Consider the following 46,338-nt stretch of genomic DNA (forward strand, 5'->3'; position numbering starts at 1 on the left):
ATAGCTCAGTTGGTAGAGCACGACCTTGCCAAGGTCGGGGTCGCGAGTTCGAGTCTCGTTTCCCGCTCCAATTTCACAAAAACGCCGATCAGTGATGATCGGCGTTTTTGTTTGTGCAGCATTCAGCGCGCAACAAAAAAGGACCTTCGGGTCCTTTTTTGTTTTCACGTCAGGCCCGCTGAATCACGGGCCCATGCCTTATCAGAGCTTCGGTAGCTGGCCGACACGGCCCATCATCTCAGTAACGATCTGCAGATCCAGCAGGAACTGGTCAACCGTCTTGAACTCGCCATCGGTATGCCCGGTGTATTTCACTTCAGGCCGGGCCAGGCCGAATTGCACGCCGTTCGGCAGTTCATGCACTGAGGTCGCGCCGGCAGACGTGCCGAACTCGTGCTTCATGCCGAGGTTTTCAGTGGCCACCGCCAGCAGTGCCTTGACCCATTCGCCTTCCGGATTGCGGTACATCGGTTCGGCGATCGAGTAAGTGAAGTCCACGGCAACGTGGGATTTCTTGCTCCAGGCCGCCAGTTTGTCAGCGATTTGCTTCTTCAGCACTTCTGGCGATTTACCCTTCGGCACGCGCAGGTTGACTGCCAGTTTGAAGGCTTTGTCGTCCACGCCGACGTAGGTCAGCGAGGTGGTCAGCGGACCCATGAACGAATCGGAGAAGTCCACGCCGAGTTTTTTCCCGAGGTAATCCAGGCCCCAGTTGTTGGACGCATAGCGCGCCGCGTCGGTGATCTGGTTGTGCTTGAGCGCCACCTTGCCGTCGAGGCTGTTGATGAAGTCGAGCATCCGCGCGACCGGGTTGACGCCGGACTCGGGTTCGGAGGAGTGCGCGGACACACCGGTGACACTCAGCTTGACGTCTTTGCCGTCAACCTTGGCCGCGACTTGGAAGTCACCACCGTGTTTTTTCGCGTATTCGCTGCCGGCTTTCTGCAGAGTCGCAGCCAGTTGCTCAGGCTTGTCGGTGACGAGTGTCGCCACCGAGACCGATGGAATCTGGTTGGTTGCCAGGCCGCCGGTCATCGAGATGATTTCTGCGCCGCTGCCTTCAGCCTTGCGCAGCGGGAAGTTGGCCATGACCGTGCCGTAGCCTTTCTCGGCGATAACCACCGGGTAGCCACCGTCCAGCGCCATGTTGTAGTTCGGTGTCGGGTTGTGTTCGAAGTAATACGGGATCGCGTCGCCGGTGGTTTCTTCAGTGGTGTCCACCAGCAGTTTGAAGTTGCGTGCCAGCGGCAGCTTTTCTTCCTTGATCACTTTCATCGCGTACATCGCGACGACGATGCCGTTCTTGTCGTCCTCGGTGCCGCGACCGTACATGCGGTCGCCGATCAGCGTGACTTTGAACGGGTCGAGTTTGGTGCCGTCCTTCAGCACCCAGTTTTCCGGGGTGACCGGCACCACGTCGGCGTGCGCGTGAATGCCCACGACTTCGTCGCCGCTGCCGTCGAGGGAAATTTCATAGACGCGGTTGTCGACGTTGCGGAACTTCAGGTTGAACGATTCGGCGAGGTTCTTGATCTTTTCGGCGATCTTGATGAACTCCGGATTGTCGTGCTGGGCCACGCCTTCTTTCTGGAAGGTCGGGATTTCCACCAGTTCGCGCAGGGTTTCCAGGGCGGCTTTGCCGTACTTGGCGCGGGTGTAGATGCCCAGCAGGCGATTGATCTCGTTCTGTTGCTCGGCGGTCAGGGTCTTGTTGTCGAGAAAACCATTGATCGCCGGGGCGAGGTTGTCGGTCTTGCTCAGATCGCTTTTCGCTACGGCACCGAGAAACTGACGAAAATCGCTGGCCGTCGTATCGCTGAAGGTCTTAAGGATCGCAGCACTTTGCTCAGGGGTGATGTTGGCCTGGGCAGGCAGGGTGAACGACGAAAGACTGACCAGAGCCAGGCTGGCAGCAGCCAGTCGCTTGAGAGAAAAATTCATTGCGGTGGGCATTCCTTTGCAGGCAGTTGAGTGGAAGTGTTTGAAAGTTGAAACAAATCTTTTCCAAACTAACACCGCGAAGGTGTTGAAGGGGAGCCCCTGAAGTGGGATCCGTCGCACAGAAATGCAAAAGCGGCGCACAAACGAAAAAGGCCCGAGCAGTGTGCAACTGACCGGGCCTTGTCTTTGAGTGTCGTTTTTACATCGACAGCACCAGCCTGCCGGCGAACAGAATCAGGATCACGCCCATGCTGCGCTCGAACCAATGGCCCATGCGCATGAACAGGGTGCGTACCCGGCTGCTGGAGAAAAACAGCGCGACGATCACGAACCACAGCGCATTGACGAAGCACATCCACACCCCGTACAGCGCCTGAATATTCAGCGGGGTGCTGGCGCTGATGATCGTGGTGAAGATCGCCAGGAAGAACAGCGTGGCCTTGGGGTTGGTGGCATTGGTCAGAAAACCGGTGCTGAACGCCTTGAACAGCGACTGCTCGACCAGCGGTTCGTCAGCGCTTTTTTCGCCTTCGAGCGTGGTCTTCGGTTTACTGCGGATCAGGCTGATGCCGAGGTAAAAGATGTATGCGCCACCGATCACCTTGGCCACCGTCAGCAACCACGGCGTGGTGTGCATCAGGGCGCCAACGCCGAGCAAGGTGTAGAGAACGTGCACGGAAATGCCGGCGCCGATGCCCAGTGCGGTGCAGATGCCCACCAGTCGGCCGAAGCGCACGCTTTGGCGAATGGTCACGGCAAAGTCCGGGCCGGGAGCGACCACGGCCAGAAAGTGAATGGTGGCCAGCGCCAGAAACTCGCCCAGGTAGTTCGATAACATCTCAGCTCCAGAAGGTCAGGGGTGAAGCATTGCCGCGATAGCCGACAAAGAACGAAAGGCTCAAGCGCGGATCCGCCACGCCCGGGGTCACCGAGTGCATGCAGCGCGAATTGAACATGATGAAATCGCCCGGCTCCGGCCGCACTTCCAGGGTCGGTGGGCCGAGCAGCGCCGGGTCGATGCCGTAACTGTCGCCACGCATCTGGTCGAACTGATCCGGGGTGATGTCGTCGTCCCACATCTGCAGTGCGCCGCCCTCGGTCGGCATGTTCAGGTACACGTTGCAGGCGAACTGCGCCTCCAGGCTGCGGGCCTGAAAGCTGTCCGGGGCGTCCTTGGCGAAAATGTCGTGGTGGGCGAGGAAGCACACGCCGGGTTTGACCACCCGCGACAGGCCGACATACATCTTGCGGCCATAGAGGTTTTCCAGATGCGCGCCGGCCGGCCACGACTCGTCGAGCATGCAGCGCAGGGTGTCGACCGGCGAGGAATAGGGCGCACAGCGCTCGCGCAGTTCGGCGATGTTGCGGGTGGCGCGCTCGAAGTAGTCCTCGATCAGCAGCGGCTGGTTTTCCGCCTCGTAAAACGCCATGCCGATGCGGCCGATGCTCGGCGCGTTGATGTAACCCTCGAAGCCCGGAGCAAGAATCTTGTCGCCAATCTCGATCGCCAGCGGCTCGGGCAAGAAGCCTTTGACGCGGATGGCGAGGACATCTTCGTTGGCCAGTTTTTTTATGCACGTCTCATCGAGACGCTCGACGTCTAGCATCATTTTTTTTAGGTCCATCTATCGATAGTCAACGGAACCGGCGAGTGCGGTTCCCCCGGCGTCGGACGCTGCGCGGAGCAGCGCCCGAGAAGCTTAATCCACGCTGTAGTGGACGGATAACGTGCCTTTCTTCTGCGAAAGCGAGGCGATCGTGACTGTGCCCAAATCCTTCAGGCTGCGTACATGGGTGCCACCGCAGCCATAGGCCGGCAGCTCGCCAAAACCGATTTCCCGCGCTCCTTCACGCAGCGAGGTCAGGCGCGGCAGATCGTGTTCGATCCACTGACGGATACCGTATTGAACGGTTGGCGCGTCGACTTCCTGAGCGGCATCGCCCGGCTTGAATTGCACTCGGCCCTCGTCCGGCCAGTGGTGCGCCTTGATCGGCGTCCAGCCCATGGCCTGCACGAAATGCCCGATCAGGTGCCCGGCCGAGTGCATGCGGGTGTTGTAGCGGCGACGTTGTTCATCCACGTGAATACAGGTCATGCCGGGTTTTACCGGACGATCGACGTAATGCACGATCCGGTCAGGTTCCTGCACCACGCGCAGCACCTGGCTTTCGCCGATCATGCCGGTGTCACAAGGCTGACCACCGCCTTGCGGATGAAACAACGTGGCGCGCAGCACCACGGCAAATTCGTTCTCGTGGGGCGTGCAGTCGAGGACTTCCACATTAGCCTTGAGGTCATCACTATGGAAAAAGAGGCGAAGCGTCATATTCCATGCCCTTATTAAAGTGTCTGTTTTTATTATATGAATCGTGCAATAACGTGATAATCCGTTCAAACATCAAAGGACTTGTGCGCTGTGAGCATCAATCTTCCGCTGCCACTGCTCGGTGAAATGGCGATCTTCGTCAAGGTCGTGGAGACCGGCAGTTTTTCCGAGGCGGCCCGCCAGTTGGGCTCGTCGCCGTCGGCGATCAGTCGCAGCATTTCCCGGCTGGAAAAGGCCCTGGCCACGCGTTTGCTGCAGCGCACTACGCGCAAACTGCGCTTGAGTGACGGTGGCGAGGAAGTGTTCAAGCGCTGTCAGGAGATGGTCAGCGCCGCCAAATCGGTGATGGAGATCAGTGGGCAGTTCACCCACGAGGCGGAAGGGCTGGTGCGGGTCAGTGTGCCGAAAGCGGTCGGGCGTTTCGTGATTCATCCGCACATGCCTGAGTTTCTGCGGCGTTATCCGAAAGTCGATGTCGAGTTGCTGCTGGAAGACCGCCAGGTTGATTTGATTGACGATCATGTCGACCTGGCGATTCGTATCACTGATCGACCGCCGGCCGGGCTGGTCGGACGGCAGTTGCTGACCATCGACCATTTGCTCTGCGCCACCCCGCAATACCTGGCCGAACATGGCACGCCGACCCACCCGCATGACTTGCTCAATCACAGCTGCATCTATCTGGGTGAAACCCCGAGCGATGCGCGCTGGAAATTCAAGAAGGGCAGCAAAGCGGTGACCGTCGGCGTACGTGGCCGTTATGCCGCCAACCATACGGGCGTGCGGCTCGGGGCAGTGTTGCAGCACATTGGTATTGGCAGCCTGCCGTACTTCACCGCGCGTTATGCGCTTGAGCAGAAGTTGATCGTGCAGGTGTTGCCGGAGTGGACATTTCTCGCTTCCTACCACGGTGGTCTGTGGTTGCTGCATTCGCCCACGCGCTACCTGCCGCCGAAGCTGCGGGTATTCATCGATTATCTGGTGGAGTGCCTGGAGAAGGAGCCGACGTTGAGCAAGCCGGGCAAGGCGGGGGCGCCGAATAATCTGGCGCTTGCGTATGAATTGCCGGAGAGCGAGGGGCTGCTTTAAAAGCAAAAGACCGCAGCCTGCGGCAGCTCCTACACAATCCCTGTAGGAGCTGCCGCAGGCTGCGATCTTTTGATCTTTGGACGCTTAGTGCTTGCTGTCCTGGGCAGACATCGCCAGCAACTGTTTTTCCTGATTCCAGTCGAACGGTTCGTCGTTCTGTTCGGCCTCGTAGCGACGTTCTTCCAGTGCCTGATACAGGTCGATTTCTTCATCAGACAAGTAGTGCAGGCAGTCACCAGCGAAGAACCACAGCAGATCCCGCGGGATCAGGTGGGCAATTTGCGGATAGCGGGTAATCACTTGGGTCAGGATGTCCTGGCCCAGGTACTGGCTTTCGATCGGATCGATCGGCAGGGACGCCAGCAGTTCGTCAAAGCGCTCCAGGAACAAGGCATGGCTTTCTTCGGGAACCTGTTCGGCCTCACCTACGGCGACCAGGATACTGCGCAGATGGTCGAGCAAAACCAGATGATCGGCAACGACGTTGGACACGAGATAAGTCCTCAAGAGCAAAACGGGCGCGGGAGTATAAAGCTCTCGTGCCCGTTTTTCACAAATAAACAGCTACACGGTCGTCGGCATCAGCGGACTTTGCCCTCAGCCTGTTTCAGTTCTTCCTTGTCGAAATCATCGACGTCGATCACCTTGCGCCGCGCCGCTTCGGCATCGCGCAGGGTCTGTGCTTCCTGCGGTTGCAACACCCCGGCCTCCAGTGCGGCGTCGATGGCGTGTTCGCCAGCCACCGGTTTGATCTGACCGCTCTTGAGCGAGGTGTGCAGTTTTTTGTGCAGCGGTTGGGCGGCATTCAGCAAATCGCTGGCGTGTTGCAGGGCACCGACGGCATCGTCGACGGACTGCGGGCGATAGCAGCCGGCGAGCAGTTCTTCGAGGGTCGGATCGCCTTTGGCACGACCGATCACCGCTGCCACTTCGGCGCCGAGCTTGTCCGACGGGCCTTTGTGGCGACGGCCGAACGGGAACACGATCACCCGCAGCAGGCAGCCAAATACTTTGTTCGGGAAGTTGCTCAGCAGCTCATCCAGCGCCCGTTCCGACTGGCCGAGGCTTTCTTCCATGGCCCAGCGGAACAGCGGCTCCATATGCGCCGGCGAATCCAGATCGTGATAACGCTTGAGCGCAGCGGAGGCCAGATACAGGTTGCTCAACACATCGCCAAGACGTGCGGACAGGCGTTCCCGGCGCTTCAGTTCGCCACCCAGCAGCATCATGCTGAAGTCGGCCAGCATGGCAAATGCCGCTGCCTGCCGATTGAGTGCGCGGAAGTAGCCCTGACTGATCCTGTCCCCGGGTGCATGTTCGAAGTGGCCGAAGCCCAGGTTCAGCACCAGGGTGCTGGCGGCATTGCCGACGGCAAAACCGATGTGCTTGAGCAGCAGGCCATCGAATTCTTTCAGTGCCTGTTCCTTGTCTTCACGGCCGGCGAGGGCCATTTCCTTGAGTACGAACGGATGGCAACGAATGGCGCCCTGACCGAAGATCATCAGGTTGCGCGAGAGGATGTTCGCGCCTTCCACGGTGATGAAGATCGGTGCGCCGTTCCAGCTGCGCCCGAGGTAGTTGTTCGGCCCCATGATGATCGCCTTGCCGCCGTGCACATCCATGGCGTGGGTGATGCACTCGCGGCCGCGTTCGGTCAGGTGATACTTGAGGATCGCCGACAGCACCGACGGTTTCTCGCCCAGATCCACCGCGTTGGCGGTGAGCATGCGTGCGGCGTCCATCATCCAGGCGTTGCCGCCGATGCGCGCCATGGCTTCCTGAATGCCTTCGAAGGCCGACAGCGGGACGTTGAACTGCTCACGTATCTGCGCGTATTGACCGGTCACCAGACTGGTGAATTTGGCCGCGCCAGTGCCGACTGCCGGCAGCGAAATCGAACGCCCGACCGACAGGCAGTTCATCAGCATCATCCAGCCCTTGCCGAGCATGTCCTGGCCGCCGATGAGGTAGTCCAGCGGGATGAACACGGCTTTGCCCGAGTTCGGGCCGTTCATGAACGCGGCACCCAGTGGCAGGTGACGACGGCCGATTTCCACACCCGGTGTATCGGTGGGGATCAGCGCCAGACTGATGCCGAGATCTTCCTTGTCGCCCAGCAGATGCTCCGGGTCATAGGCTTTGAAGGCCAGACCGAGCAGGGTCGCGACCGGGCCGAGAGTGATGTAGCGTTTTTCCCAGTTCAGGCGCAGACCGATGACTTCCTGGCCTTCCCATTCACCTTTGCAGATGATCCCGGTGTCCGGCATGGCGCCGGCATCGGAACCGGCCAGTGGGCCGGTGAGGGCGAAGCACGGAATGTCGTCGCCACGGGCCAGCCGCGGCAGGTAGTGATTGCGTTGTTCGTCGGTGCCGTAATGCAGCAGCAGTTCGGCCGGGCCGAGGGAGTTGGGCACCATCACGGTGGAGGCGAGGTCGCCGCTGCGGGTCGCGAGTTTCATCGCCACTTGCGAGTGGGCATAGGCCGAAAAGCCCTTGCCGCCGAATTCCTTGGGAATGATCAGGGCGAAGAAACCGTGTTCCTTGATGTGGCTCCAGGCTTCGGGCGGCAGGTCCATCGACTGGCCGATCTGCCAGTCAGTGACCATCGCGCAGAGTTCTTCGGTGGGGCCGTCGATAAAGGCCTGTTCCTCTTCGGTCAGTTGCACTTTCGGGTAGGACAACAACTTGTCCCAGTCCGGACGGCCGCTGAACAGCTCACCGTCCCACCACACGGTACCGGCATCGATCGCATCGCGTTCGGTCTGCGACATCGGCGGCAGGGTTTTCTGGAACCAGTTGAACAGCGGCGCGGTGAAGTGTTTGCGGCGCAGGTCAGGCAGCAGCAGCGGCGCGGCAACCGCCGCGAGCACCACCCAAAATACCAGCAGCAGCCAGCCCGGGGCATGGCTGAAAATGCCCATCGCCAGCAGGTATACGGCGACGATACCCAACGCGGGCAGGGGGGCGATGCGGCGGTGGGCGAGATACGCCACACCGACGATCAGAACCAGTATCCACAACAACAGCATATGTAATCCTCCGTGAACCAAGGCAAACCGACCCTTCAGAGCGTAGACGGCATCTGTAAAACGGGGTGGTCAGAACATGGTGATTGAACTCGTGGGAAACCCCGGATGGTTTTCGTAGGTTCGGTGGGCAACACCCGTGGGAAATCGTTCGCCGCTCCCGCGTCTTCGCGTGCATGTTTGGCCGAAACGTCGTTATCTCTGTGCTTGAGCTGTCGCTAGACTCGGGGCTCACCCAGGAGAACATCGTCATGCACGAGTATCTGAGTCCCGGCCGCTTCATCGATAGTGACCACCCGGCGGTGGTGGAGTTCGCCGAACAACACCGCGGTGCCAGCCGCGACCCGCTCGCGCAGGCGATCAGTCTCTATTACGCCGTGCGCGAAGCGGTGCGCTACAACCCGTATACCTTCAGCCTCGACCCGCAGACCCTGTGCGGCAGCTATGCGCTGGCCACCGGGGAAAGCTATTGCGTGCCCAAGGCCACATTGCTGGCCGGGTGCGCACGGCATTGCGGCATTCCCGCACGCATCGGTCTGGCCGACGTCAAGAATCACCTGTCGACCCCGCGTCTGCTGGAACTGCTGCGCAGCGATGTGTTTGCCATGCACGGCTACACCGAGCTGTTCCTCAATGACCGTTGGGTCAAGGCCACGCCGGCCTTCAATCAGCAACTTTGTGAGCTGTTCAACGTCGCATCGTTGGACTTTGACGGCATCAATGACAGCGTTTTCCACCCGTACAACCGTGACGGCGCACTGCTGATGGAGTATCTGGTCGATCATGGCCAGTTCACCGATGTGCCGGAGCATTTCTTTTTCGAACACCTGGAAAAGTGCTACCCGCATCTGTTCGGCGAACATCAGGCGAAGGTCTTGGGCGATATGCAGAGTGATTTGAGTCGGGTCTGATCCGGCGTATGCTGCCTGCCCACGCATTGGAAAAGAGGCGGTCATGCTGAAGATCTGGGGACGGAAAAACTCATCGAATGTCAGGAAGCCACTGTGGGCCGCCGAAGAGCTGGGCCTGGCCTACGAGGCGATTGACGCCGGTGGCGCCTTTGGTGTGGTCGACACGCCTGAATACCGGGCGATGAACCCGAACGGCCGGGTGCCGGTGATCGAGGATGACGGCTTCGTGCTGTGGGAATCGAATGCGATCGTCCGTTACCTGCTGGCCAAACATGCGCCGAACAGCGCCTGGTATCCGGCAGACCTGCAAGCCCGGGCCATCGCGGACAAGTGGATGGACTGGACCACCTCGAGTTTTGCCGGGCCGTTCCGCACCGTGTTCTGGGGCGTGTTGCGTACCCCAGCGGACCAGCAGGACTGGCCGGCGATCAACGCCGCAATCAAGGAATGCACCGCGCTACTGGCCATGGCCGATCAGGCCCTCGCCAGCCAGCCATATCTGTCCGGCAGCGAAATCGGCATGGGCGATATTCCGCTGGGCAGTTTCATTTATGCCTGGTTCGAGATGCCCATCGAACGTGCCGCGCAGCCGCATCTGCAGGCTTGGTATGCACGGTTGAAGCAGCGTCCGGCTTATCAGAAAGCAGTCATGACCGCGTTGACTTGATAATAACTATCGACACTCTTGACTGTACTTGTGTGGCGGCGGCAAGCACCATTGCGCTCATGCGCCGTGGTTGTTTTGTTCGCCGCCCGGCCCAATCTTTCCTTTTCTTCCCTTCTTGGTGCGTAAATCCGATATGAGTTCCGCTCTGTCCATCCGGCAGCTAACCAAAACCTACGGCAACGGGTTCCAGGCCTTGAGTGGTATCGATCTGGACGTCGCCGAAGGTGACTTTTTCGCCTTGCTCGGCCCCAACGGCGCCGGCAAATCCACGACCATCGGCATTCTCTCGACCCTGGTCAACAAGACCAGCGGCACGGTGAATATCTTCGGTCATGACCTGGACAAGAACCCCGCCGCGCTCAAGCGCTCGATCGGTGTGGTGCCTCAGGAATTCAACTTCAACCAGTTCGAAAAGACTTTCGACATCGTCGTGACCCAGGCCGGTTACTACGGCATCCCGGCGAAGATCGCCAAGGAACGCGCCGAGCAGTACCTGACCCAGCTCGGCCTGTGGGACAAGCGCGATGTGCCGTCGCGTTCGCTGTCCGGCGGCATGAAACGCCGACTGATGATTGCTCGCGCCCTGGTGCATGAGCCGCGCCTGCTGATCCTCGATGAGCCGACCGCTGGCGTCGACATCGAACTGCGTCGCTCGATGTGGACGTTCCTCACCGAGCTGAACCAGAAAGGCATCACCATCATCCTCACCACGCACTATCTGGAAGAGGCTGAGCAGCTGTGCCGCAACATCGGCATCATCGACCACGGCACCATTGTCGAGAACACCAGCATGAAACAGCTGCTGGGCCAGTTGCACGTCGAGACCTTCCTGCTGGATCTGAAAAACGACTTGCACGCCGCGCCGCAATTGATCGGCTATCCCGCCCGGTTGCTCGACGGCCATACCCTGGAAGTCCAGGTCGACAAATCCATGGGCATCACCGCGCTGTTCACTCAATTGGCGCAGCAGAATATTGAAGTGCTGAGCCTGCGTAACAAAACCAATCGTCTCGAGGAGCTGTTCGTGTCCCTGGTGGAGAAAAATCTGTCGAAGGTGGCGGTATGAGTTCCGAGTTCCGCCCCAACCTCGTCGCCCTGCAGACCATCGTTTATCGCGAGGTCAAACGCTTCACCCGGATCTGGCCGCAGACCCTGCTGCCGCCGGCGATCACCATGGTTCTGTACTTCGTGATCTTCGGTAACCTGATCGGCAAGCAGATTGGCGGCATGGGTGGCTTCAGTTACATGGAGTACATCGTGCCGGGGCTGATCATGATGTCGGTGATCACCAACTCCTACGGCAACGTGGTCTCGAGTTTCTTCGGCAGCAAGTTCCAGCGTTCCATCGAGGAACTGATGGTCTCGCCGGTGTCGCCGCATACGATTCTGATCGGCTTCACCATTGGCGGCGTGCTGCGTGGCTTGATGGTCGGGGTCATCGTGACCATCCTGTCGTTGTTCTTCACTCATCTGCAGGTGCATCACCTGGGCGTGACCATCCTTGTGGTGGTGCTGACCGCGACGATCTTCTCGCTGCTGGGCTTCATCAACGCTGTGTTTGCGCGCAACTTCGATGACATCTCGATCATCCCGACGTTTGTGCTGACCCCGCTGACCTACCTCGGTGGCGTGTTCTACTCGATCACCTTGCTGCCGCCGTTCTGGCAGACCGTATCGCTGGCCAACCCGGTGCTGCATATGGTCAATGCCTTCCGTTACGGCATTCTTGGCGTATCGGATATCCGCATCGGTATCGCGATCACCTTCATGCTGGTGGCGACGGTGGTGTTGTACCTCGGTTGTGCGCGGTTGCTGGTGAGTGGACGCGGGATGCGGACCTGATCCGAAACCGCGTCGCTGCCATCGCGAGCAGGCTCACTCCTACAGAAGGGCGCGTTCCTATGTAGGAGTGAGCCTGCTCGCGATGGGGCCTATTCAGACGCTACAAAAAAACGGCCTCCACTGCGGAGGCCGTTTTGCATTCAAGACTTGCGGCTTTTCTTGCGCCGCGCCCATTGCCGCGCCACCCACCAGCGCCAATACAGCATGACCGTGAAGTAGGCGAGGATGCCGAGTAGCAGCCCGCATACCACCGATCCCAGCAGAAACGGCTGCCACATGGTCGACAACTCTCCACTGATCCATTCCCAGGTCAACGAATCGGGCAGGGTGCGGGCGGGCACATTCATCAACCAGGCTCCGGCCTGATAAGTACAGAAAAACACCGCCGGCATGGTGATCGGGTTGGTCAGCCAGACCAGACTGACGGCAATCGGCATGTTGCCGCGCACGGTGATCGCCAGTGCCGCCGCCACCAGCATCTGCGCCGGAATCGGCAGGAACGCGGCGAACAGGCCGACGGCCATCGCCCGGGCCACCGAGTGCCGATTGAGGTGCCAGAGGTTCGGGTCATGCAGCAACTTGCCGAGAAAGCGTAAGGATTTGTGTTCCCTGATGCTCGTCGGATCGGGCATGTAACGTTTGAATAAGCGCCGGGGCATAAGGCTTCTCGGTCGGTTAAGGCGGCAAGTATGTCTGGATTCTACGAAGCGCCCATTCAGACTTTGTGACAATTGTTGACGACGACCCGCCTTCGTACCGGCTACGCCTAATGCACGAACTCTCAAGGACGGGCTTATGCGCACAGGGATGATGGCGCTGGCAGTCGGTCTGCTGGTTCCGGTTTTTTTGCCGGTTTTACCGCCGGTCGGGTTGATGATGTTGTTGCCGTTGGTGGGACTGATGTTGCTGCCGTTTCGCAGCTATCCCCTGGCGTTTCTGCTGTTCGGTTTCACCTGGGCGTGCGTCAGTGCGCAATGGGCATTGAATGATCGTCTGCCCGCAGTGCTTGATGGCGAAACCCGTTGGGTTGAGGGGCGGGTGGTAGGTTTGCCGCAAAACAGCGAGGGCGTGGTGCGTTTCGAGTTGGCCGATGCTCGTTCGCGCCACGAGAAATTGCCGTCGTTGATGCGTCTGGCGTGGTACGCCGGACCACCGCTCAACAGCGGCGAGCGCTGGCGCCTGGCGGTGAAGCTCAGGCGCCCCGGTGGTTTGCTCAATCCCGACGCCTTCGATTACGAAGCCTGGCTGTTGGCGCAACGCATCGGCGCGACCGGCACGATCAAGGATGGTCAGCGCCTGGCCGAGGCAAACTGGGCATGGCGCGACAGCATTCGTCAGCGCTTGATGGCAGTCGATGCCCAAGGCCGGGGCGGTGCATTGGCGGCGCTAGTGCTCGGCGACGGCTCCGGGCTCAGTCGCGAGGATTGGCAGATCCTGCAGGACACCGGCACCGTGCATCTGCTGGTGATTTCCGGTCAACACATCGGGATGTTGGCGGCGGTCATCTATCTGTTGGTCGCCGGGCTGGCGCGCTACGGCTGGTGGCCGCTGCGCTGGCCATGGCTGCCATGGGCCTGCGGCCTGGCGTTTGCCGCGGCGCTCGGTTACGGCTTGCTCGCCGGGTTTGACGTGCCGGTGCAACGGGCCTGCGTGATGGTCGGGCTGGTGTTGTTGTGGCGCCTGCGCTTTCGCCATCTCGGCGCGTGGTGGCCGCTGTTGCTGGCATTCGATGCGTTGCTGTTGCTCGACCCGTTAGCCAGTTTGCGTCCGGGTTTGTGGCTGTCGTTCGCCGCGGTGGGGATTTTGATTTTCACCTTCGGCGGGCGACTCGGTGCGTGGAAATGGTGGCAGACCTGGACCCGCGCGCAATGGCTGATTGCGCTGGGTCTGTGCCCGCTGCTGCTGGCGCTGAACCTGCCGATCAGCCTCAGCGGGCCATTGGCAAATCTGCTCGCGGTGCCGTGGGTCAGTCTGCTGGTGCTGCCACCGGCGCTGCTCGGCACGCTGTTGTTGCCGGTGCCTTACGTCGGTGCAGGCTTGTTGTGGCTGGCCGGTGGTTTGATCGACTGGCTGTTTCGTGGCTTGTCGCTGATCGCCGGGGCTTGGCCAGCGTGGATCTCGCCGTCGCTGCCGTGGTGGGCCTTGTTGATTGGCTGTCTCGGCGCCGTGTTGTTGCTGTTGCCGCGTGGGGTGCCGTTGCGACCGTTGGGCTGGCCGTTGTTGTTGATTCTGCTGGCGCCGCCGCGCGAGCGAGTGGCCGAGGGCCAGGCCGATGTCTGGCAGCTCGATGTCGGTCAGGGCCTGGCGATCCTGATCCGCACGCGTCATCACGCGTTGCTCTACGACGCCGGTCCACGCTTCGGCGAATTCGATCTGGGGGAGCGGGTGGTGCTGCCGGCGCTGCACAAACTGGGGGTCAACCGCATCGATCTGATGCTGCTCAGTCATGCCGATGCCGACCATGCCGGTGGTGCGTTGGCAGTATCGCGGGGCCTGAAAGTGACGCGGGTGATCAGCGGCGATTCGCCGGGTCTGCCCGCCATCCTGCGGGCCGAGGCCTGTGAAAGCGGGCGCCAATGGCAGTGGGACGGGGTCCGGTTTCAGCTGTGGCAATGGTCGGCGGCCCATGACAGCAATCAGCGCTCCTGTGTGTTGCAGATCGAGGCCAATGGCGAGCGTCTGCTGCTGACCGGTGATATCGACACGGCTGCCGAACGGGTGTTGCTGGAGAGTCCGTTGGCGCTGCCGACGCAATGGCTGCAAGCACCCCACCACGGCAGCCGCAGTTCCTCATCGATGGCTTTGCTGCGGGCATTACGCCCGCATTCGGTGCTGATCTCCAGGGGGCAGGGCAATTCGTTCGGTCATCCACACCCGCTGGTGCTCGCGCGTTACCGCCAGCAAGGGCTGCGCATCTACGACAGCGCGCAGCACGGCGCCATTCAGCTGCGCCTGGGCAGCTTTCAGGCGCCGTGGCTGATGCGTCAACAACGGCGTTTCTGGCGCTGAAACACCATTGATCGCAGGATCGCCGAATGCGGCATCAGGTCGTCGGGGCAGCGAGTCTTAATCGCCAACCGGTATGGTAAAGTGGCGCACTTTTTCGAGGGGACTGTCACTGTGTGGGAATTGGTCAAATCCGGCGGCTGGATGATGTTGCCGATCATTCTGAGTTCCATCGCGGCCATGGCGATTGTCGCCGAGCGTCTGTGGACCCTGCGCGCCAGCCGCGTCACCCCCGAGCATCTGCTGGGTCAGGTCTGGGTCTGGATTAAGGACAAGCAGCTCAATAAAGAAAAGCTCAAGGAATTGCGCGCCAACTCGCCGCTGGGTGAAATCCTCGCCGCGGGCCTGGCCAACTCCAAGCATGGTCGCGAGATCATGAAGGAATGCATCGAAGAAGCCGCCGCGCGGGTGATTCACGAGCTCGAACGCTACGTCAACGCGCTGGGCACGATTGCCGCCATGTCGCCGTTGCTGGGCCTGTTGGGCACGGTATTGGGCATGATCGACATTTTCAGCGCCTTCACCGGTTCCGGCATGACCACCAACGCCTCGGTCCTGGCCGGCGGTATTTCCAAGGCACTGATCACCACGGCGGCGGGCCTGATGGTCGGTATTCCGTCGGTGTTCTTCCACCGTTTCCTGCAACGCCGCATCGATGAGCTGGTGGTGGGCATGGAGCAGGAAGCGATCAAACTGGTCGAAGTGGTGCAGGGCGACCGTGACGTCGATCTGGCCGGGGACAAAGCGTGAAATTCCGTCGCAAACCCCGGGAAACGATCGACATCAACCTCGCGTCGCTGATCGACGTGGTGTTCATCCTGTTGCTGTTTTTCGTCGTGACCACCACCTTCACCCGCGAAACCCAGTTGCGCGTCGATCTGCCGGAATCGGTCAGCGGTTCACCTGCCGAAGACCAGCAGCTCAAGCAACTGGATGTCGCGATCAGCGCCGAAGGCGTGTTCTCGGTGAACAACAAGATTCTGCCGAAAAACGACCTGGCGACGCTGATGGAAGCCATGCAGAAAGAAGCCAACGGTGACACCAACATGCCGTTGTCGATCAGCGCCGACGGCAAGACCCAACACCAATCGGTGATCACCGCCATGGACGCGGCCGGCAAGCTCGGTTTCAGCCATCTGCGCATGACCACGGTCGAGGCGGCGCCCAAATCCTGATGAGCCTGTCCGATCGTTTGCTCGCCGCGTGGTATCAGGGGCATCCGGCCCTGACGCTGCTGCGGCCGCTGGAAATGCTCTACCGCCGCGTGGTGGTCAACAAGCGTCAGCGCTTTCTCGACGGTGACGGCCAGATCTATCAGCCACCGGTGCCGTTGATCGTGGTCGGCAACATCACCGTCGGCGGCACCGGCAAGACGCCAATGATTTTGTGGCTGATCGAGCATTGCCGACGCGCCGGTCTGCGGGTTGGTGTGGTCAGTCGTGGATATGGCGCCAAACCGCCGCAACTGCCGTGGCGGGTCACCGCCGAGCAGAGCGCCGACGTCGCCGGCGATGAACCGCTGTTGATCGTGCAGCGCACCGGCGTACCGCTGATGATCGACCCTGATCGCAGCGCAGCGGTCAAAGCCTTGCTCGCCAGTGAGCCGCTGGACCTGATCCTCTCCGATGATGGCATGCAGCATTACCGCTTGGCGCGAGATCTGGAGCTGGTGCTGATCGACGCCGCCCGTGGTTTGGGCAACAAGCGCTGCCTGCCGGCCGGTCCGTTGCGCGAGCCGATCGAGCGCCTGCAAAGCGTCGATGGCGTGCTGTTCAACGGTGCCACTGCGGATCGCGAAGATGGCTTCGCGTTTCGCCTGCAACCGACGGCGCTGGTCAATCTGCGCAGTGGCGAGCGCAAGCCGCTCGATCATTTTTCGCCCGGTCAATCGGTGCACGCGGTGGCCGGGATCGGCAATCCGCAACGTTTCTTCAATACCCTCGAAGCGCTAGACTGGCGAGCAGTCCCCCATGCGTTTGCCGACCACGCCGAATACAGCGTGCAGGCCTTGAATTTCACACCGTCATTGCCGTTGGTGATGACCGAAAAGGACGCGGTGAAGTGCCGTGCCTTCGCAGCAGACGACTGGTGGTATCTGGCGGTCGATGCCGTGCCGTCACCGGCCTTCGTGGCCTGGTTCGACACCCAATTGATGCGCCTGTTGCCCGATCGTCTTTTGCCTTAACTCTTTATCCAGGGAATGTTCATGGACACCAAATTGCTCGACATCCTCGCGTGCCCGATCTGCAAAGGCCCGCTCAAGCTCAGCGCCGACAAGACCGAACTGATCAGCAAGGGCGCCGGCCTGGCCTATCCGATCCGCGACGGCATCCCGGTGATGCTCGAAAGCGAAGCGCGCACCCTGACCACTGACGAGCGTCTGGATAAATGACCACTGCTTTCACCGTTGTCATCCCGTCGCGTTACGCCTCGACCCGCCTGCCAGGCAAACCGCTGCTGGATATCGCCGGCAAGCCGATGATCCAGCATGTCTGGGAGCAGGCGAGCAAAAGCAGCGCCAGCCGTGTGGTGGTCGCGACCGACGATGCGCGCATCGTCGAGGCCTGCAAGGCGTTCGGCGCTGAAGTGGTGCTGACCCGTGAAGATCACAATTCCGGGACTGACCGCCTGGCGGAAGTCGCGGCGAAGCTGGGTCTTGCGCCGGACGCGATCGTGGTTAACGTGCAGGGTGATGAGCCGTTGATCCCGCCGAGCGTGATCGATCAGGTCGCGGCCAACCTCGCCGCCCACACCGAAGCGCGCATGGCCACCCTGGCCGAGCCGATCGAAGACGTCGAAACCCTGTTCAATCCGAACGTGGTCAAGGTCGTCAGCGACCTCAATGGTCTGGCGCTGACCTTCAGCCGCGCCACCTTGCCGTGGGCCCGCGATGCCTTCGCCAAGAGCCGCGACGTGTTGCCGGAAGGCGTGCCGTACCGTCGCCACATTGGCATTTACGCCTACCGCGCCGGGTTCCTTCAGGACTTCGTGAGCTGGGGCCCGTGCTGGCTGGAAAACACGGAATCCCTCGAACAACTGCGTGCCCTGTGGCATGGCGTGCGGATTCATGTCGCCGATGCGTTGATCGCGCCGCCGACCGGGGTCGACACCGTTGAAGACCTCGAGCGCGTTCGTCGCCTGCTGGAGGCCTGATGCGCGTTCTGTTCGTGTGCCTGGGCAACATCTGCCGTTCGCCCACCGCTGAAGGCGTGTTGCGTCACAAACTGCGCGCAGCGGGGCTGGCGGATCAGGTCGAAGTGGCCTCCGCCGGCACCGGTGACTGGCACGTCGGCAATCCGCCGGACAAGCGCAGCCAGGCTGCAGCCAAAGTGCGTGGTTATGACCTGTCGGCGCAACGCGCGCAGCAGGTCAGTCGTGCCGATTTCGCCAGTTACGACCTGATTCTGGCCATGGACAACAGCAACCTGCGCAACCTCAAGGCGCTGCAACCGTCCACCGGCAAGGCCGAGCTGGACCTGTTCCTGCGCCGTTATGCCGGTGTGGTCGATGAAGTGCCGGATCCGTACTACGACGGCGATCAGGGTTTCGAGCAGGTACTGGATCTGATTGAAGCAGCCTGTGACCAACTGTTGATCGAAGTGAAGGGCCGGTTATGAGTTTGCAGCTTCAATCACAGGTTTCGCTGAAACCGTTCAACAGTTTCGGCGTCGACGTTCGCGCGCAGTTGTTCGCCGAGGCCCACAGCGATGCCGACGTGCGCGAAGCCTTGGCCTATGCAACTGCCCATGACCTGCCATTGCTGGTGATCGGCGGCGGCAGCAACCTGCTGCTGACTGCTGATATCCCCGCGCTGGTGCTGCGCATGGCCAGCCGTGGCATTCGGCTGATCAGCGATGACGGCAGCCGCGTGGTGATCGAGGCTGAAGCCGGTGAGCCATGGCACCCGTTCGTGCAGCACACGCTGGCGCTGGGTTTTTCCGGTCTGGAAAACCTCAGCCTGATCCCCGGCACCGTGGGCGCGGCACCGATGCAGAACATCGGCGCCTACGGCGTCGAGATCAAGGATGTGTTCGCCGGGCTGACCGCGCTGGATCGCCAGACCGGCGAGCTGCGCGACTTCAGCCTGGAAGAATGCAACTTCGCCTACCGCGACAGCCTGTTCAAGCAGCAGCCGGGGCGTTGGCTGATCCTGCGGGTGCGCTTCAAGCTCGATCGTGTTGCGCATCTGCATCTGGAATACGGCCCGGTGCGTCAGCGCCTGACCGAGCAAGGCATCGAGCAACCGACACCCAGCGACGTCAGCCGCGCGATCTGCAGTATCCGCAGCGAAAAACTGCCGGATCCGGCGGTGCTCGGCAATGCCGGCAGTTTCTTCAAGAATCCGCTGGTGTCGGCCGCGCTGGTCGAGCAGATCAAGGCGCAGCACCCGGATCTGGTGGCCTATGCGCAAGCGGACGGGCAGATGAAACTGGCCGCCGGCTGGTTGATCGAGCGCGCTGGCTGGAAAGGTTTCCGCGAGGCCGATGCCGGCGTGCATAAATTGCAGGCGCTGGTGCTGGTCAACTACGGCACCGCGACCGGTCTGCAATTGCTGGAGCTGGCGCAACGCATCCAGAAAGATATTGCCGAACGTTTCAATGTCGAACTGGAAATGGAGCCGAATCGCTATTGAGGCTACGCTTCAGGTCGGTATCCAAAGCCCTGCACTGAACAAAAAGTGCAGGGCTTTTTTGTTAACGGTGGGTTAACTTAGCCAGCTAACGATAACCGTCATTTGCTCCACCAAAGGCCCGGTGCAGACGTTCGCGTCGGCACAAGAGAGCCTGTGCCAACCACATATAAGTCAGCGATGATCCTGTGGCGAGGGAGCTTGCTCCCGCTGGGGCGCGTAGCGGCCCCGCTTTCAAGAAGGGCCTGCTCCGCAGTCCAGCGGGAGCAAGCACCCTCGCCACAGGCTCAGTGTTCGGCTTCACTGATGTGTATTGGCCCATTAGCCTGAGTCGATCTGCGTGAACCACCGCCAGTTCTGCTCGACCCCATAACCACTAAAAATATGCGGGCGTGCCCATGATTACCCTGAAACTAAACGGTCAAGACCATTCCCTCGATGTCACGGAAGACATGCCGCTGCTGTGGGCTATTCGTGATGTCGCCGGTTACAACGGCACCAAATTCGGCTGCGGCATGGGCCTGTGCGGTGCCTGCACCATTCATATCGACGGCTTGCCGGCGCGCAGTTGCATCACGCCGATCGGCTCGGTGGTCGGGCAAAACGTCACCACCATCGACAATCTGCACGCCGATCCAGTCGGGCAGGTGGTGCAGCAAGCCTGGCTCGATAGCGCCGTGGCGCAGTGTGGTTTTTGTCAGGGCGGGCAGATCATGTCCGCCACCGCGTTGCTCAAGACCAACCCCGATCCGAGCGACGAGCAGATCGAAGAGGCAATGGTCGGCAACATTTGCCGGTGCGGCACCTACAACCGGATCAAGACCGCGATCCGCCAGGCCTCGACTCACTTGAAGGAGGCCAAGGCATGAGCCGCTTGCCGAATGATTTCGCCCTGAGCAATCTCAGCCGTCGCGGTTTTCTCAAAGGCGTTGGCGCTACGGGCGTATTGGTGCTGGCCGCGAGTTGGGGCTGGCAGGATGCACTGGCTGAAGACGCGCCGAAGAAGTTCGGTGCCGACGGCATGCCCAATGGCTGGATCGACGATCCCAAGGTCTACGTCAGCATCGCCGCGGATGGCACGGTCACCGTGGTCTGCAACCGCTCGGAAATGGGCCAGGGCGTGCGCACCAGTTTGAGCATGGTGGTCGCTGATGAACTGGACGCCGATTGGGCCAAAGTCAAAGTGCAACAGGCGCCGGGTGACGAAGTACGTTTCGGCAACCAGGATACTGACGGTTCGCGCAGCATGCGTCACTGGTATGAGCCGATGCGTCGTTGCGGCGCCGCGGCCCGGACCATGCTGGAACAAGCCGCCGCCGCGCAATGGCAGGTGCCGGTGGGCGAGTGCCAGGCGCAGCTGCACAAAGTCCTGCACAAACCGTCCGGTCACGAGCTGGGTTACGGCGAACTTGCCGCTGCCGCCAGTGCGCTGGCGGTGCCGGCCCGTGACAGCTTGCGCCTCAAGCAGGCGTCGGAGTTCCGCTACATCGGCAAGGAAGGCACCAAAGCCATCGACGGTGCCGATATCGTCAACGGGCGCGCGGTGTACGGCGCGGACGTGCATTTCGACGGCATGCTCTACGCCACCATCGCCCGTCCGGCGGTGTACGGCGGCAAGGTCAAGTCGCTGGATGACAGCGCCGCGCTGAAGGTTCCGGGTGTGCTGAAGGTCATGCAGATCGAGAGCCGTCCGCTGCCTTCGGAATTCCAGCCGCTGGGCGGCGTAGCGGTGATTGCCAGCAATACCTGGGCGGCGATCAAGGGGCGTGAGGCGCTGAAGATCGAATGGGACGACGGCCCCAATGCCAGTTATGACTCGATCGCTTATCGCAAGGAACTGGAAGCAGCGTCGCGCAAACCCGGCAAAGTGGTGCGCAACACTGGTGATATCGACAAAGCCCTGAGCGGCGCCGCCAGCAGCCTCGAAGCGTCCTATTATCTGCCGCATCTGGCGCAGGCACCGATGGAGCCGATGGTCGCCATCGCGCGCTACGACAAAGGTGTGTGTGAAGCGTGGGCGCCGAGTCAGGCGCCGCAGGTAACTCGCGAGCGCATCGCCGAGCGCCTCGGGCTGCCGTTCGACAATGTCACCTTCAACGTCACGCTGCTCGGTGGCGGTTTCGGCCGTAAATCGAAGCCGGATTTCGTCGTCGAAGCAGCGATCCTTGCCAAGGAGTTCCCCGGTAAAGCCGTGCGGGTGCAATGGACCCGCGAGGATGACATCCACAACTCGTATTTCCACACGGTGTCCGCCGAGTATTTGAAAGCCGCTGTTGGCAAGGACGGCATGCCCTCCGGCTGGCTGCATCGCACAGTGGCGCCGAGCATTACGGCGCTGTTCGCCCCGGGCATGAACCATGAAGCGGCGTTCGAACTGGGCATGGGTTTCACCAATATGGCTTACGCGATTCCCAGCGTGCGCCTGGAAAACCCCGAAGCCACGGTGCATACCCGCGTCGGCTGGTATCGCTCGGTGTCGAACATTCCTCACGGTTTTGCGATTCAGAGTTTCGTCGACGAACTGGCGCACAAGGCTGGCGTCGATCCGCTCAAGTACCAGATCAAGTTGCTCGGCCCGGATCGGCAGATCGATCCGCGTACCCTGAGTGAGGAGTGGAACTACGGCGAATCCCCCGAGCGCTACCCGATCAACACCGGGCGCATGCGCACGGTATTGGAAACCGCGGCCAAGGCTGCCGGCTGGGGGCGCCAATTGCCCAAGGGCCGAGGCCTCGGTCTGGCGGTGCATTACAGCTTCGTCACCTATGTGGCGGCGGTGATCGAAGTCGAGGTCAAGGACGACGGTACGCTGATCGTGCACAAGGCTGACATCGCCGTCGATTGCGGGCCGCAGATCAACCCTGAACGTATCCGTTCGCAGTTCGAGGGCGCGTGCGTGATGGGCCTGGGCAACGCGGTGCTGGGTGAAATCAGCTTCAAGGATGGCAAGGTCCAGCAGGACAACTTCCATATGTACGAAGTGGCGCGCATGTCGCTGGCGCCGAAGGAAATCGCGGTGCATTTGGTGACGCCGCCGGGCGACGTGCCGTTGGGTGGTGTCGGTGAACCCGGCGTGCCGCCGATTGCGCCGGCACTGTGCAATGCGATCTTCGCCGCCACCGGCCAGCGCATCCGTAACTTGCCGGTGCGTTATCAGTTGCAGGGTTGGCAGAAGGCGCAGGCGTAATGGACAGCGCCGATCTCAACGTCCTGCGCAGCGTGCTCGAATGGCGCCGCGCCGGGCAGCGGGTGGTGCTGTTCAGTGTGGTGCAGACCTGGGGCACTGCGCCCCGGGCACCCGGCGCGATGCTCGCGTTACGTGAGGACGGCGTGGTGATCGGCTCGGTGTCCGGCGGTTGTGTCGAGGATGACTTGATCGCCCGTCTGCACGACGGGCGCATCGCCAGCGACGGGCCACCGGTGCAACTGATTACCTATGGCGTCACCCGCGAGGAGGCGGCGCGTTTCGGCTTGCCCTGTGGCGGCACGCTGCGCCTGACCGAGGAGCGGGTCGCTGATCCGGCGTGGGTCGCCGAGTTGCTCGCGCGATGTGACGCGCACGAGATTGTCGCCCGCGAGCTGAACATTGAAACCGGTGAAGTGCTGCTGTCAGCGGCGAGCAAATCCGATGTGCTGGAATTCGACGGCAAGACCCTGCGCGCTATTTATGGCCCGCGCTGGCGCCTGCTGCTGATCGGCGCCGGACAGCTTTCGCGGTATGTGGCCGATATGGCCCGGCTGTTGGATTTCGAAGTGCTGATCTGCGATCCGCGTACCGAGTTCGTTTATGGCTGGGAAGAGCACCACGGACGGTTCGTCCCGGGTATGCCGGATGACGCGGTGTTGAGCATTCAGACGGACGAGCGCACAGCCATCGTCGCGCTGACTCACGATCCCCGTCTGGATGATATGGCGTTGCTCACCGCGCTCGATTCGCCGGCCTTCTATGTCGGTGCACTCGGTTCGCGGATCAACAGTCAGAAGCGCCGGGACAATCTGGCTCAGCTGGGCTTGTCAGAAGCTGCCATTGCGCGATTGCACGGGCCGATCGGTCTGAACATCGGCAGTCATTCGCCAGCGGAGATTGCTCTGTCGTTGTTGGCGGAGATCGTCGCGATCAAGAACGGCGTCGAGTTGAAACAGAAGAAAGTCGTGGAGGGCACATGAGTCGATCTATCGCAGTGATTGTGCTGGCGGCGGGCGAGGGCAGTCGCTTTCGCCAGGTTGCCGGTGCCGACAAGGACAAGTTGCTGGCCGATTGCACCGGGCGTGATGGCGCGGTGCTCTCGGTGATCGAGCAAGTGTTGCTGAATCTGCCGGCCAACCTCGACAAGCGGGTGCTGGTGACCACTGAAGCGCGGCCGCAGGCGATGCGCATGGCTCAGGCTTATGGCTGTGACGTGGTCTCGATTGAATCGACCGGGATGGGTGACAGTATTGCGGCTGGCGTTGCGGTTTGTCCGGATGCAGATGGCTGGCTGGTCGTGTTGGGGGACATGCCGTTTATCCTGCCGTCGAGTATTGAGCGGGTGGTGGCGACAATGACCGATGACGCGGTTAGTGTGCCGGTGCAGGAGGGCGAATTTGGGCATCCGGTGGGGTTCGGGCGTTCGTTCGGGCCGGGCTTGCAGGCATTGAGTGGTGATCGCGGCGCCAGGCCTTTGTTCAAGCAGGGCAGGGTGATTGAGGTAGCGGTGGATGATCCCGGGGTGTTGTGGGATATCGATGTGCCTGAGTCTCTGGTATTTCCTCAATCCTGAGCCCTGCATAAATCCTCTGTAGGAGTCGGGGCGATGCTTGAACTGGAGGCATGAAAAAGCCCCGCCTGATTGCTCAGGCGGGGCTTTTTATGGCTTGCGGAATCAGACGAGCGGTTTAGGCTCGTGTTCTTTTTCCTCGGCCGCTTGGTGATGCTCGACCGCGTCCTGAACGGAGCGTGGTGCTTCGGCGATCACCGATTCAACCACCGCTTCTTCAGTCACGGCAGCAACCTCGACCACTTCAGCAGCCGGAGCAGCAGCGGCAGCCAGTTCGGCTTCCTTCTGCAGACGCTCGGCTTCACGCTTGCGGCGACGCACTTCACGTGGGTCGTTTGGTGCACGGCCGTTTGGCGTCAGGGCGCTGACCGGAGCGGCTTCAACCACTGGAGCAGGGGCTTCGGCAACCACTGACGCTTCGACCACCGGTGTTTCAACCACTGGCGCTGGAGCAGGTTCAGCGGCTTCGACCACTGGCGCGGCAGCCTTGGCTTCTTCAACCACTGGGGCTTCAACGACTGGCGCTGGAGTTTCAGCGACGGCAGGCTCGGCAACCCAGTTGAACGCGGTCTGTTCTTCGCGAACTTCACGCACGGTTTCGGTCACGGTTTCAGCGACGGTTTCAGCAACCGGCTCTGCGGCCAAGACTGGCGCCTCAACGGCAGGTTGTGCAGCGGCTTCAACCTGAGGCAGAGTTTCCTGAACCGGTGCCACTTCGACTTCCGGAGCAGCCACCACTTCCACTGGGGTGGTGGCCTCAACGACCGGCGCTTCCACTGGGGCGGTTTCCTGAACAGCGGCGGTGGCGCGTTCGGCTTGCTCGTGAGCCTGTGCTTCGGCCGGAGCGCTGATCACGCTGCTGGCAACAGCGGCAGTGACGGCCAGGCCGGCAGCCAGATCGGCGGCGCTTGGTGCTGTTTCAGCGTTTTCGCCGGATTCGGATTCTTCCGAACCTTCGATCACGTTGCCGTTGGCATCACGCTGACGCTCGCGACGGTTGCTGCGACGACGCTGACCACGGGAGCGACGACGTGGACGATCACCTTCGGCGTTGTCCTGACCGTCTTCCGGCAGTTGCTCTTCGTTGCTGTTCACTTCTTCTTCAGCAACGGCAGCAGCCTGCTCGGCACGCGGTTGACGCTCTTCACGCGGTGGGCGTGGAGCGCGCTCTTCGCGTGGCTGACGGGCCGGACGCTCTTCTGCGACCACAGCGGCAGCGGCAGCCGCTACGGGTGCAGCCGGAGCGGCGTCCAGTGGTTCGCGCAGTTCACGTACACGCTCTTCACGCTCGCCACGTGGCTTGCGGTCTTCGCGCGGCGCACGTGGTGCACGTTCTTCACGCGGAGCGCGGGGTGCGCGTTCTTCGCGAGCGGCCGGTGCTTCGCTGCGGGCTTCACGCGGCTCGCGGACTTCACGGGCTTCACGTGGCTGACGCTCTTCACGCGGCTCGCGTGGGGCGCGCTCTTCACGCGGTGCACGTTCTTCGCGCGGCTTGCGCTCTTCATCACGGCGACCGTTACGGTTGCGGCTCTGCTGACGACCGTTGCGACGTTCTTCGTTGCGGGCCGGACGCTCGGTGGCCGGTTTTTCAACGACGACCGGAGCGGCTGGCTCTTCTTTGGTCGCGAACAGGCTGACCAGCGATTTCACCAGGCCTTTGAACAGGCTTGGCTCTGGCGCGGCAACTGGAGCCGGTGCAGCAGCGGCAGGCGCGGCGACTTCGGTCGGCACCGGCGCATTGGCACGGGCCGGCGCAGTCTTGACCGCGGCTTCCTGGCGAACCAGGGTGCGGGTCGCAGCGGCTGGCTGGACTTCTTCGACTTCGGCAGCGGCAGCAGCGATTTCGTAGCTGGACTGGTTGGTCGCAGCTTCCGGGCTGTCGTCACGCAGACGCTGAACTTCGAAGTGCGGGGTTTCCAGGTGATCGTTCGGCAGAATGACGATACGGGCACGGGTGCGCAGTTCGATCTTGGTGATCGAGTTGCGTTTTTCGTTGAGCAGGAACGCGGCGACCGGGATCGGCACCTGAGCGCGCACTTCGGCCGTGCGGTCTTTCAGGGCTTCTTCTTCGATCAGGCGCAGGATCGCCAGCGACAGCGATTCGACGTCACGGATGATGCCGGTGCCGTTGCAGCGCGGGCAGACGATGCCGCTGCTTTCGCCCAGCGATGGACGCAGGCGCTGACGGGACATTTCCAGCAGGCCGAAGCGCGAGATGCGGCCGATCTGCACGCGAGCGCGGTCGGCTTCCAGGCATTCGCGGACTTTCTCTTCCACGGCGCGCTGGTTCTTGGCCGGGGTCATGTCGATGAAGTCGATGACGATCAGGCCGCCGATGTCGCGCAGGCGCAACTGACGGGCGATTTCTTCGGCGGCTTCAAGGTTGGTCTGCAGGGCGGTTTCTTCGATGTCGCTGCCTTTGGTGGCACGCGCCGAGTTGATGTCGATGGACACCAGGGCTTCGGTCGGATCGATGACGATGGAGCCGCCGGAAGGCAGTTCGACGACGCGCTGGAAAGCGGTCTCGATCTGGCTTTCGATCTGGAAACGGTTGAACAGCGGCACGCTGTCTTCGTACAGCTTGATCTTGCTGGCGTACTGCGGCATCACCTGGCGGATGAAGGTCAGGGCTTCGTCCTGGGCTTCAACGCTGTCGATCAGCACTTCGCCGATGTCCTGGCGCAGGTAATCGCGGATGGCGCGGATGATCACGTTGCTTTCCTGATAGATCAGGAATGGCGCGGAGCGATCCAGCGAGGCTTCTTTGATGGCAGTCCACAGTTGCAGCAGGTAGTCGAGGTCCCACTGCATTTCTTCGCTGCTGCGGCCCAGGCCGGCAGTGCGCACGATCAGACCCATGTCGGCTGGAGCAACCAGACCGTTCAGCGCTTCACGCAGTTCGTTGCGCTCTTCGCCTTCGATGCGACGGGAGATACCGCCGGCACGCGGGTTGTTCGGCATCAGCACGAGGTAACGACCGGCCAGGCTGATGAAGGTGGTCAGGGCGGCGCCCTTGTTGCCACGTTCTTCTTTTTCGACCTGAACGATGACTTCCTGGCCTTCGCTCAGGACGTCCTTGATGTTGACGCGGCCTTCAGGGGCTTTCTTGAAGTATTCGCGGGAGATTTCTTTGAGGGGCAGGAAGCCGTGGCGCTCGGAGCCGAAATCGACAAAGGCAGCCTCAAGGCTTGGTTCGATGCGAGTGATACGGCCTTTGTAGATGTTGGCCTTTTTCTGCTCGCGTGCACCGGATTCGATGTCCAGGTCGTAGAGGCGTTGGCCATCTACCAGTGCAACACGCAACTCTTCGGGTTGAGTTGCGTTAATCAGCATTCTTTTCATGTAGTACCGTCGGTTTCCGGGCTGCCGGAAACGGCGTTCGGCACACACGACTTCTCACGGTCGGTGTCAGGTGCGTCGGGAGTGGTTGGCCATTCCCGTGTCCAGCGATGTCAGGCCAATTGGGCCGATATCGCGACGTACGCGTCCTGCTTGCTGTGGCTACTTAAGCACTCAGTCAGGAGGAGGAATCAACCAGCGGCTGTGGACGAGATGAAGCGTCTTGATAAAGCCTATTGCTACACAGTCCGGCGGTTGTGCATCTCCACCCTACACGTATCCCTGATAATTCGGGTGCTGCCGCGCGCAGAATCCGCAGCGGGTTGGCATTTACCGTGAGCTCCGAAAGGGGAGGTCACGCATCATGGCTAATTCAGGCGATGTTTCCGAAGCTTTTGCTCGGGGTCATCTGCAGCTGACTGCACTTTGTGAACTGGCCTTGAATGTGTGCCTGTCAGGCGAGTGAAAACTCTGCTCGACGGTGTAATTCAGGCCTCATGTCACCTGCGCTTGTTACAACTGCAAACTCCACCGTTACGTAGCGAAAGCCCCGTAGGACGGCCTCGCGTCCTGGTGAATTGCGTTGGTCAGGGCCGGTTTTTGACCGTGGTTCCGCTGTCCAGGCCGCTTTTGGCGGCGTTCGCGACTATAGCAGCAATGATTAAGTGCTTCAATTCCATAAAAATTGTTATCATCCGCGGCATGACAACTACTGCCCCTTCGACTCCAGGCGTTCAACTGCTTGAAGTCTCGCCGGAGTATGCCGGCCAACGAATCGACAATTTCCTGCTAGCCCGGCTCAAAGGCGTGCCCAAGACCTTGATTTACCGCATTTTGCGTAAAGGCGAAGTGCGCGTGAACAAGGGGCGGATCAAGCCAGAATACAAGCTGCAGGCCGGCGATATCGTGCGCGTGCCGCCCGTTCGCGTGCCTGAACGCGACGAACCGGTGCCCTTGGCCCAGGGTCTGTTACAGCGCCTGGAAGCCTCGATTGTCTACGAAGACAAAGCCCTGATCGTGATCAACAAGCCCGCCGGCATTGCGGTTCACGGCGGCAGTGGCTTGAATTACGGCGTCATCGAAGCCTTTCGTCAGTTGCGCCCCGATGCCAAAGAGCTGGAGCTGGTTCACCGTCTCGACCGTGACACCTCCGGCCTGCTGATGATCGCCAAGAAGCGCAGCATGTTGCGGCACTTGCACGCCGCCTTGCGCGGTGACGGTGTCGACAAGCGTTACATGGCGCTGGTGCGCGGCAATTGGGCGACCTCGATCAAGCAAGTCCGTGCGGCGCTGGGCAAGAGCAATCTGCGCTCCGGCGAGCGCATGGTCGAGGTCGACGAGGAGGAGGGCAAGGAGTCGGTGACCGTGTTCAAGGTCCTGCGTCGTTTCGGCGACTTTGCCACTCTGATCGAAGCCAAGCCGATCACCGGTCGCACCCATCAGATCCGCGTCCATACGTTGCACGCCGGGCACTGCATTGCCGGCGACACCAAGTACGGCGATGACGGTTTCAGCAAGGAGATCCGTGATCTGGGCGGCAAGCGTCTGTTCCTGCACGCCTACATGCTGACCGTGCCGCTGCCCGATGGCGGCGAGCTCAAGTTGCAGGCGCCGGTGGATGAAATGTGGGCCAAGACCGTGGAGCGATTGAGTGCGCCCATCTGATTACAAACTGCTGATTTTCGATTGGGACGGCACCCTCGCTGATTCCATTGGTCGGATTGTCGAAGCGATGCATTCTGCGTCCGCGCGTTCCGGTTTCGAGTTGCGTGATGATTTTGCCGTCAAGGGCATCATCGGCCTGGGCTTGCCCGAGGCGATCCGCACCTTGTACCCGGACATCAGCGATGCCGAGATGACCCTGTTTCGCGAGTATTACGCCGACCACTACATCGCGGCAGAAGCCGTGCCTTCGCCGCTGTTCGAGGGCGTAGTGGAGTCGATGGCGTCGTTTCGCGAGCAGGGCTATCACCTGGCGGTCGCGACCGGCAAGAACCGTCGCGGACTGGATCGGGTGCTCAAGGCCAATGGCTGGGAAGATTATTTTGATATCACCCGCGCCGCCGACGAGACCGCAAGCAAGCCGCATCCGCTGATGCTCGAGCAGATTCTCGCGCATTGCGGCGTGCGTCCCGAGCAGGCGCTGATGGTCGGCGATTCGTCCTTCGATCTGCTGATGGCGCGTAACGCGGGCATGGCGTCGGTGGCGGTCAGCTACGGCGCGCAGTCGATCGAGTCGCTGCAGCAGTTCGAACCGCGCCTGTCGATTGACCGTTTTAGTGAATTGCACGCCTGGCTGGGGCAGCAGGCTTAATACGTTTTTGCTGGGGTACAGCGCATGACCGACGAATGGAAAGCACCGGCCAAGGCAAGTGCCGACGACGGTGACGAGAAAAGCTGGAAGCTGCTGGAAAAGACTTTGCTGGCCAGTGTGCAGGAGCAACGTCGCTCGCGGCGTTGGGGGATCTTCTTCAAGCTGCTGACGTTTGTTTATCTGTTTGTTGCGCTGATCCTGTTCACGCCGCTGATGGACATGGAAAAGAGCGCCACCCGTGGCCCGAACTACACCGCGCTGATCGACGTCACCGGCATGATTGCCGACAAGGAGCCTGCGAGCGCTGACAACATCGTCGGCAGCCTGCGTGCGGCCTTCGAGGACAAGAAGGTCAAGGGTGTGATCCTGCGGATCAACAGTCCGGGCGGCAGTCCGGTGCAGTCGGGTTATGTGTATGACGAGATCAAGCGTCTGCGCGGTCTGCACCCGGATACCAAGGTGTATGCGGTGATTTCCGATCTCGGTGCGTCCGGTGCCTATTACATCGCCAGTGCTGCGGATCAGATCTATGCCGACAAGGCCAGTCTGGTCGGCTCCATTGGTGTAACGGCGGCCGGTTACGGGTTTGTCGGCACCATGGACAAGCTCGGCGTCGAGCGTCGCACTTATACCTCGGGCGAGCACAAGTCGTTTCTGGATCCGTTCCAGCCGCAGAAGCCTGACGAGACTGCGTTCTGGCAGACCGTGCTGGATACAACGCACAAGCAGTTCATCAATAGCGTCAAGCAGGGTCGTGGCGATCGCTTGAAGGACAAGGAGCATCCGGAGCTGTTCTCCGGGCTGGTCTGGTCCGGCGAGCAGGCGCTGCCGTTGGGCTTGATCGATGGCCTGGGCAATGCCAGTTCGGTGGCGCGCGACGTAATTGGCGAGAAAGAGCTAGTGGATTTCACTGTGCAGGAATCGCCGTTCGACCGCTTCTCGAAGAAACTTGGCGCCAGTGTGGCTGAGCAGTTGGCGATGTGGATGGGGTTCCACGGGCCATCGTTGCGTTAATTTACCGGTAGATCAAAAGATCGCAGCCTGCGGCAGCTCCTACATGTTTCACGTCCGATCGCGTTTTCGCGGTGGCATGAAGCCTGTAGGAGCTGCCGCAGGCTGCGATCTTTTGCTTTAAGGGATCTGCACGCCCTCGGCCAGCAACATGTCGATCAGGCGAATCAGTGGCAGGCCGATCAGGCTGGTGGCGTCAGGCCCTTCCGTGGATTGGAACAGGCTCACGCCCAATCCTTCGGCCTTGAAGCTGCCGGCACAGTCGTAGGGCTGCTCCAGGCGCAGGTAGCGTTCAATTCGCGCCTCGTCGAGCTGACGCATGTGCACGGTAAATGGCACGCAGTCGACCTGACAGTGGCCGGTCTGGCTGTTGAGCAGGGCCAGGCCGGTGAGGAAGGTCACGCTGGCGCCGCTGGCGGCGAGTAGCTGCTCGCGAGCCTTGTCGAAGGTGTGTGGCTTGCCGATGATCTGATCGCCGAGCACTGCGACTTGGTCCGAGCCGATAATCAGATGAGCGGGATGGCTCGCGGCGAGTGCGCGGGCTTTCTGTTCGGCGAGGCGCTTGACCAGTTCGATGGCGGATTCGCCCGGCTGGTGGCTTTCGTCGATATCCGGCGAGCTGCAGACGAACGGCAGGTGCAGGCGGGCGAGTAATTCCCGGCGATAAGTCGAGCTTGAGGCGAGTAATAAAGGCAGCATTGGCGTCTCCTGAGGCAGGCGCGAATTCTAGCGGAGGCACGCAAGTGACGGACAGGGCACAATTTCCTTTGACATGGGTGGGTGCATCCCTATAATGCTGCGCCTATGTTGAATGACCCGATTCCACCTCACGTTGACCCGCGCAAATTGGCTGACCGTGGCACCACCCTTCAAGGTGAACTGCTGCTGGCCGATTTGAAGAGACTCTGCGACCCGCTTTCCGACGATGTCGGTACGGTGCAGGCCAAATTCGTTTTTGAACGAGATGAACGTAAATCTGTGGTGATCCACAGCTTTATCGACACCGAAGTCAAAATGGTTTGCCAGCGTTGTCTTGAGCTGGTCACCCTGCCGATCCACAGCGAATGCAGTTACGCTGTAGTGAAGGAGGGTGCGAATACCCAGTCGTTACCGAAAGGTTATGACGTGCTGGAACTGGGCGAAGATCCATTGGATCTGCAGTCACTGATCGAGGAGGAGCTTCTGCTCGCCTTGCCCATTGTGCCTGCTCATCATCCGGAAGAATGCCAGCAGCCGGCGGGAGCAGATGAACCCGAACCGAGCGAGGACGAGGTAACGCGGTCCAACCCGTTCAGTGTATTGGCGCAGTTAAAGCGTGACCCAAACGTTTAGGAGTTAATCAATTATGGCTGTTCAGCAGAACAAAAAATCCCGCTCTGCCCGTGACATGCGCCGTTCGCACGACGCTCTCGAGGCTAGCACCCTGTCTGTAGAAAAAACCACCGGTGAAGTTCACCTGCGTCACCACGTATCGCCAGAAGGCGTTTACCGTGGCCGTAAAGTGATCGACAAGGGCGCTGACGAGTAATCACTTGTCCGCTCAAGTCATCGCGATTGACGCAATGGGCGGGGACTTCGGTCCCCGCAGCATTGTTCAGGCCAGCCTTGCTTGCCTTTCTGCTACGCCCTCGCTGCACCTGACCCTCGTCGGTCAACCCTCCCTACTTGAAGAACTGATCAACGGCCAATCGGCTGCCGATCGCGCGCGCCTGACGATTGTCCCGGCGTCTGAAGTCATCACCATGGACGAAAAGCCGACCCAGGCCTTGCGTGGCAAGCCGGACTCGTCGATGCGTGTCGCCCTTGAACTGGTGCGTGATGGCAAGGCTCAGGCCTGTGTCAGTGCCGGCAATACCGGGGCGTTGATGGCGCTGTCGCGATTTGTGCTCAAGACCTTGCCGGGGATTGATCGGCCGGCGATGGTGGCGGCGATTCCGACGCAGAAGGGTTATTGCCAGTTGCTCGACCTGGGCGCCAACGTCGATTGCAGCGCCGAGCATCTATTGCAGTTCGCGGTGATGGGCTCGGTGGCGGCGCAGACGCTGGGCATCGCCCGGCCGCGTGTCGCGTTGCTGAATATCGGCACCGAGGACATCAAGGGCAATCAGCAGGTCAAGCTGGCGGCGACCTTGTTGCAGGCGGCGCGCGGCATTAACTACATCGGTTTTGTCGAGGGCGATGGCCTGTATCGCGGCGAGGCGGATGTGGTGGTCTGTGACGGTTTTGTCGGCAATATCCTGCTCAAGTCCAGCGAAGGCCTGGCGACGATGATCGCCGCGCGCATTGAGGCCTTGTTCAGGAAAAACTTTGCTTCCCGCGTGGTAGGTGCTTTGGCCCTGCCATTGATGAAGCGCCTGCAGGCGGATCTCGCACCGGCGCGACATAACGGCGCAAGCTTCCTCGGCTTGCAGGGTATCGTGGTGAAAAGTCACGGTTCGGCCGGGGTTCAGGGTTTTCAGAGTGCAATTCAGCGCGCGCTGATCGAGATTCAGGAGAACCTGCCCGAACGCCTCCACGGCCGTCTGGAGGATCTGTTGTCTTAGGCGTTTTCGTCGGACAATGCTTAAATGTGACCGCCCGGTTCAAAGGGCCATCCAACTGTCAGTTTCTTGCGTCCCCCAGTGGGGCGTCATTTTCGACGACAAGATCATTAGGGGCTTGTTACATGTCTGCTTCCCTCGCATTCGTCTTTCCAGGACAGGGTTCGCAGTCCCTCGGCATGCTGGCCGAGCTGGGCGCGGAATATCCGTTGATCCTCGAAACCTTCAAAGAAGCCTCCGCTGCTCTGGGCTATGACCTGTGGGCACTGACCCAGCAGGGCCCGGAAGAGCTGCTCAATCAAACCGACAAAACCCAACCGGCCATTCTGACCGCTTCGATCGCCCTGTGGCGTCTGTGGCTGGCTGAAGGTGGCGCGCGTCCGGCATTTGTTGCCGGTCACAGCCTGGGTGAATACAGCGCGCTGGTTGCTGCCGGCAGCCTGAGCCTGGCCGACGCGGTGAAGCTCGTTGAGCGCCGTGGCCAGTTGATGCAGGAAGCCGTTCCGGCCGGGCAGGGCGGCATGGCTGCGATCCTCGGTCTGGAAGATGCTGATGTGCTGGCGGCCTGTGCCGAAGCGGCGCAGGGCGAAGTGGTCAGCGCGGTGAACTTCAACTCGCCAGGCCAGGTGGTTATCGCCGGTGCCAAGGCTGCGGTCGAGCGTGCCATCGAAGGCTGCAAGGCCCGTGGTGCCAAGCGTGCCATGCCGTTGCCGGTGAGCGTGCCTTCGCACTGCGAACTGATGCGCCCGGCTGCCGAGCGCTTTGCCGAATCCATCGCCGCCATCGACTGGCAGGCGCCGCAGATCCCGGTGGTACAGAACGTAAGCGCGCAAGTGCCGGCCGACCTGGACACCCTCAAGCGTGATCTGCTCGAACAACTGTACAAGCCGGTTCGCTGGGTTGAATCGGTTCAGACGCTGGCTGCCAGAGGCGCTACCAGTCTGGTCGAGTGCGGCCCGGGCAAAGTGCTGGCCGGTCTGAACAAACGTTGCGCCGAAGGCGTTTCGACTTCCAACCTCAACACCCCAGACGCTTTCGCTGCCGCCCGTGCAGCGCTGGCCTGAATCAGGAGAAACTTGCATGAGTCTGCAAGGTAAAGTTGCACTTGTCACCGGTGCAAGCCGCGGTATTGGCCAGGCTATCGCACTGGAACTGGGTCGTCAGGGCGCCATCGTTGTTGGCACCGCGACCTCCGCCAAGGGTGCCGAGGCAATTGCTGCCACGCTCAAGGAGCACGGCATTCAAGGTACCGGTCTGGAACTGAACGTCACCAGCGACGAATCCGTTGCCGCCGTGATCGCGAGCATTCAGGAGCAGTTCGGCGCGCCGGCGATTCTGGTCAATAATGCCGGCATCACCCGCGATAACCTGATGATGCGCATGAAAGACGATGAATGGTATGACGTGATCGATACCAACCTGAACAGTCTGTATCGCCTGTCCAAGGGCGTTTTGCGTGGCATGACCAAAGCGCGCTGGGGCCGAATTATCAGTATTGGCTCGGTGGTGGGTGCCATGGGCAACGCAGGCCAAGTAAACTATGCAGCCGCCAAGGCCGGTCTGGAAGGTTTCAGCCGTGCGATGGCGCGTGAAGTCGGTTCGCGTTCGATTACGGTCAACTCGGTAACCCCGGGTTTCATCGACACCGATATGACCCGCGAACTGCCTGAAGCACAGCGTGAAGCCTTGCAGACGCAGATTCCGCTGGGCCGTCTGGGGCAAGCTCAAGAGATCGCCTCGGTGGTCGCTTTTCTTGCATCCGACGGTGCGGCATACGTCACCGGGGCTACAATCCCGGTGAACGGTGGGATGTACATGTAAGTAAAATGTGACGGATTGCTTCAAAAAAATGTCATACGAGCTGTCTAAAATCCGTTATAAAGCTGCAATCTATTTATAGGCAGAGGGCCGCAGGGTTTGAGGAGTGAAGCTTTCAGTTGAAAAGCTGAAAAGCCTTTCTATACACTTACCCACTGGCCAGCTGCCTGAATTTGTCCATTAGGAGTGAAAACAAGGTATGAGCACCATCGAAGAGCGCGTCAAGAAAATCGTTGCCGAGCAACTGGGCGTTAAAGAAGAAGAAGTGGTCAACACTGCTTCCTTCGTTGAAGACCTGGGTGCCGACTCCCTTGACACCGTTGAGCTGGTGATGGCTCTGGAAGAGGAATTCGAGACCGAAATCCCTGACGAAGAAGCTGAGAAGATCACTACTGTACAAGCTGCAATCGACTACGTTACTAGCCACCAGGCGTAATAGTTTGTAATCGTTGTCTGCTGTCATGGAAAAACCGCACTGCCATCATGGCGTGCGGTTTTTTCTTTAGGCCTGATGCAAAGTCGTCATTTGAAAAAGGAGAGTGCTGTGTCGCGTAGACGCGTCGTAGTCACCGGTATGGGTATGTTGTCGCCACTGGGCACGGATGTGCCGAGCAGTTGGCAGGGCATTCTGGCTGGCCGCAGTGGCATTGGTCTGATCGAACACACCGACCTTTCTGCCTATTCCACCCGTTTTGGCGGCTCGGTAAAGGGCTTCAATGTCGAGGAATACCTGTCGGTCAAGGAAGCACGCAAGCTCGACCTGTTCATTCAGTACGGTCTGGCCGCGGGTTTTCAGGCTGTTCGCAACGCCGGTCTGGAAGTCACCGACGCCAACCGTGAGCGCATTGGCGTGGCCATGGGCTCGGGCATCGGCGGTCTGACCAACATCGAAGAAACCAGCCGTACCCTGCATGAGATGGGCCCGCGTCGAATTTCGCCATTCTTCGTGCCAGGCTCGATCATCAATATGATTTCCGGTTTTCTGTCCATCCACCTGGGTGCACAGGGGCCGAACTACGCCATTTCCACTGCTTGTACCACCGGTACGCACTGCATTGGCATGGCCGCGCGCAACATCATGTACGACGAAGCCGACGTAATGATCGCCGGTGGTGCCGAGATGGCCGCGTGCGGTCTGGGCATGGGCGGCTTCGGCGCGTCCCGTGCGCTGTCGACCCGCAACGACGAGCCGACTCGCGCCAGTCGTCCATGGGACAAGGGTCGTGATGGCTTCGTGCTGTCTGACGGTGCCGGTGCGCTGGTACTCGAAGAACTCGAGCACGCCAAGGCCCGTGGCGCCACGATCTACGCCGAGCTGATCGGCTTCGGCACCAGTGGCGATGCGTTCCACATGACGTCGCCACCCGCTGATGGCGCCGGTGCAGCCCGCTGCATCACCAATGCGCTGCGCGATGCGAAGATCAACATCGACCAGGTGCAGTACATCAACGCCCACGGTACTTCGACCCCGGCCGGCGACCTTGCCGAAGCCAACGCGATCAAGACCGTGTTCGGTGAGCACGCCTACAACCTGGCGGTCAGCTCCACCAAGTCCATGACCGGTCACCTGTTGGGTGCGGCGGGCGCGGTCGAGGCGATCTTCAGCGTACTGGCGATCAACAGTCAGGTGGCACCGCCGACCATCAACCTCGATGAGCCGGATGAAGGCTGCGATCTCGACTTCGTGCCGCACACTGCGCGCAACATGGACATCGATGTCGTACTGTCCAACTCGTTCGGGTTTGGCGGCACCAACGGTACGTTGGCATTCCGCCGGTTCGCCGGTTGATGGACAGCTGGGTCGACGGTCAACCGGCTGACGCTCTGTCGCTGAAAGATCGCGGCCTGGCTTACGGTGATGGTCTGTTCGAGACCATTGCCGTGCACGGCGGCCAGCCGGTATTGCTGGATCGTCACCTGACGCGTTTGGCCGAGGGCTGCTCGCGTCTGGCCATCGCCGCGGATATCGAGCGGGTTCGCAGCGAGCTACTGGCTTATGCCGCGGCAATGGGCGAGGGCGTGCTCAAGCTCATTCTCACCCGAGGCGACGGCTTGCGCGGCTATGCACCCGATCCTGCGGCGCAGGGCCGACGCATTCTGCAAGGCACCCCGCCTGCTGTTTATCCTGCCGTGCATGGCGAGCAGGGCGTGCGCCTGTTTCCCTGCGTCACGCGGTTATCCAACCAGCCGTTGCTGGCCGGTCTCAAGCATCTGAATCGTCTGGAACAAGTACTCGCCCGCGCCGAATGGCACGATGGCGAACATGCCGAAGGCTTGATGCTTGATCAGGCCGGGCGCGTCATCGAAGGCGTATTCAGCAACCTGTTTCTGGTGCGCGACGGCGTACTGATCACCCCGGATCTGAAGCGCTGTGGCGTGGCCGGTGTGATGCGAGCTGAAATATTGTTTCAGGCCGAGTCATTGGCCATCCCCATCCAAATCACCGACATCAGCCTCGAACAGCTGCAATGGGCTGATGAAGTCTTTATCTGCAACAGCGTGTATGGCGTCTGGCCGGTACGCGCCTACGCTGCACTGAGCTGGCCGGTTGGCCCGCTCACCCGTAAACTGCAAACCATTGCCCGTGCGCTACTGGATGCCTGATTCGTGAGACGTAAACTCTTGCTGCTGCTGGAAACCGGACTGGTTCTGGCAGGGCTGCTGATGGGCGCCAGCGCCTGGAAAATTCATTCGGCGCTGGAACAGCCCCTGAACATCACGCAGGAAGAACTGCTGGATGTGCCGAAAGGCTCGACACCGACCCGTACCTTTCTTCAACTTGAAACCGATGGGGTCATCAAGGACGCCTTCTGGTTGCGCATCTACTGGCGCTTCAATCTGGCTGGCACACCGATCCATACCGGCGAATACCGCATGCAGCCGGGCATGACCGTGAACGGTCTGATCGACTTGTGGCAGCGTGGCGAAGTGGTGCAGTACAGCCTGACACTGGTCGAGGGCTGGAATTTCCACCAGGTCCGTGCCGCGCTGGCAAAAGACGAAAAGATCGAGCAGACCCTCAAGGGCTTGAGCGACAGCGAAGTGATGGAGAAAATCGGCCATCGCGGGCTGTTCCCGGAAGGGCGATTCTTCCCGGATACCTACCGCTTTGTGCGCGGTGTTTCCGACGTCGAATTGCTGAAGAAAGCCTTCGACCGCCTCGACGAGGTGTTGGCCAAGGAGTGGGAGAACCGCTCGGCTGATGCGCCGTACAGCGAGCCATATCAGGCGCTGATCATGGCCTCGCTGGTGGAAAAGGAAACCGGTGTGCCGCAGGAGCGTGGGCAGATTGCCGGCGTGTTCGTGCGTCGCATGGCGCTGGGCATGCAGTTGCAGACCGACCCGACCGTGATCTACGGCCTGGGCGATCGCTACACCGGCAAGTTGACCCGAGCTCATCTCAAGGAGCCGACGCCCTACAACACCTATGTGATCCCCGGATTGCCGCCGACGCCGATTGCCATGGTCGGTCGCGAGGCGATTCATGCCGCGCTCAATCCGGTGGAAGGTAACAGTCTGTATTTTGTTGCCCGTGGCGACGGTAGCCATGTGTTCTCCGATGATCTGGATGCGCACAACAGCGCGGTGCGCGAGTTCCAGCTCAAGCGCCGCGCCGATTACCGCTCCAGCCCGGCCCCGGCAAATACGCCGGCCGCTCCGGCTACTGCGACCGAGGAGGCGACTCCTGCGGCATCTCCTGATACCACGCCTGAAGCGCTGCCACAGGTTCCCGCTCAGGAACCCGCGCCGACGCCGGCTCCTGCTGCCGAACCCGCGACGACCGCACCGCAGAACGCGCAATGACTTTGATTAAGGACTGCCTGTGACTGGCTTGTTTATTACCCTGGAAGGCCCGGAAGGCGCCGGCAAGAGCACCAACCGCGAATACCTCGCCGAGCGCCTGCGCGCCGAAGGTGTCGAAGTAGTGCTGACCCGCGAACCCGGGGGTACGCCACTCGCCGAGCGCATTCGCGATGTGCTGCTGGCCCCGGCCGATGAAGTCATGAACCCCGATACCGAGCTGTTGCTGGTGTTCGCCGCGCGCGCCCAGCATCTGGCCGAAGTGATCCGTCCGGCGCTGGCTCGCGGCGCGGTGGTGCTATGCGATCGTTTCACCGACTCGACTTACGCCTATCAGGGCGGCGGTCGTGGTTTGTCGCTGGAGCGCATTGCTGCGCTGGAGACGTTCGTTCAGGGCGACCTGCGTCCGGATCTGACGCTGATTTTCGATCTGCCGGTGGAAATCGGCCTGGCCCGCGCCAGTGCCCGTGGTCGGCTGGATCGCTTTGAACTGGAAGGCCGGGCGTTTTTCGAAGCGGTACGCAATGCGTTTCTGCAACGCGCCGAGGCTGATCCGGCGCGCTATGTGCGCATCGATGCCGGTCAGTCATTGGTCAAGGTTCAGCAAGCGCTGGATACCTTGATTCCGAACTTGCTGGAGCTGATTCGTGGCTGAGGCCTATCCATGGCAGGACAGCCTCTGGCAGCAACTGGCCGGACGTAGCCAGCACGCCCACGCGTACTTGCTGCACGGCCCGGCCGGGATCGGCAAGCGCGCGTTGGCCGAGCGCCTGATGGCCAGCCTGCTCTGTCAGCGTCCTACGCCGGAAGCGTGCGGTGAGTGCAAATCCTGCCTGTTGCTCAAGGCCGGCAGCCATCCGGACAATTACATCCTTGAGCCGGAAGAAGCCGACAAGGCGATCAAGGTCGACCAGGTCCGCGATCTGGTCAGTTTCGTGGTGCAGACCGCGCAGCTGGGCGGGCGCAAGGTGGTGCTGATCGAGCCGGTGGAATCGATGAACATCAACGCCGCCAACGCCTTGCTCAAGAGCCTCGAAGAGCCGTCCGGCGATACCGTGCTGTTGCTGGTCAGCCACCAGCCGAGCCGTTTGCTGCCGACAATCAAGAGCCGCTGCGTGCAGCAGGCATGTCCGCTGCCGGGCGAGGCCATGAGCCTGCAGTGGCTGGCGCAAGCGCTGCCGGAGTGTTCCGAAGAGGAACGCGTCGAATTGCTGACGCTAGCGGCTGGTTCGCCGTTGGCGGCAGTCAGCCTGCAGTCCCAGGGCGTGCGTGAACAGCGGGCGCAGGTGGTCGAAGGGGTGAAGAAGCTGCTCAAGCAGCAGCAATCGCCGACGCAACTGGCCGAAGAGTGGAAAAGCATTCCGATGCTGCGTCTGTTTGACTGGTTCTGCGACTGGTCGAGCCTGATCTTGCGCTATCAGCTGACCCAGGATGAATCCGGTCTCGGTCTGAGCGACATGCGCAAAGTCGTGCAGTACCTGGCGCAGAAAAGCGCCCAGGGCAAAGTCCTCGATATTCAGGACTGGATTCTCGCCCAGCGGCAGAAAGTCCTGAGCAAAGCCAACCTCAACCCGGCACTGCTGCTGGAAGCGTTGTTGGTGCAATGGGCGGGATTGCCTGGTCAAAGATAAGAATGTGTACCTAGACTCTGAACATCAGCAGTGGAGGTCAACATGAATGAAGCCATCAGCCCCGGGCCGCGCAACGGCATCCTGTCCCTGACGATCAAGGACAAATCGGTGCTTTACGCCGCCTACATGCCGTTCATCAAGAACGGTGGCCTGTTCATCCCGACCAATAAGAGCTACAAGTTGGGCGACGAGGTGTTCATGCTGCTGAACCTGATGGACGAGGCGGAGAAGATTCCGGTGGCCGGCAAGGTCGCCTGGATCACCCCCAAAGGTGCTCAGGGCAACCGCGCAGCCGGCGTCGGCGTGCAATTCAATGAAGGCGACAACACCGCCCGCAGTCGCATCGAAACCCATCTGGCCGGAGCACTGAAATCCGACCGTCCCACTCATACGATGTAAGTAGCCGTCTTTTTTATGCTCGTAGATTCCCATTGTCACCTTGATCGCCTCGACCTCGCCGCCCATGACGGTTCGCTGGATGCTGCACTCGATGCGGCTCGCCAGCGCGGGGTAGGTCACTTCCTGTGTATCGGCGTGAGTGCCGATAACGCCGCCGACGTCAAAGCCCTCGCCGAGCGCTACGACGACGTCGATTGCTCGGTTGGTGTGCACCCATTGGATGTGCAACCGGGCGCGGCGCCTGCACTTGACTGGCTGCTGCACGAACTCAATCACCCGAAAGTGGTGGCGATCGGTGAAACCGGTCTGGATTATCACTACGAACCGGAAGCCGCCGAGCTGCAGCAGGCATCCTTCCGCCTGCACCTGCAAGCCGCACAGCAGACTGGTAAGCCGGTGATCATCCACACCCGCGGCGCCCGTGCCGATACCCTTGAGCTGCTGCGAGAAGCGGCGTTGCCCCAGGCCGGTGTGCTGCATTGCTTCACCGAAGACTGGGACATGGCCAAAGCCGCGCTGGACATGGGCTACTACATTTCCCTGTCGGGCATCGTCACCTTCCGCAATGCCGACGCCCTGCGTGATGTGGCGAGCAAGGTGCCGGCCGATCGCTTGCTGGTGGAGACCGACTCGCCGTATCTGGCGCCGATCCCGTATCGCGGCAAACCGAACCTGCCGCAGTACGTGCGCGAGGTGGCGGAGTTTCTGGCGATGCTGCGTGGGGAGAGCTACGAGCGGTTTGCCGAGCAGACGACCGAGAACTTCAAGCGCCTGTTTCCGCTGGCCTCTGTCAAATCTGCCATGTAGGTCACCGCCAAATCGCAGGCAAAAAAAACCCGGGTTCTGGGGGGTGAATCCGGGTTAAGACCATTAGGAGTAAAACAAAGGCACGCGGTCCCTTGGTACCTTTACCGGCACGGCACTTGGGGGAGATGCCGCCCGACAGTTCAAGTATTGATCAGTCTGGCGTTCAGTCCAGTTAGCCGGTCGGGGTTTTTAAACAAATTTGGAATACGTGCGCTTCAGTTGAGTTCTCATTGCACCCCTGGCGTTCGCAAAATGAACAAGAAACGCAGATATGGTCGGATGATCCGTGCATTTTTGTGCAAGTTAGGCATAATACGCGGCTTCGAATTTTGACCCCTACAGACCTTTTCTTATGCACAAAGAACCTCGTAAGGTCCGTGAGTTTCGTCGCCGCGAGCAAGAAATTCTCGATACCGCGCTCAAGCTGTTCCTCGAACAAGGTGAAGACAGCGTCACCGTCGAGATGATTGCTGATGCCGTGGGTATCGGCAAAGGCACGATCTACAAGCATTTCAAATCCAAGGCCGAGATCTATCTGCGCCTGATGCTCGATTACGAGCGTGATTTGAATGAGTTGCTGCATTCGGCCGATGTCGACAAGGACAAGGAAGCGCTGTCCCGTGCCTACTTCGAATTCCGCATGCGCGACCCGCAGCGCTACCGCCTGTTCGACCGTCTCGAAGAGAAGGTGGTAAAAGGCAATCAGGTGCCGGAAATGGTCGAGGAGTTGCACAAGATCCGTGCCTCGAACTTCGAACGCCTGACCTTGCTCATCAAGGGCCGGATCAGCGAAGGCAAGCTCGAAGACGTGCCGCCTTACTTCCACTACTGCGCGTCCTGGGCGCTGGTGCACGGCGCGGTGGCGCTGTATCACTCGCCGTTCTGGAGCAATGTTCTGGAAGATCAGGAAGGTTTCTTCCAGTTCCTGATGGACATCGGCGTGCGCATGGGCAACAAGCGCAAGCGCGACCCGGAAACACCGAGCAGCTGAATCATTCAGCGGCCTTATTGCGCCATGATTTCGCTACATGACGCAGTACCGCAGGAATATACTCAGGCATAGGGCTTGCTAAAACTTGATTTGTGAGTCAAGTTTTAGCGGCTCGAAATTCTATCGCCGGAGTGATCATGATCGTTGACCGTCAAGGCAGGCGTTTTCGCAATTTGCGCATCAGCCTGACTTCAGCCTGCAATTACGCCTGTACCTACTGCGTGCCCAACGGCAAGCGGTTGGTGGCTGCGCAGGATGAACTGTCGGCCGAGGCCATGGCCCGCGGCGTGGCTTATCTGATCGAAGCCGCCGGCATCGAGCGCTTGCGCATCACCGGTGGCGAGCCGCTGGTCAGCCCCAAACTCGAATCTTTCATGAGCGCCGTCGGCAAGATGGGCCTGGAAGACATCAGCCTGACCACCAACGGTCAACTCCTGGCGAAAAAACTTCCGCTACTGGTGGATGCCGGCCTGCGCCGGATCAACGTTTCTCTCGATACCCTGGACGCCGGCGCGTTCCGCAGTATCGCCCGTGGCGGCGATCTGGCGACCGTGCTCGATGGCATGGACCAGGCGAAAGCGGCGGGACTGAAGATCAAGGTCAACATGGTGCCGTTGCGTGGGCAGAACCTGGATCAGGTGATGCCGCTGCTCGATTACTGCCTGGAACGGGGCTATGAGTTGCGTTTCATCGAGTTGATGCGCATGGGCCACCTCGCCACCGACTCCAACGCCTTCCTGCAACAGTTCGTCAGCCTGCAGCAACTGCTGAGCCTGATCGGCGAGCGCTACGAGTACGCCCAGGCAGATGCGCCGGTGGATGCCACGGCCGTGCGCTATGCGATACCGGGCCGCGGCCATTTCGGCGTGATCGCCAACGAAAGCGTGCCGTTCTGCCGCACCTGTTCGCGCTTGCGTCTGTCGTCGACCGGTTGGCTGCATGGCTGCCTGTCGTCGAGCAACCGCCACTATGTCGGTGATCTGCTCGACAAGCCTCGCCATCAGGCGTTGCCGGCGTTGCAGCGTCTGTTGGTCAAGGCGTTGGGCGACAAGCAGGAAGTGGCGTTCTCCGGTGGTGCGACCGTCATGAAGATTATCGGCGGCTGATCCCTCTTTTTCGCGAGCAGGCTCGCTCCCACTGGGTTTTGCGCAATCCTGTGGGAGCGAGTCTGCTCGCGAAAGCGATTCATCATTCGACGAAGATCCTGAGCTGGCGCAAAAGCTGCATCCAACGGCCATTCGCCGGTTTTCCGTCACCGGCTTTTGGAGGATGAGGATGCGTAGCCTGGTTTTGCTGCTGGCCGTTTTGGCGCTTGGCGGCTGTATGACTGTCAGCGATATGGCCGAAGGCACTCGCTATCAGATGAGCGACGCGGGGCTGCTGGATCACAGCGACAGCCGTCGGGTGAACAACTTCCGCATTCAGCCGGACTCGTTCATCTACATCGCCCAAGGTTCATTCGCACCGCCGGGTGGCTCCTACCCACGGCCGAACGTGGTGGCTGAAGAAGCGTTCAAGGGCTTTGTCGAATACTTCCCGATGGTCCGCCGCGCCCGTGCCCCGGAAGGTCTTGACCAAGCGATGGGCGAAGCCCGCGATGCCGGCGCGCATTACCTGCTGTACACCCGCTTCGCCAAGGCTGACGACCGCATCGGCAACTCTGACGAATGGCTCGATCAGGAAGCCGTGGATCGCCTCGGCATCGATGGCGGGGTGATTCAGATCATGTTGATCGAGACCAGCACCCAGTATTTGATTGATACTGCACGGATCAAGAGTCGTGGCGGTTTACTGACGTTCCACGATAACAAGCCGGAAGACCTGATCGGCCCGCCGCTGGCGCAATACGCGCGCAGCCTGCTGGGAGTCGGCGACCAATAAACCAAGGAGTACGCCATGAGTGGACCGCAAAAAGCCAATGACCTGTTGGGACAGATCCCCAAAACCAAAGGCCTGCCGCCGGTGCACTTGTGGAACCCGGACTTCTGCGGCGACATCGATATGCGCATCGCCCGCGACGGCACCTGGTATTACCTGGGCACGCCGATCGGGCGCAAGCCGATGGTCAAGCTGTTCTCCACCATCATCCGCCGCGACGGCGATGATTACTTCCTGATTACCCCGGTCGAAAAGGTCGGGATCAAAGTCGACGATGCGCCGTTCGTGGCGATTGCCGTGGAAGCCGAAGGCGAGGGCGAAGCGCAGGTCCTGCGTTTCACTACCAACGTTGAAGAGACTGCTGAGGCCGGGCCGGAACATCCGATCCGCGTCGAGATCGACCCAATAACCCAGGAACCTGCGCCTTACGTGCATGTGCGCACCAACCTCGAAGCGCTGATTCACCGCAATGTGTTTTACCAACTGGTGGAACTGGCGGTCAGTCGTGAGATCGATGGGCAGCGCTGGTTGGGTGTGTGGAGTGGCGGCGAGTTCTTCCGGATCGGCCTCGAACCTTAAACACAATCCCCCTGTAGGAGTGAGCCTGCTCGCGATAGCGGTGTGTCAGTCACCAGCAACATTGACTGATCCAACGCTATCGCGAGCAGGCTCACTCCTACAGGGGGATTGTGTTTCATTAGAAAATCCCGATTGACTGTTAATCATATGATCATTAGCGTGAACACCCATCGCCAACTGCTTTGAGGTGTCCATGTCCAGCAGCTTTCATGCATCAACGGTCGATTGGCTGGGCAGCTGGATTGCCGCTGGCCAGGTCAAACCGGGGCAGGCGATCAAGGTCGAGGCGGATCTGGGCGAGCAGTTGGGTGTCAGCCGCACGGTGATTCGCGAAGCGATCAAGACTCTGGTCGCCAAAGGCATGCTCGAAGTCGGGCCTAAGGTTGGCACTCGCGTGTTACCGGTACGGCGCTGGAACCTGTTCGATCCGCAAGTCGTCGGCTGGCTCTCACGCAACGGCCTGCCGGAAAACTTTGTTGATGACCTGCTCGACTTGCGCCGCACCATCGAACCGATGGCCGTGCGCTGGGCCTGCGAGCGCGCCAGCCTGGAGCAGATTCACGCGGTGCAACTGGCCTACAACGCGCTGGAACGGGCGGTCGACAGCGGCGTTGATTACAACCGTGCCGACCAGTCCTTCCACGAATGCATTCTGGCGGCCAGCCACAACCAGTTCATCGAGCAAATGGTCCCGGCCCTCGGCGCCTTGCTCGCCGTGTCGTTTGAAGTCTCCGCTGCCGACCCCGATGAACTGCGTCGCACCTTGCCGATCCACAAAGACATGGCCGACGCCATTGCTGCCCGTGATTCAGCACGCGGGGTCTGGGCCTGCATGACCTTGATCGACAACGCCGACCTGGCGATCAAACGCTTTTACCCGCAGGTGATGGCCGACAAAAAAGCCAGTTGAAAACACAAATCCCCCTGTAGGAGTGAGCCCGCTCGCGGTGGGGGGGGGTGAGGCACGAACGTTGGGACGGGCCCACCAGTTTCGCGGGCAAGGTGCCTCCCGCGCGCAAGAAAACAACAATAAG

The 46,338-nt window shown here is 60.7% G+C and carries 47 protein-coding genes; 38 read left to right on the forward strand and 9 right to left on the reverse strand.

Annotated features, from left to right (window positions below; genetic code table 11):
• Positions 1-201: 201 nt before the first annotated feature.
• From LVD08_RS10985 to LVD08_RS11000, 4 genes are all read right to left on the reverse strand, one after another.
• Positions 202-1,941 (reverse strand): dipeptidase, encoded by a 1,740-nt coding sequence (locus LVD08_RS10985; protein WP_247268132.1) that lies wholly within the window; start codon positions 1,939-1,941, stop codon positions 202-204.
• A gap of 199 nt (positions 1,942-2,140) precedes the next feature.
• Positions 2,141-2,779, reverse strand: a complete 639-nt coding sequence (locus LVD08_RS10990; RefSeq protein ID WP_096797798.1) for a LysE family translocator — start codon at positions 2,777-2,779, stop codon at positions 2,141-2,143.
• A 1-nt stretch (position 2,780) separates the two neighbouring features.
• Positions 2,781-3,551, reverse strand: a complete 771-nt coding sequence (locus tag LVD08_RS10995; protein WP_247268133.1) for a 2OG-Fe(II) oxygenase — start codon at positions 3,549-3,551, stop codon at positions 2,781-2,783.
• Between the two features lie 90 nt (positions 3,552-3,641).
• Positions 3,642-4,268, reverse strand: coding sequence for a hypothetical protein (locus LVD08_RS11000; RefSeq protein ID WP_098965050.1), 627 nt, complete (start codon positions 4,266-4,268; stop codon positions 3,642-3,644).
• A 90-nt stretch (positions 4,269-4,358) separates the two neighbouring features.
• Between LVD08_RS11000 and LVD08_RS11005 the strand changes: the two genes are divergently transcribed.
• Positions 4,359-5,357, forward strand: coding sequence for a LysR family transcriptional regulator (locus tag LVD08_RS11005; RefSeq protein WP_027612331.1), 999 nt, complete (start codon positions 4,359-4,361; stop codon positions 5,355-5,357).
• Between the two features lie 84 nt (positions 5,358-5,441).
• Here the strand turns inward: LVD08_RS11005 and LVD08_RS11010 are convergent, their stop codons facing one another.
• Positions 5,442-5,849 (reverse strand): PA2817 family protein, encoded by a 408-nt coding sequence (locus LVD08_RS11010; RefSeq protein WP_007967565.1) that lies wholly within the window; start codon positions 5,847-5,849, stop codon positions 5,442-5,444.
• Between the two features lie 89 nt (positions 5,850-5,938).
• Complete coding sequence (locus LVD08_RS11015) at positions 5,939-8,386, reverse strand: acyl-CoA dehydrogenase (RefSeq protein ID WP_247268134.1); 2,448 nt, start codon at positions 8,384-8,386, stop codon at positions 5,939-5,941.
• 248 nt (positions 8,387-8,634) lie between these two features.
• On the opposite strand from LVD08_RS11015, the gene LVD08_RS11020 reads away from it, so the two are divergent.
• The 4 genes from LVD08_RS11020 to LVD08_RS11035 all read left to right on the forward strand — a co-directional run bounded on the left by LVD08_RS11020 (position 8,635) and on the right by LVD08_RS11035 (position 11,803).
• Positions 8,635-9,294: a transglutaminase-like domain-containing protein gene (locus LVD08_RS11020; RefSeq protein ID WP_247268135.1), complete on the forward strand. Its 660-nt coding sequence runs from the start codon at positions 8,635-8,637 to the stop codon at positions 9,292-9,294.
• A gap of 43 nt (positions 9,295-9,337) precedes the next feature.
• Positions 9,338-9,961, forward strand: a complete 624-nt coding sequence (locus tag LVD08_RS11025) for a glutathione S-transferase family protein (protein WP_096794868.1) — start codon at positions 9,338-9,340, stop codon at positions 9,959-9,961.
• A gap of 133 nt (positions 9,962-10,094) precedes the next feature.
• Complete coding sequence (locus LVD08_RS11030; protein ID WP_027612335.1) at positions 10,095-11,027, forward strand: ABC transporter ATP-binding protein; 933 nt, start codon at positions 10,095-10,097, stop codon at positions 11,025-11,027.
• Positions 11,024-11,803: an ABC transporter permease gene (locus LVD08_RS11035; RefSeq protein WP_027612336.1), complete on the forward strand. Its 780-nt coding sequence runs from the start codon at positions 11,024-11,026 to the stop codon at positions 11,801-11,803. Before LVD08_RS11030 ends, LVD08_RS11035 begins: the two co-directional genes overlap by 4 nt.
• A 140-nt stretch (positions 11,804-11,943) precedes the next feature.
• On the opposite strand, the gene LVD08_RS11040 is transcribed toward LVD08_RS11035, so the two are convergent.
• Entirely contained in the window at positions 11,944-12,462 is a 519-nt protein-coding gene (locus tag LVD08_RS11040) for a DUF2062 domain-containing protein (protein WP_097088476.1), read from the reverse strand.
• Positions 12,463-12,598: 136 nt separating this feature from the next.
• On the opposite strand from LVD08_RS11040, the gene LVD08_RS11045 reads away from it, so the two are divergent.
• The 12 genes from LVD08_RS11045 (at position 12,599) to LVD08_RS11100 (ending at position 24,199) form a co-directional block, all read left to right on the forward strand.
• Positions 12,599-14,812, forward strand: coding sequence for a DNA internalization-related competence protein ComEC/Rec2 (locus tag LVD08_RS11045; RefSeq protein WP_247268136.1), 2,214 nt, complete (start codon positions 12,599-12,601; stop codon positions 14,810-14,812).
• Between the two features lie 111 nt (positions 14,813-14,923).
• A complete protein-coding gene (locus LVD08_RS11050; RefSeq protein WP_003227083.1) occupies positions 14,924-15,559 on the forward strand; it encodes a MotA/TolQ/ExbB proton channel family protein in 636 nt (211 codons plus the stop codon).
• Positions 15,556-15,984: an ExbD/TolR family protein gene (locus LVD08_RS11055; RefSeq protein WP_027612340.1), complete on the forward strand. Its 429-nt coding sequence runs from the start codon at positions 15,556-15,558 to the stop codon at positions 15,982-15,984. The genes LVD08_RS11050 and LVD08_RS11055 overlap by 4 nt, the downstream gene beginning before the upstream one ends.
• Complete coding sequence (lpxK, locus tag LVD08_RS11060; protein WP_247268137.1) at positions 15,984-16,994, forward strand: tetraacyldisaccharide 4'-kinase; 1,011 nt, start codon at positions 15,984-15,986, stop codon at positions 16,992-16,994. The genes LVD08_RS11055 and lpxK overlap by 1 nt, the downstream gene beginning before the upstream one ends.
• Positions 16,995-17,015: 21 nt before the next feature.
• The gene (locus tag LVD08_RS11065) at positions 17,016-17,201 is read left to right on the forward strand and encodes a Trm112 family protein (protein ID WP_003174668.1); all 186 of its coding nucleotides are present in this window, start codon (positions 17,016-17,018) and stop codon (positions 17,199-17,201) included.
• A complete protein-coding gene (gene kdsB / locus LVD08_RS11070; RefSeq protein ID WP_247268138.1) occupies positions 17,198-17,962 on the forward strand; it encodes a 3-deoxy-manno-octulosonate cytidylyltransferase in 765 nt (254 codons plus the stop codon). Before LVD08_RS11065 ends, kdsB begins: the two co-directional genes overlap by 4 nt.
• On the forward strand, positions 17,962-18,426 hold the full coding sequence (locus LVD08_RS11075) for a low molecular weight protein-tyrosine-phosphatase (protein WP_007967581.1): 465 nt from the start codon (positions 17,962-17,964) through the stop codon (positions 18,424-18,426). The genes kdsB and LVD08_RS11075 overlap by 1 nt, the downstream gene beginning before the upstream one ends.
• Entirely contained in the window at positions 18,423-19,442 is a 1,020-nt protein-coding gene (gene murB, locus LVD08_RS11080; RefSeq protein ID WP_134787080.1) for a UDP-N-acetylmuramate dehydrogenase, read from the forward strand. The genes LVD08_RS11075 and murB overlap by 4 nt, the downstream gene beginning before the upstream one ends.
• 395 nt (positions 19,443-19,837) lie before the next feature.
• The gene (locus LVD08_RS11085) at positions 19,838-20,308 is read left to right on the forward strand and encodes a (2Fe-2S)-binding protein (RefSeq protein WP_096794874.1); all 471 of its coding nucleotides are present in this window, start codon (positions 19,838-19,840) and stop codon (positions 20,306-20,308) included.
• Entirely contained in the window at positions 20,305-22,626 is a 2,322-nt protein-coding gene (locus LVD08_RS11090) for a xanthine dehydrogenase family protein molybdopterin-binding subunit (RefSeq protein WP_247268139.1), read from the forward strand. The genes LVD08_RS11085 and LVD08_RS11090 overlap by 4 nt, the downstream gene beginning before the upstream one ends.
• Positions 22,626-23,606, forward strand: coding sequence for an XdhC family protein (locus tag LVD08_RS11095; RefSeq protein ID WP_247268140.1), 981 nt, complete (start codon positions 22,626-22,628; stop codon positions 23,604-23,606). The genes LVD08_RS11090 and LVD08_RS11095 overlap by 1 nt, the downstream gene beginning before the upstream one ends.
• Positions 23,603-24,199 carry a nucleotidyltransferase family protein gene (locus LVD08_RS11100; RefSeq protein WP_247268141.1) on the forward strand — a complete coding sequence of 199 codons (597 nt, stop codon included), beginning with the start codon at positions 23,603-23,605 and terminating at the stop codon, positions 24,197-24,199. Before LVD08_RS11095 ends, LVD08_RS11100 begins: the two co-directional genes overlap by 4 nt.
• A 102-nt stretch (positions 24,200-24,301) precedes the next feature.
• On the opposite strand, the gene rne is transcribed toward LVD08_RS11100, so the two are convergent.
• Positions 24,302-27,538, reverse strand: coding sequence for a ribonuclease E (gene rne, locus LVD08_RS11105; protein WP_247268142.1), 3,237 nt, complete (start codon positions 27,536-27,538; stop codon positions 24,302-24,304).
• A 699-nt stretch (positions 27,539-28,237) separates the two neighbouring features.
• On the opposite strand from rne, the gene rluC reads away from it, so the two are divergent.
• From rluC to sppA, 3 genes are read left to right on the forward strand one after another with little or no spacing between them, the layout of a single operon-like run.
• On the forward strand, positions 28,238-29,200 hold the full coding sequence (gene rluC / locus LVD08_RS11110) for a 23S rRNA pseudouridine(955/2504/2580) synthase RluC (RefSeq protein ID WP_007950779.1): 963 nt from the start codon (positions 28,238-28,240) through the stop codon (positions 29,198-29,200).
• Positions 29,187-29,849 (forward strand): HAD-IA family hydrolase, encoded by a 663-nt coding sequence (locus LVD08_RS11115; protein ID WP_064588686.1) that lies wholly within the window; start codon positions 29,187-29,189, stop codon positions 29,847-29,849. Before rluC ends, LVD08_RS11115 begins: the two co-directional genes overlap by 14 nt.
• A 24-nt stretch (positions 29,850-29,873) precedes the next feature.
• Entirely contained in the window at positions 29,874-30,863 is a 990-nt protein-coding gene (gene sppA / locus LVD08_RS11120; RefSeq protein WP_027612352.1) for a signal peptide peptidase SppA, read from the forward strand.
• A 117-nt stretch (positions 30,864-30,980) separates the two neighbouring features.
• On the opposite strand, the gene LVD08_RS11125 is transcribed toward sppA, so the two are convergent.
• Positions 30,981-31,559 carry a Maf family protein gene (locus LVD08_RS11125; protein ID WP_247268143.1) on the reverse strand — a complete coding sequence of 193 codons (579 nt, stop codon included), beginning with the start codon at positions 31,557-31,559 and terminating at the stop codon, positions 30,981-30,983.
• A 105-nt stretch (positions 31,560-31,664) separates the two neighbouring features.
• Between LVD08_RS11125 and LVD08_RS11130 the strand changes: the two genes are divergently transcribed.
• The 18 genes from LVD08_RS11130 to LVD08_RS11215 all read left to right on the forward strand — a co-directional run bounded on the left by LVD08_RS11130 (position 31,665) and on the right by LVD08_RS11215 (position 46,214).
• Positions 31,665-32,192, forward strand: a complete 528-nt coding sequence (locus LVD08_RS11130; RefSeq protein ID WP_003204262.1) for a YceD family protein — start codon at positions 31,665-31,667, stop codon at positions 32,190-32,192.
• Positions 32,193-32,205: 13 nt separating this feature from the next.
• On the forward strand, positions 32,206-32,388 hold the full coding sequence (gene rpmF, locus LVD08_RS11135; protein ID WP_003179396.1) for a 50S ribosomal protein L32: 183 nt from the start codon (positions 32,206-32,208) through the stop codon (positions 32,386-32,388).
• Positions 32,389-32,392: 4 nt separating this feature from the next.
• Positions 32,393-33,403: a phosphate acyltransferase PlsX gene (plsX, locus tag LVD08_RS11140; RefSeq protein ID WP_080963300.1), complete on the forward strand. Its 1,011-nt coding sequence runs from the start codon at positions 32,393-32,395 to the stop codon at positions 33,401-33,403.
• Positions 33,404-33,525: 122 nt separating this feature from the next.
• On the forward strand, positions 33,526-34,464 hold the full coding sequence (fabD, locus tag LVD08_RS11145) for an ACP S-malonyltransferase (RefSeq protein WP_247268144.1): 939 nt from the start codon (positions 33,526-33,528) through the stop codon (positions 34,462-34,464).
• A 16-nt stretch (positions 34,465-34,480) separates the two neighbouring features.
• On the forward strand, positions 34,481-35,221 hold the full coding sequence (fabG, locus tag LVD08_RS11150; RefSeq protein ID WP_027612356.1) for a 3-oxoacyl-ACP reductase FabG: 741 nt from the start codon (positions 34,481-34,483) through the stop codon (positions 35,219-35,221).
• Positions 35,222-35,417: 196 nt separating this feature from the next.
• Positions 35,418-35,654: an acyl carrier protein gene (gene acpP, locus LVD08_RS11155; RefSeq protein ID WP_003175607.1), complete on the forward strand. Its 237-nt coding sequence runs from the start codon at positions 35,418-35,420 to the stop codon at positions 35,652-35,654.
• Between the two features lie 108 nt (positions 35,655-35,762).
• Positions 35,763-37,007: a beta-ketoacyl-ACP synthase II gene (fabF, locus tag LVD08_RS11160; RefSeq protein WP_247268145.1), complete on the forward strand. Its 1,245-nt coding sequence runs from the start codon at positions 35,763-35,765 to the stop codon at positions 37,005-37,007.
• Complete coding sequence (gene pabC / locus LVD08_RS11165; RefSeq protein WP_247268146.1) at positions 37,007-37,822, forward strand: aminodeoxychorismate lyase; 816 nt, start codon at positions 37,007-37,009, stop codon at positions 37,820-37,822. The genes fabF and pabC overlap by 1 nt, the downstream gene beginning before the upstream one ends.
• Positions 37,823-37,825: 3 nt before the next feature.
• Positions 37,826-39,022 carry an endolytic transglycosylase MltG gene (gene mltG, locus LVD08_RS11170; protein ID WP_247268147.1) on the forward strand — a complete coding sequence of 399 codons (1,197 nt, stop codon included), beginning with the start codon at positions 37,826-37,828 and terminating at the stop codon, positions 39,020-39,022.
• Between the two features lie 19 nt (positions 39,023-39,041).
• Positions 39,042-39,674 carry a dTMP kinase gene (tmk, locus tag LVD08_RS11175; protein WP_139054895.1) on the forward strand — a complete coding sequence of 211 codons (633 nt, stop codon included), beginning with the start codon at positions 39,042-39,044 and terminating at the stop codon, positions 39,672-39,674.
• Positions 39,667-40,650, forward strand: coding sequence for a DNA polymerase III subunit delta' (locus tag LVD08_RS11180; RefSeq protein ID WP_247268148.1), 984 nt, complete (start codon positions 39,667-39,669; stop codon positions 40,648-40,650). Before tmk ends, LVD08_RS11180 begins: the two co-directional genes overlap by 8 nt.
• Positions 40,651-40,692: 42 nt before the next feature.
• Positions 40,693-41,049 (forward strand): PilZ domain-containing protein, encoded by a 357-nt coding sequence (locus LVD08_RS11185; protein ID WP_027612362.1) that lies wholly within the window; start codon positions 40,693-40,695, stop codon positions 41,047-41,049.
• Between the two features lie 15 nt (positions 41,050-41,064).
• A complete protein-coding gene (locus tag LVD08_RS11190; protein WP_103369216.1) occupies positions 41,065-41,856 on the forward strand; it encodes a TatD family hydrolase in 792 nt (263 codons plus the stop codon).
• A 352-nt stretch (positions 41,857-42,208) separates the two neighbouring features.
• Positions 42,209-42,847: a TetR/AcrR family transcriptional regulator gene (locus LVD08_RS11195; RefSeq protein WP_007950805.1), complete on the forward strand. Its 639-nt coding sequence runs from the start codon at positions 42,209-42,211 to the stop codon at positions 42,845-42,847.
• 137 nt (positions 42,848-42,984) lie between these two features.
• Positions 42,985-43,953, forward strand: a complete 969-nt coding sequence (locus LVD08_RS11200; RefSeq protein WP_098965014.1) for a GTP 3',8-cyclase MoaA — start codon at positions 42,985-42,987, stop codon at positions 43,951-43,953.
• A 169-nt stretch (positions 43,954-44,122) separates the two neighbouring features.
• Positions 44,123-44,728, forward strand: coding sequence for a DUF4823 domain-containing protein (locus LVD08_RS11205; protein ID WP_007950810.1), 606 nt, complete (start codon positions 44,123-44,125; stop codon positions 44,726-44,728).
• 15 nt (positions 44,729-44,743) lie between these two features.
• Positions 44,744-45,304: a DUF1285 domain-containing protein gene (locus LVD08_RS11210; protein WP_027612365.1), complete on the forward strand. Its 561-nt coding sequence runs from the start codon at positions 44,744-44,746 to the stop codon at positions 45,302-45,304.
• 193 nt (positions 45,305-45,497) lie between these two features.
• Positions 45,498-46,214, forward strand: coding sequence for a FadR/GntR family transcriptional regulator (locus tag LVD08_RS11215; protein WP_103369845.1), 717 nt, complete (start codon positions 45,498-45,500; stop codon positions 46,212-46,214).
• The last annotated feature ends 124 nt before the right edge of the window (positions 46,215-46,338 follow it).

Origin of the sequence: Pseudomonas sp. YL2 (genome assembly GCF_023063025.1) — a bacterium.
Classification (GTDB): domain Bacteria; phylum Pseudomonadota; class Gammaproteobacteria; order Pseudomonadales; family Pseudomonadaceae; genus Aquipseudomonas; species Aquipseudomonas putida_A.

What these genes read in the sequence shown, in the direction of transcription:
- LVD08_RS11215 (WP_103369845.1), top strand. Translation starts at nt 45,498, where the DNA reads ATGTCCAGCAGCTTTCATGCATCAACGGTCGATTGGCTGGGCAGCTGG.
- pabC (WP_247268146.1), top strand. Translation starts at nt 37,007, where the DNA reads ATGGACAGCTGGGTCGACGGTCAACCGGCTGACGCTCTGTCGCTGAAA.
- LVD08_RS11200 (WP_098965014.1), top strand. Translation starts at nt 42,985, where the DNA reads ATGATCGTTGACCGTCAAGGCAGGCGTTTTCGCAATTTGCGCATCAGC.
- LVD08_RS11040 (WP_097088476.1), bottom strand. Translation starts at nt 12,462, where the DNA reads ATGCCCCGGCGCTTATTCAAACGTTACATGCCCGATCCGACGAGCATC.
- LVD08_RS11190 (WP_103369216.1), top strand. Translation starts at nt 41,065, where the DNA reads ATGCTCGTAGATTCCCATTGTCACCTTGATCGCCTCGACCTCGCCGCC.
- LVD08_RS11130 (WP_003204262.1), top strand. Translation starts at nt 31,665, where the DNA reads ATGTTGAATGACCCGATTCCACCTCACGTTGACCCGCGCAAATTGGCT.
- LVD08_RS11100 (WP_247268141.1), top strand. Translation starts at nt 23,603, where the DNA reads ATGAGTCGATCTATCGCAGTGATTGTGCTGGCGGCGGGCGAGGGCAGT.
- fabD (WP_247268144.1), top strand. Translation starts at nt 33,526, where the DNA reads ATGTCTGCTTCCCTCGCATTCGTCTTTCCAGGACAGGGTTCGCAGTCC.
- lpxK (WP_247268137.1), top strand. Translation starts at nt 15,984, where the DNA reads ATGAGCCTGTCCGATCGTTTGCTCGCCGCGTGGTATCAGGGGCATCCG.
- LVD08_RS10990 (WP_096797798.1), bottom strand. Translation starts at nt 2,779, where the DNA reads ATGTTATCGAACTACCTGGGCGAGTTTCTGGCGCTGGCCACCATTCAC.
- murB (WP_134787080.1), top strand. Translation starts at nt 18,423, where the DNA reads ATGAGTTTGCAGCTTCAATCACAGGTTTCGCTGAAACCGTTCAACAGT.
- rluC (WP_007950779.1), top strand. Translation starts at nt 28,238, where the DNA reads ATGACAACTACTGCCCCTTCGACTCCAGGCGTTCAACTGCTTGAAGTC.
- LVD08_RS11020 (WP_247268135.1), top strand. Translation starts at nt 8,635, where the DNA reads ATGCACGAGTATCTGAGTCCCGGCCGCTTCATCGATAGTGACCACCCG.
- LVD08_RS11185 (WP_027612362.1), top strand. Translation starts at nt 40,693, where the DNA reads ATGAATGAAGCCATCAGCCCCGGGCCGCGCAACGGCATCCTGTCCCTG.
- kdsB (WP_247268138.1), top strand. Translation starts at nt 17,198, where the DNA reads ATGACCACTGCTTTCACCGTTGTCATCCCGTCGCGTTACGCCTCGACC.
- LVD08_RS11015 (WP_247268134.1), bottom strand. Translation starts at nt 8,386, where the DNA reads ATGCTGTTGTTGTGGATACTGGTTCTGATCGTCGGTGTGGCGTATCTC.
- LVD08_RS11030 (WP_027612335.1), top strand. Translation starts at nt 10,095, where the DNA reads ATGAGTTCCGCTCTGTCCATCCGGCAGCTAACCAAAACCTACGGCAAC.
- LVD08_RS11000 (WP_098965050.1), bottom strand. Translation starts at nt 4,268, where the DNA reads ATGACGCTTCGCCTCTTTTTCCATAGTGATGACCTCAAGGCTAATGTG.
- LVD08_RS11125 (WP_247268143.1), bottom strand. Translation starts at nt 31,559, where the DNA reads ATGCTGCCTTTATTACTCGCCTCAAGCTCGACTTATCGCCGGGAATTA.
- LVD08_RS11035 (WP_027612336.1), top strand. Translation starts at nt 11,024, where the DNA reads ATGAGTTCCGAGTTCCGCCCCAACCTCGTCGCCCTGCAGACCATCGTT.
- LVD08_RS11095 (WP_247268140.1), top strand. Translation starts at nt 22,626, where the DNA reads ATGGACAGCGCCGATCTCAACGTCCTGCGCAGCGTGCTCGAATGGCGC.
- LVD08_RS11025 (WP_096794868.1), top strand. Translation starts at nt 9,338, where the DNA reads ATGCTGAAGATCTGGGGACGGAAAAACTCATCGAATGTCAGGAAGCCA.
- sppA (WP_027612352.1), top strand. Translation starts at nt 29,874, where the DNA reads ATGACCGACGAATGGAAAGCACCGGCCAAGGCAAGTGCCGACGACGGT.
- LVD08_RS11090 (WP_247268139.1), top strand. Translation starts at nt 20,305, where the DNA reads ATGAGCCGCTTGCCGAATGATTTCGCCCTGAGCAATCTCAGCCGTCGC.
- LVD08_RS11195 (WP_007950805.1), top strand. Translation starts at nt 42,209, where the DNA reads ATGCACAAAGAACCTCGTAAGGTCCGTGAGTTTCGTCGCCGCGAGCAA.
- LVD08_RS11045 (WP_247268136.1), top strand. Translation starts at nt 12,599, where the DNA reads ATGCGCACAGGGATGATGGCGCTGGCAGTCGGTCTGCTGGTTCCGGTT.
- rne (WP_247268142.1), bottom strand. Translation starts at nt 27,538, where the DNA reads ATGAAAAGAATGCTGATTAACGCAACTCAACCCGAAGAGTTGCGTGTT.
- fabG (WP_027612356.1), top strand. Translation starts at nt 34,481, where the DNA reads ATGAGTCTGCAAGGTAAAGTTGCACTTGTCACCGGTGCAAGCCGCGGT.
- rpmF (WP_003179396.1), top strand. Translation starts at nt 32,206, where the DNA reads ATGGCTGTTCAGCAGAACAAAAAATCCCGCTCTGCCCGTGACATGCGC.
- LVD08_RS11075 (WP_007967581.1), top strand. Translation starts at nt 17,962, where the DNA reads ATGCGCGTTCTGTTCGTGTGCCTGGGCAACATCTGCCGTTCGCCCACC.
- LVD08_RS11210 (WP_027612365.1), top strand. Translation starts at nt 44,744, where the DNA reads ATGAGTGGACCGCAAAAAGCCAATGACCTGTTGGGACAGATCCCCAAA.
- LVD08_RS10995 (WP_247268133.1), bottom strand. Translation starts at nt 3,551, where the DNA reads ATGATGCTAGACGTCGAGCGTCTCGATGAGACGTGCATAAAAAAACTG.
- LVD08_RS10985 (WP_247268132.1), bottom strand. Translation starts at nt 1,941, where the DNA reads ATGAATTTTTCTCTCAAGCGACTGGCTGCTGCCAGCCTGGCTCTGGTC.
- LVD08_RS11085 (WP_096794874.1), top strand. Translation starts at nt 19,838, where the DNA reads ATGATTACCCTGAAACTAAACGGTCAAGACCATTCCCTCGATGTCACG.
- acpP (WP_003175607.1), top strand. Translation starts at nt 35,418, where the DNA reads ATGAGCACCATCGAAGAGCGCGTCAAGAAAATCGTTGCCGAGCAACTG.
- LVD08_RS11065 (WP_003174668.1), top strand. Translation starts at nt 17,016, where the DNA reads ATGGACACCAAATTGCTCGACATCCTCGCGTGCCCGATCTGCAAAGGC.
- LVD08_RS11205 (WP_007950810.1), top strand. Translation starts at nt 44,123, where the DNA reads ATGCGTAGCCTGGTTTTGCTGCTGGCCGTTTTGGCGCTTGGCGGCTGT.